This window comes from Sphingobacterium sp. UBA6317 (genome assembly GCF_002440385.1).
GTDB lineage: Bacteria > Bacteroidota > Bacteroidia > Sphingobacteriales > Sphingobacteriaceae > Sphingobacterium > Sphingobacterium multivorum.
In genome coordinates this window covers 42,882-100,552 of the sequence record NZ_DJTD01000022.1, presented here as the reverse complement: position 1 = coordinate 100,552, position 57,671 = coordinate 42,882, and the positions used below count along the sequence as shown (strand labels likewise).

Sequence of the window (57,671 nt, the reverse complement as noted above, 5' to 3'; positions counted from 1 at the left end):
GATCGACGAAATTCATACACCAGATTCTTCCCGTTATTTTTATGCGGAAGGTTATGCGGAACGTCAGGAAAAAGGGGAGGCACAAAAGCAATTGTCGAAGGAGTTTGTTCGCAAATGGTTAATTGAAAACGGCTTCCAAGGGAAAGACGGTCAGGTTGTTCCGGAGATGACGGATGAGATTGTCGCTTCCATTTCTGAACGTTATATTGAGCTTTACGAGCATATCGTCGGAGAGAAGTTTGTGTATCCAGATCAGGAAAACGTACTGGAACGTGTGGAAAGAAATGTGGCAAAGGCCTTGAAAACGCTAAATTATTAGTACATTGTATCCTCAAACAAAGGAGATAGACTAATGAAGTATACCATTGATAAGCACGATCGCTATATTGTCATAGAACCTCATGTCGATGTGATTGACGCGGATAATGCCGCTAAACTCAAAGGGGAGTTTTTGTTGCGGAATACGATTGGACAACGGAATATCGTTTTGGATATGATCCACGTTAAGCAAACGGACGAGGTCGGTATCCGTTTAGGTGTGCTTGCCCATCGTTTATGTCAGTCTGTTGGGGGCATATTTATTTTGGTTAATCTTTGTCCAACGTTAATGGATATGGTTCGTGTGTCGCATTTGGATAAATCGCTTAAAATAGCACCATCTTTAAAGGTGGCGGAAGATTTAATCTTTGCACACGAATTGGAATCTGAGTATCGCGGGGCAATCGAGGATTAATATGAAGTTTGAAGTTCTGATATTAGGAAATAGCTCGGCCACACCGATGTTTGATCGTCATCCGACTAGCCAAGTGTTGAACTTTAATGAGCAATTGTTTTTGATCGACTGTGGAGAAGGTACACAAATGCAACTTAGCCGATACGGCATCAAAAGCAATCGTTTAGGACATATATTTATTAGCCATCTGCATGGGGATCATTATTTGGGTTTGGTGGGGCTGCTTTCATCGATGCACCTTGTCGGCCGAAAAAGTGATCTCCATTTGTATGGGCCACCTGCGTTAAAGGAAATTTTAGACGTGCAATTTTTGCATTCCGAGACTATTTTACGCTATAATCTTGTTTTTCATCCGATTTCACCCGAACAGCCAGGGGTCATTTTTGAAAACAGAACATTAAAAGTAAGCACTTTTCCATTAAAGCATCGTATTGCCTGTACAGGCTTTCGTTTTGATGAGGGTCCCCGTGCACGAACATTGCTTGGCGATGTCGTACAGGAACTGAATATACCCACCGCTTATTTTCCGATGATCAAAAAAGGATTTGAATACGTCGATGAAAGTGGTAAAGTATATACTGCAGATGACCTGAGCCTTCCCGCTCCCTTATCGCGCAGTTATGTGTATTGTTCGGATACCGTACGGACGGCAGAATACCTGCCTTATGTGCAAAAGGCTAATCTGATGTATCATGAGTCCACATTCTTGCACGATATGGTCGACCGCGCAAAAGAGACATTTCACACCACTGCGTTGGAGGCTGGAGAGATCGCCCAGGAAACTCATGCAAAGAAGTTGCTATTGGGTCATTATTCAGCGCGGTACAGAGATTTAAATCCCCTATTGGAAGAAGCGAGAACTGTATTCCCAAATACGGAACTCTCTGTGGAAGGTCGGTGGTTTTCCGTTTAATTTTTTTGAATTTTCTCTGATATCCCAACGATAAACGGGTTAACACCTATGAATAATTGCTTATTATATTGCATATGATGAACAATTTATCTAAGTTTACGGCTCTAATTTTTTTATAATGGATAATCCATTCAACTTAAACAACCTACTACGGGAAAATATTAAGAAGCTCGTACCTTATTCATCCGCAAGAGATGAATTTAAAGGGGAGGCATCCATATTAATTGATGCCAATGAAAATCCTTTTGGATCCCCCTTAAACCATGATTACAACCGATATCCAGACCCTCTCCAACATCAAGTTAAAGCAAAACTTTCTAAAATAAAAGGTGTACCATCAGAGAATATCTTTTTGGGAAATGGAAGTGATGAAGCTATTGATATTTTATACCGTGCATTTTGTACCCCTGGTGTTGACAATGTCATATTAGTTCCGCCAACCTACGGGATGTATGAAGTCTCGGCGAACATCAATGATGTTGCTTTCAAAAAGGTAAACCTTACTGCTGATTACCAGCTGGATTTGGATGGTATTGCCAATGCAATAGACGCACATACTAAACTGATTTTTATCTGTTCTCCGAATAATCCAACCGGAAACTCAATCCGTCGTCAGGATATTGAAGCAATCCTGAATAATTTCCAGGGGCTTGTGGTAGTGGATGAGGCCTATATTAATTTTTCTGCTGTCAAGTCATTTACGCAAGAACTGGCTGAATACCCCAATCTAGTGGTATTGCAGACCTTATCCAAAGCCTGGGGGCTTGCGGCCTTACGCTTGGGTATGGCTTTTGCCAGTAAGGAGATTATCGCTGTTTACAATAAAATAAAACCACCATACAACATTAATCAAGCGACACAAGATATTGTATTGGAAGCCTTAGATCAGGTTGATCAAGTCAATGACTGGATCAAGGAGACAGTAGCAGAACGTGAGCAACTAGTGCGTGGATTGCTTGAACTGGATTATGTGCAGCATATTACACCTTCTGATGCCAACTTTATTTTGGTGAAGATGGAGCAGCCACGTGAAGTTTACGATTATCTCGTTCAATATGGAATTATCGTTAGAGATAGATCCAAAGTCGAACTGTGTGAAGGCTGTCTACGGATCACGGTCGGTACACCGGCTGAAAATAAAACATTGTTAGAAAAACTTAATCAAATCAATAAATAATACTATGCCTGATAACTTAAAACGTGTACTGTTTATAGACCGCGATGGAACATTGATTTTGGAACCTGAAGACGAACAAATCGATTCTTTTGCCAAATTAAAATTCTATCCTGGTGCTTTGCAGTATCTACCACGTATCGCAAAGGAGCTGGATTTCGAATTGATCTTGGTTTCCAACCAAGATGGTTTAGGAACGTCTTCCCATCCGGAAGAGAATTTCTGGCCAGTCCATCATTTTGTGATTGATACGTTTGCAGGAGAAGGCGTAGTGTTTGCCGAGGAACATATTGATAAAACCTTTCCACACGAGAATGCGGAAACCCGAAAACCGGGAGTTGGTATGCTTGGAGCCTATTTTGATGCGTCGAAATACGATTTGAGCCAATCCTTCGTCATTGGCGATCGTGTGAACGATGTTAAATTGGCACAAAACCTCGGTGCAAAGGCAATTTGGCTGCGTGCAAACGATCAATTAGGTGCTTTGGAAAACCTTGCGATAGATTCAACTGTTATAGCTTTAGAGACAACGGATTGGAAGACGGTGTATGAATTCCTTAAATTGGGTACGCGCACTGCCGAACATCATCGTAAAACCAATGAAACGGATATTTTTATTCAGTTGAATCTGGATGGTTCGGGTAAGTCAGACATCGAAACGGGGTTACCGTTTTTCGACCATATGCTGGATCAATTGGCTAGACATGGAGCACTTGATTTGACCATTAAGGCGAAAGGGGATCTTCATATCGACGAACATCATACCATCGAAGATACGGGTATTGCGCTGGGCGAGATCTTTTTGAAGGTTTTAGGGGATAAACGTGGAATTGAGCGCTACTCCTATACGTTGCCGATGGATGATTGTTTGGCTCAGGTTGCATTGGATTTTGGTGGTCGCAACTGGATAGTGTGGGATGCGGCATTTAAGCGGGAGAAGATCGGCGATATGCCTACGGAAATGTTTTTCCACTTCTTTAAGTCGTTTTCAGATGCTTCACGATCGAATTTAAACATTAAAGCTGAAGGTGACAATGAGCACCATAAGATTGAAGCGATTTTCAAAGCTTTTGCTAAATCTATCAAGAAAGCGGTAAGACGCGATGCCGACCATATGCAATTGCCAAGTACAAAAGGAGTATTGTAAGATGATAGGAATTATTAATTACGGTGCGGGGAATATTTTCTCCTTGACAGCGGCACTGGATCGTGTTGGGCTTACCTATGGTATGGTCAATACTGCCGATGAGATCGATCAATACGATCGTATCATCATTCCTGGAGTGGGCCACGCTGGAGCCGCGATGGACAAACTACAGGAATCGGGATTGGTGCCCTATATCAAAAAGCTAAAAAAGCCTGTATTGGGTATTTGTGTTGGTATGCAATTACTGACGGCTTTTTCAGAAGAAGGAAATGCCGAAATGTTAAAGCTATTTCCTTTGAAGACCTTACATTTTGATGCCGAAAAGTCGGGTAAAGTACCACATATGGGCTGGAATAGTGTTTCCGTGCCAGCAAACAGTCCTTTATTTGCACATATTGAAGACCAGACTTATTTTTATTTTGTCCACTCGTACTTTATCGAATTCGATGCGACATATACCGCGGCGAAATGTGTCTATGGACAGCCTTTTTCGGCTGCAATTTCCAAAGACAATTTCTTTGGCGTACAATTTCATCCAGAGAAATCTGGAAAAGCAGGAGAGCAGCTGCTGCTCAATTTTTCAACTATTCAAATTGATTAAAAATATTCGACTATGTATATCATTCCAGCAATAGATGTCTTGGACAAAAAAGTTGTCCGCTTGAGAGAGGGTAACTACAATGACGTTACAACGTATGCGATTAGTTTAGAAGAGCAAATCGAAACCTACCGTGCAAATGGTACGGAACTCGTCCATATCATTGATTTAAATGGTGCAAAAGGAGACTTCAGCAATCAGGCCTATTTATTTGATATCATCCAAAAGACAGATATGAAAATTCAGTATGGCGGTGGTGTAAGAAGTATCGAAAAGGTTAAGGAATTGGTTGATGCAGGGATTTATCGCGTTATTGTCGGAACACAGGCAATCACCAATCCTTCATTCTTGGAGGAGCTGGCTACGTTGAACGAAGGTAAAGTAAAATATGCCGACCACATCGTTATTGCAATCGACGTTTTGGATGAGGTAATCAAATACTCGGGTTGGTTGGAAAGTTCGCCAATCAAATTGATCGAATATATTGATAAATGCTTGGTTTTAGGATTCTTTAGGTTCTTATGTACCGATATTAGTAAAGATGGAAAATTGGGCGGTGCAGGCGTTGAACTCTACCAAAAGTTGTTGAGCCATTCTCCGATTATCAAGTTAATAGCTTCTGGCGGGATCAGTTCAATGGACGATATTCAGAAACTTCAGGAATTGGGCAGTGTAGAATCTGTTGTCGTTGGTAAAGCAATCTATGAAAATAGAATCTCGATCGATGAAATCAAAGATTGGAATTTAAAATCGTTAATCAGATTTTAAAATGCTGGCAAAACGTATAATTCCCTGTTTGGATGTCAAAGATGGGCGGACGGTAAAAGGAGTCAATTTTGTGGATCTGCGCGATGCAGGTGATCCTGTTGAATTGGCCTATGAATATTCTCAACAAGGGGCTGATGAACTCGTTTTCCTAGATATTACAGCAACGCATGAGGGGCGTAAAACGACAATTGATCTGGTCAAAGCAGTCGCACGTCAAGTGAATATTCCCTTTACAATCGGCGGTGGTATCAATGAAATCAGAGATGCTGATATCTTGTTGAATGCAGGTGCGGACAAAATATCCATCAATTCCGCTGCGGTACGCAATCCTGCTCTTATCAACCAGATGGCTGCAGCTTTTGGTGCACAATTTGTTGTGGTTGCTGTGGATACCCGGTCGATCGAAGGTCAGAATTTTGTGCATCTGAGCGGCGGACGCATTAAGACGGAATTGGACACAGCGGATTGGATCCTTGAAGCGCAAGAACGTGGAGCAGGAGAGATCCTGTTGACGTCAATGGATCATGATGGAACAAAAAATGGCTTTGACAATGGTTTTTTAAAAACAATAAACGACCAGATTCATATTCCACTGATTGCTTCTGGCGGTGCCGGTAATCAACAGCATTTTGTCGATGTTTTTCAACAAGCTAACGTGGATGCTGCCCTGGCGGCATCGGTCTTCCATTATGGTGAAATATTGATCCCCGATCTTAAAGCTACCTTACGCCAAAATGGTATTGTCGTAAGATAGGATAGCGGAGTAAAGATCGATAATCAAAGGGGTGGAAGTTATAAACTTGCTGAAAGAAATCCTGAGAAATTAAACTGGGCTCATGGCTCTTCGAAAATAATTAAAATTGAAATACTAAAATCATGTTAGATTTTGCAAAAAGTGACGGCCTTGTTCCAGTGATTGTGCAGGACTTCCAAACATTGGAAGTGTTGATGTTAGGCTATATGAACGAGGAAGCTTGGGAGAAGACACAAGCAGAGAAACGCGTTACGTTTTTCTCCCGAAGCAAAAATCGCCTCTGGACAAAAGGAGAGGAAAGTGGAAACTTTTTGAATGTAAAAAGCATCCATGTTGATTGCGATAAGGATACTGTTTTGATCAAAGCAGAACCAATGGGACCTACCTGTCATACAGGAAGCAGAAGTTGTTTTAATACAGACTTCAACCAAAACTTTCTGTTGGAGCTAGAGCGTATTGTCAACCATCGCTATGAACATCCTTCTGACGAATCTTATGTCAATCGTCTGCGTTCTCGCGGTATCAATAAGATTGCGCAAAAGGTTGGCGAGGAAGCCGTAGAAACAGTCATTGCAGCATTGACCGAAACGGATACTGATTTTATTAATGAAACTTCAGACTTATTGTTTCATTTGATCGTATTGTTGCGTGAGAAAGGATTTTCTTTGGAAACAATTGCGAAAAACCTCGAGAGCAGACATCAATAGGTATTTGGACGACGGCATCAGCGTTGAACAAAATCTGAAGCGGAAAGAAGGCTTTAAGCTAAGATGACAAAATAATCTAAGAAGTGCAGTATATTTGTGGATATACTGCACTTCTTGTTTCTACCGACTAACAATGCGTATTGCTGTATTGATCTTTACTGGATCACAGCTCAGTCAGCGGAGAATTCGGTCCTATAACATAAAAAATAGGCTTAAAACAGGTGCTCCGAATAGAGAAGGCGTTTTAGCGAATTACTATGGATATTACATTAAAATCGACGTTACCAGGGCATCAAAACCCTATTTTTTGTGTAGAGAAGGGCTACTATGCACATACTTTTTTTACGGCAGGTAACGATAAGGGCGTTGTCGAATGGGATATTGAGCAAAATGCATTTAAGCGTATTCTCTGTGCGGTAAGTTCATCGGTTTATGCTTTACGGTTGATCCCGGGGACGCCGATTCTGGCCATAGCCTTGCGTGAGGGTAAACTGCTTTTTGTAGATGTCGAAGAGCAAAAGCTTGTAGCAAGTATACAGCTAAGCAGCAAAGCTATTTTTGCATTGGCTTATATGTCCTGGAAAAATGAGCTTCTGGCAGTAGGTGAAGAGGGAACATTGTACGTTATTGATCTGACAACTTATAAATGTATTTATGAGAAGCGAATATCCCCAACAACAATTCGCGCAATTGCAATTGATGAAGGACTTGGAAGAATAGCATTAGGGGATAAAGATGGCAAAGTTTATACCTTGGACAGTGCTGATTTTCATATTATTGCGGATTCAAAATTGCATAGTATGCCCGCTACGTCGCTGGCATTTATCCATAATAAATTGCTAAGCGGTGGACGGGATGCGCAATTGGTGATTTCAGACCCCAATCAATTGACAACTAATTTTTCGTTTGTACCGCATCTGTTTACCGTATATGGAATATATCCCCATCCTGAAGCACCAATTTTTGTTACTGTCAGTCGCGACAAATCGTTGAAATTTTGGTCCACAGCCGATTTTGCACTATTGAAAAATATGAGCCGCGAGAAGATGCAAGATGGCCATCATTTATCTGTAAATGCGGGAGCATGGTCCGAAAATGGTCAATATTTCTTTAGCGTCAGCGATGACAAACTGGTGAAAGTCTGGGAATTTCATGTATAAAATATCGGGTAGGAAGTGCGGACTAACTTAGGGGCATAAAAAGTAAAGTCATTTGTAGCGAATTCATAATTATATCGTTAACTATGGTAATTATAAATTTAATTGACCTTATAGTTATATTTTATGAAAAGAATTTGGCTTATCCTATTAGGCTGTATAGCGCTTTCGAGCTGTGATAAAATCGAAAGTAAAGGAATGTATCTAGCTAGCGTGCCCATATTCGAAACAATGGAAAGTATACGAGCTAAAGCTAATCCCGTAAGCAGCCCTACGACAATTGTTCAAACCGGAAAGATTTATATTTATCAAGATTACTTGTTTATAAATGAGCCACGGAAAGGAGTTCATATCTTTAATAATGTTGATCCGTCAAAACCCGTGGCGATGGCATTCTTAAGTATTCCCGGCAATGTGGATCTTGCGGTTCTAGATGGAAAGCTGTATGCGGATAGTTTTACAGATCTGTTGACCTTCGATCTCGAAAATCCTGCATCTCCAAAATTATTGACACGAAATAAGGATGTGTTTAAGATGTTGCTTCAAATGGATTACTTGAATAATACTGCCGATCGCATCATTACAGGATACCGAGATAGCCTGGTAAGCTATAGCCAAAAAGATAAATATTCACCTTATGACCGAAAAGAACCTCTCTATAACGAGACCAATTCGGGCTCGGGACAGGGCGGATCCATGGCGCGATTTACCATTGCCAATAAACATCTATATGCCGTGGACCAAACGACGTTGCACCTTTTTGACGTGCAGAATGCGAGTAAACCTGCCTATGTAAAGGATATCAAAATAGGTCCTGGCATCGAAACAATTTTTCCCTTTAAAAACAACCTGTTTATCGGCTCCAATACAGGTATGGTGATTTATGATATCACGACGGCATCAGCTCCCGTAGAGCTGTCGCGTTATACACATATTCGTGCCTGTGATCCTGTCGTTGTCAATGAGAAATATGCCTTTGTAACCTTACGTGCAGGCGTGGTATGTGGGGGGCAGCAAAATTTGTTGGAAGTTATCGATATCCAAGATCTGACGAAACCGATGCTGAAACATAGCTTCACTTTGGAGAATCCTTACGGACTGGCGCTATCGGACCACACGCTGTATATCTGTGATGGAAAATTTGGGTTGAAGTCATTCGATGCCAGTGATGTTAGTCAAATAGGTAATAAGCTTTTAGAAACTCACAAAAACCTGATGAGTATGGATGTTATCGCTGGACCAAAATCGCTAATTATTGTTGGAGAAAAAGGTGTACATCAATATGATTATAGCAATAAGGCCAAATTGAAGGAATTGAGCATTATTCCTGTTATTAGACCCAATTAAGACACTATTTCAAGAGCTTCATTATTCTGATATGAAAAGACTTTCGATTGCCATTTTGGCTCTTCTCGGGTATTTAACTGTTGATGCCCAAACAAAAAAATATACAAATCATAATGAATTTTCGGTTATTACTTATGGCCCTGCTTTTCTGGAATCTGGATTTGGCTTACATACATTGCATGGGGTGCAGCTCCATGAAAATATCGCTCTGGGTTTAAATACAGGGGTGGATAGGTATCCTGTAAACAATGAAGGATCAAAATGGTTTTTACCACTCTCAGCCAAAGTAAATTATGTGGAATTCCCTGACAGAAAACGTAGTTTTTTTGCAGGATTGGATTTAGGCTATAGTTTTGCTTTCTTGAATAAAAATCTAGTCGAGAGCAATTTAAAATATGAATATCAGGGTGGCTCGTTGGTAAATCCACAGCTGGGTTGGCGCTTTAAATTTAAGAATTCAGCGAAATATTGGTCTTTGGCAACAGGATATCGGTATCAGCACTATAGCCGAAAGGATACTTATACGCGACCCTCAGCAAGTTTGCCAGACACTAGCATAGGGTATGGAACAACACAAATGGATAAAAAATATGATCTGCACCGTTTTACTTTACAGGTAGGATTTGGTTTTTAGGTATCGATCGGATGTTTTTTTTATTAACAGGTGTCGATAGCTTGAAATGTAAAAAAATAGCGTAAGTATACGGTTCGTTTTTCAAATCTAGGCCGATACTAACGCTATTTCACTCTTTTTTGTGGAGCTTACTTATTCGCCGTCTAAAAGCTGTAATACCTGCGTAAGGTATTTCTCATCGACTTCATCAAAACTATTTAATTCACTACTGTCAACGTCCAGCACACCGATAATCTGTCCCTGTTTAAAAACGGGTAGCACGATTTCGGACCGCGAGAGCGAACTACAGGCAATGTGTCCCGGAAATTGCTCCACATCAGGAACAATCAATGTTTTTTCCTGTGCCCAAGCACCCCCGCATACACCACGACCTTTCTTGATACGCGTGCATGCAACGGGTCCCTGAAAAGGGCCTAACACGAGCTCGTCTCCATCAACAAGATAGAAACCAACCCAGAAAAAATTGAATTGTTCTTTCAGTGCAGCAGCGATGTTAGCCAAATTGGCAATTTGATTCGGCTCGCCTTGCAAAAGTCCCTCAATTTGAGGAAGTAAATTTTGATATTGTTCTTCTTTGCTACCTTTAGCTATTTGTAAATCCTCTGCCATAAAAATCTATGTAAAAAAAATAATCATGCATTTGCTATCAGGATTACAATTGCCAAGCATGTTTTGCCTGTCCGGAAAGCTTCACGGCATATTGAGTTCCAACCTGCATGAAATGAAAAAGCGCTAATACGCTGTTCAAAGTTAACAGAATATTAGCGCTTTCTTATCAGGCAAATGTTATTATTTCTTGGTGTTGATAATATTCACCCGAATGTAGTTGCTTCTTTTGCCGGAAGGCGTTACAACAACGGCTTTGAAAACACGTTCCTTACTATTAGGAACCGTAATTTTCACTGGACCTGTATATTCTAAATCCAATTCTGAAGGATCGTAGTTGTCCAATGTGTAATAAATTTTGGCCCCTTCAACAGATGGTTTCAAGCCTCTGATCGTATATTCCGAAGCATATACGGTGGTATCTGTTATGCCATATACTTCCGGTACACGATAGAATGTATTGGTTTGGTCAAGTTTAGCCAGCTGATTTGCTGCACGCTGTTCTGAGAAATTTTTCCAATTCTTTTTCTCTGGCTGTGTCCAGGCAATTTCAGAAAGCGCTAAAACGCGCGGTAACACTGTAAATTCGACTTTATTGGATGATCCAATATACTCTGTCCAAATATTTGCTTGTACACCTAGAACGTGTTTCTTGTTGTTTTCAGCAATTTTGCTAGGCATTGGGTCTGACGAATATACTTTGCTCAATGTGGAAAGTCCGCCGATACTTAAAGGTTCTCTGTTTTGATCAGGACCTTGTTTGTGATCAAAATATAGACCATAGCTGTTTGCCGTTATGATCACATCGTGACCTTGATTGGCTGCATCAATCGCACCTTGATCGCCTCTCCAGCTCATGACAGTCGCATTAGGCGCTAAACCACCCTCCAAGATCTCATCCCATCCAATGATACGTTTACCTTTGCTATTGATATATTTTTCCATACGTTGGATAAAATAGCTCTGTAACTCGTGTTCATCTTTGAGGTTGTTATCTTTGATTCTTTTTTGACAAAATGGACATGTTTTCCATTTTGTTTTTGGACATTCATCACCGCCGATGTGGATATATTCACTCGGGAATAGGGGAATGACTTCATCAATGACATCTTCCAACAACTTGAATGTTTCTTCTTTTCCAGCACAGAAAACATCGTCAAAGACCCCCCAAGTCTGCGCAGCCGTGTAAGGTCCTGGCTTATCACCACAGCCCAATTCTGGATAAGCCGAAAGTGCTGCTAACGCATGCCCAGGCATTTCGATTTCGGGTATAACCGTTACATATTTAGCTTTAGCATAAGCAACCACTTCTTTGATTTGGTCTTGGGTATAGAAACCGCCATAAGGTGTGTTATCATAATCACCATCTGTCTTGTAGTTACCCAGTAGTGTTTGCTTGCGGTAACCGCCAATCTGAGTCAATTTTGGATGTGATTTGATTTCGATACGCCAGCCTTGGTCGTCTGTCAAATGCCAATGAAACGTATTCAATTTGTAAGACGCCAGAATATCAATGTATTTTTTTACAAACTCTACTGGAAAGAAATGACGGCCAACATCGAGATGTAATCCACGGTAAGCAAAGCGAGGTTCATCCTGGATTGAAGCTTGTTGAATTTCTATGCTGGCCTTTTTATCCACAGGTAGCAACTGGATCAACGATTGCATACCATAAAATAGACCGGCAGCTTTTCCGCTAATAGTTGCGCGGTCTGAACTTATGTTAAGTTCATACGCTTCAGCATTAGTGGATTTTGCGTTTTTGGAGGAGAAATAGATCGTATTGCTGCTCGCTGATTTCACTAGGGATAAATTGAGACTGTAGTTGCTTTTTAGGAAATCCTGAAACAGCGTTGCAACTTTTTTGTCCTCTTCGCTATCAAAGGCGATTTTGGTGTTAGCGTTGATTTTAAATGTACCATTTTTAATTTGAACCTGTTGCGGTAAGGGCACAATGTTCAAGGTAGCATCTTTCTTTTCTTGCGCAAATACTGCTGCTCCTATACTTAGAGCCAGCGCAAGTGAAAATAGTTTCTTCATGCGTGAGATTATAACTGAAATAAGAAGTTCTAAAAATAGGTGAATAAATACGTTTTAGCAAAGAGGAAATGTAACAAATAGGGTATGAAAACACTGTTGAACGTATTTTTGGGCACTTAGAAGTAGTTTGGATAATAACGTGTTTGGGTTAGATCAATCGTTTGTTTAGTCTGTTAAAGGGGATATTTTACTTCGGGGAATAGTATCCAAATTTAGGTAAAAAAATTTATGCCTTTTTAAATGTTCGTATCTCCTGTGAGCTGATGCTTTATCACTAAACCTTCTTTCGTTGTACAGATTATTTCGATCACGTGAAGGGAAGATAACGACCTTATAACTTCTTCTGAATGATGTCATTTTTGATCCGTTTTTAATGCTTAGTTTATAGGTACATTCAACGGAGCTGATAGGGCTTTATCCGAATAAGGTCCGAATGAGGTCCCTATAAAGTCCCTATCAGCTCCTTATTATTTATAGCAATATCTTTTTGATGTTTCAAATTTGAAGCACTGTTAATAGGGCGCGAAGTATTGCAAAACTGAGGTTCGGGAAATGACAAAGGAACCCGAAGGTTCCTTTATATCTTTTACGTTACAGCATGAATAGCACGTATCCGTCATCTAATGATTAATATCGGATATGTTCAGCAAATGTTTATGCATTAAAGTCGTTTCAATGCTAATTTGATCATATCCTCTACGGAAAGATTGCTTTCGGTCTTTAAAATGGTATTTAACACCTTCTCTGCCGCGACTTTGTTGAATCCGAGCATCACTAGTGCTGACAATGCTTCGTCCGGAACTGATTGGGATTGGATAGGTGATGCCAAAGCTTCGAAGCCCTGTTTTTTTAATTTATCCTGAAGTTCCAGTATAAGACGTTGTGCTGTCTTAGGGCCAATTCCTTTAATCTTTTGAATGAGGACAACCTGGCCATTGACGATGGCAGACTGGATCTCATCGGGTGTGTTTGACGATAGGATCATACGGCCTGTATTGGGGCCAATACCAGAAACAGAGATCAAATTTTCGAATAATTTTTTCTCGCCTTCTGTTGCAAAGCCATAAAGCGTGTGTGAGTCTTCCCGAACTTGAAGTGAAATAAATAATTTACAGTTTTCCTGATCCTTGATTTGGGAGAAGGTATAGAGCGAGATGTGGACATAATAACCAATCCCACTCACATCGATAACAACATGAGTGGGGGCTTTATATGCTAATTTTCCAATGAAATATTCGTACATAGTATACGAATATAGGAAGATTTTAAGCTATTCTATAAATTTTTAAGATGTGCTTGTACATCTACTACGGCAATGGTAACCATATTGACGATTTCGCGCACAGAGCTATCCAGTTGCAATACGTGAATAGGTTTGTTCATACCCAGAAGGATTGGACCTACTGCCTCAGCTTCACCAACTTCTTGCAATAATTTATAAGCGATATTTCCAGACTCCAAATTAGGGAATACAAGTGTATTCGCCGATTTTCCATTCAAGCAGCTGAACGGGAAGTTTGCGGTCAACATTTCGCTGTTTAAGGCGAAGTTTGCTTGTAAATCACCATCAGCAATAATCTCTGGATGTTGATCGTGTAGAATCTGCGCTGCTGCTCTTACTTTTGTTGGCGTTTTTCCTTCACTTGAACCAAAATTAGAGTAAGATAGTAATGCAATACGTGGCTGAATGTTCATACGTTTCACAGCTTTATCCAGTAACAGGGTAATGTCTGCCAATTCTTGTGCTGTAGGGTCTTCATTTACGGTTGTATCGCCCATGAAGATTGGTCCTTTTTTGGTTAACATCATGTACATACCTGCCACACGGCTGCCTGGCTTAGCACCGATTACATGCAATGCCGGACGGATTGTATTTGCATAATTTTTGGTCATACCGGAAATTAGGGTATCAGCTTCGCCAAATTCCACTAAAGAGGCACCAAAATAGTTACGGTCGTACATCAACTTACGGGCGTCGTATTTCGAAATACCACGACGTTGTCTTTTGCTATAAAGATGCTCAATAAATTTCTTCGAGCGCTCCGTTTCGCCATCTACTTCAGCAACCGGGTCGATAATTTCAAGGCCATCCAGTTCAAAAGCATATTCTTTGATTAGACGTTCGATTTTATCTTTTCTACCCAAAAGAATTGGAATAGCAATGCCTTCTTCTTTAACAATCTGTGCCGCACGCAACGTTTTGTAATTGTCTGCTTCTGCAAAAACAACACGTTTAGGATCTCTTTTAGCAGCCATGGTTAAATTGCGCATAATCGCATCATCTTTACCCAGACGTTTACGTAATGCGTCGCTATATTGATCCCAGTCTTCGATTACGGTCTGTGCTACACCTGATGCGATGGCAGCTTTTGCAACAGCCATGGAAACTTCAGTGATCAATCGCGGATCGGTAGGTTTTGGAATAATATATTCTTCCGAGAATTTTAAATTGCTGGTGTTATAGGCTTGATTTACTTCTTCGGGAACAGGTTGTTTCGCCAAATCTGCAATTGCATGCACTGCCGCAATTTTCATTTCTTCGTTGATTGCTGTTGCACGTACATCCAAAGCACCCCGGAAGATGTATGGGAAACCCAATACATTGTTTACCTGGTTAGGATAGTCTGATCGACCTGTACCCATGATAATATCGTTACGTGTAGCCATTGCCAAATCGTAAGCAATCTCCGGATTTGGATTTGCCATTGCCAATACAATTGGGTTTGGAGCCATCGATAACAACATCTCTGCCGACATAACATCCGCTGCCGATAGACCAATAAATACATCCGAATCTTTTACAGCATCTGCCAGGGTGCGGATATCGCGATCTGTTGCATATTGTGCTTTCATGCTATCCAGATTTTCTCTATCCGTACGGATAACACCTTTGCTGTCCAGCATCACAATATTTTCTTTGCGGGCACCTACTGAAATATACATTGCAGTACATGACATTGCAGCTGCGCCAGCGCCATTCACGACGATTTTCACTTTAGAAATATCTTTTCCGATAATTTCACAGGCATTGATCAATGCAGCACCCGAAATGATTGCCGTACCATGTTGGTCATCGTGCATCACTGGGATGTTCATTTCTTCTTTTAGACGACGTTCGATTTCAAAACATTCCGGTGCTTTGATATCTTCCAGGTTGATCCCGCCAAAAGTAGGTTCCAATGCTTTGACGATGTTGACGAACTCATCGACATTTTTGGTGTCCACTTCGATGTCAAATACATCAATGTCGGCAAAAATTTTGAATAATAATCCTTTACCTTCCATGACTGGTTTACCAGCTTGGGCGCCGATATCGCCTAAGCCCAATACTGCTGTACCATTACTGATAACAGCAACAAGGTTTCCTTTTGCGGTATATTTATAAGCATCTTCTTTGTTCTCAGCAATAGCCAAACATGGCTCCGCTACACCCGGAGAATATGCTAATGACAAGTCTCTTTGCGAATTTGTTGGTTTGGTCGGAACAACAGCTATTTTACCAGGTCTACCCATTGCATGGTAGTTTAACGCTGCCTGTTTACGATTAGTGTTACTCATTACGATTTTATTAATTTAAGGCTACAAATCTATCATTCTTTTTGATAATTGGAAATATTTGCCAATATCTTATTATAATTAGACAATAATATGTTACTTCAGCACATCCAATAGTTTAAACATTTGCTGGCGCATATTGGACGCAGACCCAGAATAGTTATTGACCAGCAAAGTATAGGTAAATGACTGTCCTGTTTTATTGGTATGTACACCTGTATAACCAAGTACGCCACCAATTGTTCCACTTTTCATCTTCATATTGTTATATGTAGGAAGACTTTCGTAGAAGGCGGGGTACCAACTTTGTTTTTGTGCATATTGCATAATCTTATTCATGGCAGATGTGGTCACCCTATTTTGAGGTGATAGACCAGAGCCATCCATGCTATTGAGTTCACTGGATTTTATGCCTAATTTGGCATTCCAATATTTCTGTATATAATAGGCGCCATCTTCGGTGCCCGTTTTACCAGCTGTTGTATAAGCAATCGCTTTCAACAAGGCCTCTCCGTAAAGGTTGATGCTCTTTTGGTTAAACCAGTAGACAATTTTGTCTAAGGTTGGAGATAAATGGATATCGAGGGTCTGTTTTTTTGAAATATCAACTGAATCCATCTTGGTCCCGGTAGCTGGTAGTTCGCTGGCGGTAATACCGTTGTTACTTAGTACTTCATTTAATTGATAAGCGAGATCATAGGCCGGGTCTGGCGAAGAGAGCTCGATAGTTTTCTTGAGGTCCTGTCCATAGGTGCCGCGCACAAATATCTTGGTCGAATAGGGAGCGGCATAGGCGTACACATTGTCTCCGCTTCCCGATTTACCCGTGGTTGTTTCATTGATGATTTCCAGATACGGAACTGGCGTTGTGTAATTGGCGATCTCAGCTTTAGCTCCGACTTTAGTGCTTGGCAGAAAATTTATGCCGAAGGCATTTTCACACCAATTGAGGGAAGAAATTCCAGCACCATAGTAATTGCCCATGTCGGTCCAGATCCAGCCCCCTGGAAGCTGGTTGCCATTGTAAAGCCGGTCATCGGCGATGATTGCGCCATTTATACTTTTAATACCGGCATTCTGGACTGCTGTAAGCCACTTGTTCAGTATCGTTGTTGCTTGAGTCTCCGGGTAGCGGGCGCTGCCGAGGGTAGGATCCCCCGTACCTGTCACAATAATATTTCCGTTTAACACTCCGTTCTCGTCGATTTCACCTGTATAATACAGGGTTGTTTTGAAGTGAAAATTCTTGCCCAGGAAGTCCAAGGCCGTAGCCGAAGTGATGACCTTCATGGTGGAAGCGGTCGCCAATCCGACGTTCTCATTTGCTGCGAATACAGTCTGGCCTGTTTTTGCGTCGAAAACGGTCAATGAGCTCAAACCATTTCTGAGGTTTTCCTGATTTTGAAATTGCGTGAATGCATCCTGAATTTTACTACGAAGATCCTGTGCATATACTGGCGTAGCAACGGTCGTTAACGTGTAGGCAGAAAAAGCAATGGCACTTAGCACAAATTGGTTCATATATCATGTTTTTATAGTCCTAGGGTATATCCCAGTTTATCTTCGATGAGCTTGTTGGCACGGTTATTTTTATTCGTGTTTGGAACTCATGGATATTCCATTGGACGTATTGTAATTCCTGGAACGCTGCCAATTTTAGGGAAAAGCGTTCGCTGTGTTTCGTTTGTTTTATTTGGCTTAAAGTTAGGCATTCGCCCCTAAAAAATCCTAACTTGCGTAAAATTGTATAAACGACATGAAGCATATCGAAAAATTAGCTGCCATTCGTGAGGCGATGAAGGCTCAGGGAATCGATGGATATATCATCCCATCATCAGATCCTCATATTAGTGAATATCTACCGGAACGTTATAAATGCATCGCCTGGGCATCGGGTTTTACCGGATCAGCAGGTACTTTGGCAATCACGCAGGATTTTGCGGGCCTTTGGACCGATTCTCGTTATTTTGTCCAAGCAGCAGAGCAATTGGCGGGAACAGGCTTTGAATTGGTGAAATTGAAAGTGCAAGGTGCAGCGGAGTATGCAGATTGGTTGGGCGAACAGTTGGGCGCTGGTGCTAAAGTTGCGTTTGACGGCAATCTCGCTTCTTTATTAGTGGCTCAATCTGTTCAGCATACTTTGGAGCCTTTGGAGATTAAAGTAGATGGTCATGTTGACCTGTTGTCATCATTATGGGAAGGACGACCAGAACTTCCTAAGGCACAGGCCTACCTGCTGGACGAAAATATTACGGGACAGTCAACGGTTTCTAAAATTGAAGCTGTCCGCGCGGAGATGAAAAAGAATAGAACGGAGGCTCATCTGATCTCATCTTTGGATGACCTGGCCTGGTTATTAAACATCCGTGGTCAAGATGTACCTTGTAACCCTGTTGTTTTAGGATTTGTATTAATTACAGCAGAAAATGCAACGCTTTATATCGAACCTTCGAAGCTGACAACTCAGGCAACTGAAGAACTGAAGGGCTACGGAGTGGATATTGCAGCTTATGAGGATCTCTTTGAGACAGTTCCGACATTGGAGGTTGCATCTATTCTTATCGATCCCAAACGCACCTGTTTTGCTGTTTTCGACAGCGTACCTAAAGGGGTTAAAATTGTTGAGAAAATAAACCCTTCGACGAGTTTAAAAGCAATTAAGAATAAGGTTGAAGTTGAAAATAACCGCCATACGTTTGTAAAAGACGGTATAGCGTTGACTCGTTTCTTCAAATGGTTGGAAGAGAATGTCTCCTCTGGTGAGCTTTCTGAATTATCTATTGCTGACAAATTACGTGGATTTCGTGAAAGTCAAGATGGCTTTGTTGACGTCTCATTCACGACAATTGCGGGATATTTGGATCACGGTGCCCTGCCGCATTATTCGGCTAATGAAAAATCGAATTATACACTAGAGCCTAAAGGTTTACTATTGGTCGATTCTGGGGGGCAATATACTACAGGGACAACGGATATTACCAGAGTGGTAACGCTTGGAGGTCTTACGCAGGAGGAAAAAGAGGATTATACCCTTGTGCTCAAGGGAACAATAGAAGGCTCTCAGGCTATCTTCCCTACTGGAACGCGCGGCTATCAGATCGATGCAATTACGCGTCGTCCATTGTGGGAAACATTACGCAATTATGGGCATGGTACGGGACATGGTGTCGGTTTCTTCTTGAATGTACACGAAGGTCCACAAGTGTTCAATGCAGCAGCAATAGATGTTGCTGTTGAACCAGGTATGATCACTTCAATAGAGCCTGGATTGTATCGCGTCGGCAAACATGGTATTCGCATTGAGAACCTCGTGTTGACCCGTAGAGCAGGATCTTCCGAATTTGGAGACTTCCTGGACTTTGAGACACTAACAATATGTTATATCGCAACTGATTTAATCGAAAAATCCTTATTGGATAAGAAACATATTGCCTGGCTAAATAACTATAATCAGTGGGTATTTGATCAATTATCGACTCATCTTACGGTTGAGGAAAAGAATTGGTTGGCAGACAAGTGTCAGGCGATTTAATCGCTCAAAAAGAATAACGACAGTGGCTGTCCGCTGTCCACAACAATAAGTTGTCAAAATAAAAAGCCCTCCAATAATTAAGTAATAAAGTTTTGGGGGCTTTTTTTTAATCGATTTTTTTCAAAATCTCGTAAATAGATTCTTTTCCAAAAGGTTTCAGAATAAAACCGCTTATAAAAGGATAATTAGCCAGTTGCTCCTGATCGCTTTTGCTCGTAGAGGAGCTGACAATAAAAATCTTGGTTCGTTTGATGAAGTCTGTACTATTTTCAAGTACATCCATTAACTCCCAACCAGTCATAAATGGCATATTGATATCCACAAAGAGTATGGGTGGCATCAGCGACTGGCAGATGTCATTGTTATCCAAAAAATCCAATGCATCCAGTGCATTTTTGAAGGAATGAAAGTCAATCTCATAGTCGGTAAATCCCTGTAGCATATGGCCGAAAATAGTACGTAAAATGGCATTATCATCAATGAGAATGATCGTTCTTTTAGTTTCAGGAGTCATGGTCTTTTTGATTAATAATGTTTTCATCGTGTCAATAAACCTCATCTTTGTCGTTGATTGACATCGCAGTTTTTCTTTTACTCTTTTACTTGTGAGATCACGCTGTCCAGGATCTTAGCAGTTATTTTCTACGAACAGGATTGAACGCTATTTTTTATAGTTGTATCAGCGGATTTTTATATGCTTTTTCTAAAAATTTGACATAAAAGGTACTACCCGAATCGATTTTACTTTGTACATCGATCTTTCCGCCCAATGATTCGATCTGATATCTTATGAGAAACAATCCGACACCTTTAGTCTCAAATCCACGGTGAAAAACCTTTTTGAACATAAACAGCTCAGATTTGTATTTTGGTAGGTTAATACCCAGCCCGTTGTCTTTAACCGTTAATAAGGTTCCTTCTTGTTCCAGATGCGTATGTATTTCGATCCTAGGGGCTCTATCTTTTGCCGTAAATCGGAGTGCATTACTCAGGAGATTGCTTAAGATACTTTCCAGGTAAATCTTAGGATAATAAATATCTTTTACATTGAATTCGATGGAAATAGTCGCATTTTTTTGCTGTATTTCTTCCAGAAATTGCTGTTGCACTTTTTTGAATACATCGAGAAAATTACATTGCTCGTAAATCAGTGAATTGTTTGATTTGATATCAAGTATACCCCCCAAATCATGTAATGTTTCAGTCAGGTTGTCACTGCTAATATCCAGAAGGTTCATAAAATCTGCTTTTATTTTTTCGTCATCAGTTACCTTGATTTCGTCAATAAGCATCTGTATATTACTGAGTGGGCCCTTTAGATCATGAGCGAGGATGTTAGCAAATTCTTCCAGTTGTCGTATTTTGGTTTCAAGATCTATTTTGACTAGATCCGATTCAATCTTTTGCCTCTTTAGAATTTCTATATTCTTTTTTGATTCGGAAATATCCTGCACCTGGACGATCAGAAATTGTGCGGTATTGGCATTATCAAAAACTGCCGCAACCGTTACAGAACACCATACAAAATGTCCTAATTTATGTAAATAGCGTTTTTGAAGCGTAAATGCTTCAATTTCGCCCCTGACAAGTTTTTCTCTAAGTTCAACATCTTTATCTATATCGTCTGGGTGTGTTCGATCAGTAAACTTGGTTGTCGACATTTCTTCATGAGAATAACCAAGAATTTTGGTTAACATGTTATTGGATTCTATGCAGTAACCTTCGAGGCTTGTCAAAGATATTCCCAGACCAGATAAATAAAATGCTTGATTAAATTTGTGTTCATTGAATTTACTCTTTTCATTGGACTCGACTTGTTTTGTAATGTCGGAAATAACCAGGGCTACCCGGTTCAGCGCCCTATGTATAGGTTTTATCTGTAAACGGTACCATTTGTCTTTGTGCTCTTTTAAATTGGATTGAAAATCCATCTTAAGTTCGCGGTCCAATTTTAATGAACTTTGTATTAATTGAAGAGCGGGCACTGCAAGATCAGGTGGGAAAAGCTCCGTGAGGCTCTTATTTAGAAATTCTTCTGGCGTATAGAACAATAGATCCGGATTGTTGGTCCAGTAGTTTTTAAATACTCCAGTATCGGTTACTTCGAATACAAGATCATTCAATGAGGCAACAAGCAATTGAAGTTGGTGTTGTTTATCTTCTAGGACACGATTTTTATTGACCAATTTCGATACATCAATAAATGAGATTGAAAGACCTTTTTTATTGTCTTCTATAGTAAGATGAACATTGAATTGATACCATCTAAACTCTTGATCCTTTTTTCTTCCTAGGATAATTTCATTTTGGTTTTGGTTTTTGGAAAGAGCACTAAAAAATGGCGTTTCTGTAGGCGATAGTTCCGAAAGATCATCTGCTGAGTAAAATGTAATTAAATCATGTAGTTTGTTGGTGGTTGCCGTACTTTCGAGGTCTAAAAGCTCTTGTGCGCGTTTGTTAAACAGTAGAATAGTGCCATCATCGGTGGTCGTGATTAATCCCTCCAACCTTGTATTTACAGTTTGGTCAGAAAGCACAGATAAAGAGTCCCGTTGCAGATGCATTATCTAACAATGTTTAGGGTTAATTTTCTCATTTATAAGCATAAGTGGCCTATCAGCCCCTATTTGCAAAATTGGTAACTTTTACCCCAAAATAATAAATAAATATTAAAATATGTAACTTTTTGTATAAATTGCTAGCAAGCAGATTGTTATGTAGGCATAGTAATCTGCCTGCTGGTGTTTTACATGTTCTGTACCGAGGAACGTATGTTTAATTCTTCATTTTTTCGAGCCAAATCCAGTTAAACCAAAGTGGCTGTAGTTCTTTACTTTTAAAGGTTACGATATATTTTCCGGGCTTATCGAATTTAAATTTGCCGATGCGGTTTTCGACAAATTCTTCTGTGTAGTTGTTTTCATTGGGCTCGACCACCATTTTGTTTGTAGGAGCAAAACTTCCTTGCAACCGCTGATTGGCAGTACTGACTTCAAAAACACTGTTTTGTTTATTGGGATTATGTGCTGAAAAATCGAGTGAGTAGACGCCTGCTTCAGGGATGGTTACCTCCCAATCGATCTTCGTATCACCCGTCAGGATCGCATGCGTTGGATTTTTGCCGTTATAGCGTACAATTTTGAGTCCTTGGTTGAGGCTATTGGTTGATTTCAACGAAAAGCCACCAAAGGTTGATTCCGGGATTGTATTTTTGTCCAATTCTAGCGGGCTGTTAAAAGTCAATTTAACTTCTGAAACATAATGATCAGGTTGCGCGTCAGGTAATTGGATATGGATTAGACTGAGACTTTGATCAAATTTTAGCGCCGTAGATACACTTCCGTTCATCAGGGAAACCTGTTCTGGGGTCGATTTGATTCCTGTAATCCGAAGTGTATGATCTAAGGGCCAATTAAAGACGTGCGCATATACGACTGTTTTTTGCCCTTCTTTTTTGGTCGTGAGGTAACCCCAATCGAAATGGTTGTTTTTTAGATCAAGGCCGGTGCTGCCATAGATGCCCTCTCCATAACTGTTTAGCCAATCTCCGACTTCGTGCAGACGACTGACACTTTCGTAGGGAACTGTTCCATTGGCACGTGGCCCGATATTTAAGGTGAAGCCCCCGTTGAGACTTACATTGGAGATCAACGATTGGAAAATTTGACTGGTTGATTTCCATTCATTCTCCTGACCGTTGTAACCCCATGAATGGGCAATCGTCCCAGGGGTTTCCCATGGATGGTTAATGTAATTGCTGCCAAATTGGTTATCTCCTAATGTCTCAAAATCCACGTTCTCCGCATCCGTAGGAAGACCTAGACGTGAATTAATCAAGCAATTAGGCTGTAGTTCACGGATCAGTTTGACAACTTGCAGTAATTGTTCTTTTTTTATGATCGACTTTTGATAAGGGATCCACATGTCGAACCATATCAAGGCAATGTCGCCATAGTTGGTCATCAGTTCGCGAAGTTGAGGGATAACTTTCTCCTGCCAATATTGATTGTATTGGGCATCGGTAACATGTCCCGACAGCTCCTGTTGATGATTCCAGCCGTATGGATGTTCCCAGTCAATCCAATGGGAATAGTAAAAACCTAATTTCATGCCGTGCTTTCTACAAGCCTCTGCGATATCTTTGATGACATCCCGATTGGAACCACTCAATTTTGGGAGGCTATAATGACCAACTTTTGTGTCCCAAAGGGCAACACCATCATGATGTTTGGCGGTGATGATGATATATTTCATCCCAGCCTCTTTTGCTAGAAGAACCCATTGCTCAGGATCTATTTTACTCCAGTCGAAACGTTTTGCCAAGGTACCGTATTCTTCTTTGGAGACGCGGTTGCGATATCTTAACCACTCGGCATAGTTATTCATATAACGCAAAGGTTCGCCCTTCCACATGCCTTCAGCTGCACTGTACAGCCCCCAATGAATGAACATGCCAAAGCGGGCATCTTTAAACCATGAGGCTTTTTCAGAAGTTTGTGCAAATATTTTGGCCGAAATACTGAATAGCAATAATGACAGAATCAGTAGTCGCTTGATTGATGGTATCATAAAGGTTGTTCTGTTTTTTGACTTACAAGATAGGCAAAAAATCGAATATCGATCCTTAAATTGGGTTTTGAAGTGGCTCTGAAGGATAAAATGTCGTCTGTAAAAAAGTGAAAACCCCTCGTATTTAAACGAAGGGTCTTTGTTTAGTATGAAGCTTTAACGCGATTATTTCAAGTTAAAGGCCTGGATAATCTTTTTAAAAACTGCTGTATTGTTGTAGATGCCAATAAAATTTTGCGCACCGGGTCCATAAGCAAAGACAGGTACCATAATATTGGTATGGTCATCGCTACTGAAATTGCCCCTAACAGTTCCCTTTTTATAATTGGCATCCAACAGGGAAAGTCCGCCAGTTTCGTGATCTGCAGTGACAATGACGAGTGTTTCACCATCTTGGTCCGCAAATTTTAGGGCTTCCCCGACAAGCCGATCAAAGTCATGTTGTTCGGTAACAACATAGGGAAGATCGTTGGCATGGGCTCCATAGTCAATTTGTGCACCCTCGGCCATGATAAAGAAGCCATTTTTATTTTTAGACAAAAGCTCAATCGTTTTTGAGAGGGAAGTTTTTAGCATTTCTCCCCGTCCATCGAGTATTCTTCGTGTCGCAGAATCCGCCAGGAGTACGAGCTGTTTGCCTGATGTCGCTTTTTCAAAATCACCTAAATTTTGCTGAAGCTGATACCCTTTTTCGGTCAGTTGCTTCATCAGCGTGTTATCCTTGTTGTTGAGGAAGCTTTCGCGACGGGATCCAACTAAGATATCCACATGGCTATTTTTGAAATCTGCCGCAATTTCCTGTGACATGGTCCGATCGATCTGATGTGCGTAAAATGCAGCCGGAGTGGCATCTGTAATATCTCCCGCACTGATTATACCGCTTTTGATCCCGTGTTGAGCAAGTGTATCAGGAATAGCGCTCAACAATTTACCGTCTGCATCCACGCCAATGTAACGGTTATTGGTTTTATGTCCAGTAGCCAAAGCTGTCCCGCCCGCAGCGGAGTCGGTAAAATCCGAATTGGATGCTTCGGTGCGTGAAAGACCAATATGTTTCATATTGATGATATTGGACTGACCAAAATTGGCACTTAAACCCGCTTGTATTTGAGCCAATCCCATGCCATCACCAATAAGTAAAATAACGTTCTTAACCTTGCTCGTTGCACCATCATTTTTATAGGTTGGCTGATAGGGAACGTAGGCCTTTGGATTTTCGTATTCGACTTTAGCGTTGTTTAAATAGAAATTCTTAAGCGCAGTAGGATGGTCTGTATTGATCCAGTCTACCCCCATGTGACCAAGTTCTTTCCAACTATTGGGACTGTCTTTGGTTGCCCAGAAACGAAAGGTTTTCCCCAATTTATGCGCTTTGTCTATCACAGATTTCATCTTTTCAAGGTCGGGTGGAGTAGGTGTCCCTTTGCCATTCCAGACAGAATACTGCTTAATATCCTGACTGATCATCCCAATATGTTTGAGCTGTGCCGGCGTATAATCTTTTTCCGGCCGGCCATCAAAATAAATCATCGATGGATAATTGTCGAACTTTTCCGGCGGCGGGATTTCACCGCTGACGACAATTTTAATGGCGGAAGGATTTTTCTGCTGGTCGAATATAGATTCGTTGCCCTTCAAATCGGCCAACAATTTAGACAATACCTGTTCGTAATTTTCTTTGATATCAATCACGAGCTGCAAGGTCTGCTCAGGTTTGGCATAAGGTTTATTGCCGTTCTCCTTAAAGAAAGCAATTAAAGGGTCGATGTAAAGTTTTTTTAACGTCTTCCCTGGTTTGATTTCGCTGCTTTCATGGGCGACGTAAAGCTCTCCATTGCGATAGAAGACGTCCGCTTCGATAGAGCCCATTCCAGCATAGTAAGCCTCCAACAGCGGGATTTGCTGTTTGTAATCATTGTGGCTGTGACCTGCATTGGCAGTCAGTTTCTGTTGTGCAGAAACTGACTGAATGCTTAGGCCGGCAAATAGCAGCCACATTAATTTATTGTTTTTTACCATCCTGCATTTTGTTTAATGACGCCGGAACTGTTGTCGATCTCGCGTTGTGGAACTGCCCAAACATCATGTACTTGCGGATTGAAATTTCTAGCCGGCCAAATTACAGCACCATCGAAATCGTGTAAAGGTTTGGCATAGGTAGCTTGCGCATCGCCCCATCTGACCAAATCACGGTGACGGTCTGCCCATTCACCAGCAAGCTCATTGCGGCGCTCGCGTTTTAGGTCTACAAGAGTCATTCCGCTTTTTGCTATTAAACCAGCTCTCTTCCTAATTTTATTTAATTCAGTATCACCGGCTCCAGCCCCATTTAAATTAATGGCGGCCTCAGCTTTAATCAATAATACTTCGGCATAACGCATCAATGGTACATTGAGGTCTGTTGTTCCGTTGTCGCCATTTGGATTAACGTGTGTTGGAATAGGGTTGGCGTATGAAAATGGTTCCATATACTTTTTGAACTGGTAGTTCGAAGTCGCACCACCGTCTTTTGTAAATGTACGTTCTTCGCCAAAAAACTGGAATTTATCCCCTGGTTTCAAGATTGTTGCTTCACGACGCAAGTCACCTGTTTCAAAAGAATCGTAAAGTTCTTTTGTCGGTAGATAGTAGCCCCAGCCGTTGTAGATTCCCCAAGCTTTATTGGTAAGCATAACACCTGGAAGTTTGCTGCCCCAGCCAGTACCACCACCATTTGGCGTACAGACCACCGACCAAATATATTCTTTGGACCAGTTGTTAGCCGCCTTAAACACATCCACAAAATTGGTCAATAAATCATGTTTGCCCGAACTGATCACCATATCCGCGTACTTCGCAGCATTGGTATAATCTTTTTTGTACAGATATACTTTTGATAAATAGGCCCATGCAGCTGTTTTGTGCGCTTTACCATAATCGGTATCCTTCATCTCAGAAAAATAAGGAAGGTTGTCGGCCGCTTTTAATAGTAGTGAAATGATATAATCGTAGTTTTCGTTAACGTTGTTGGCTCTAGCTACAGGAACAGAAGCATCTGTTTCAGGCGTAACAATAGGCACACCCGCCTTGTCGTTACCATAGTTTGCCGCTAATTGAAAATAAACCAGACCTGCATTGAAATAGGCATCGCCAATGATCTGTTTTTTTCGCGCTTCATCCATGCTTATATTGGGAACATTGATAATAATATCGTTGGCCCTCTTTATAATCGCATAACGCATGCTCCATTGAGATTCTGTATAACCACCACCGATGTAATTGCGGTTGAAGTTTTTAATATTGTCGGCTTCGGGCTTGTTACGTCCTGTCACCATGTCGTCACTGGCATTAATAAACCAAAACATCCCGCGACCGTAATAATCCTCTTCATTGTACTTTTCGTACATCCCGGCTTCTGCTTTGATCGCATCTTGTTCCGTTTTCCAGAAATTCTGTGCGGAGGGAGAACCCTCTGGTGTTATATCTAATTGTTTATTGCACGATGCAAAAAGTGCTACTGCTGCTATTGCAAGGTATTTTATATTCGTTTTCATCGTTTTATTTTTTTTATGGCTGATGAGTATAAATCATCGGCTTTTTTTAGATTAAAAATTGACATTTAAACCAACAATAAAGCTTCGGGCTTGTGGGTAACGTCCCACGTCGAGACCATTGTTATCCATTCCAATTTCTGGGTCAAAACCTGTATATTTCGTAATGGTAAATAGGTTGTTGGCCGTTGCATAAACACGTACGTTGCCCATCTTAAATTTGTTTGCAATTGATTTTGGTAAGGTATAGCCTAATGTAACGTTACGAATGCGGAGGTAGGAACCATTTTCGATGTAAAAATCAGACGCATTGAAATTGCCATTTGCATCTGAAGTGGAGATGATCGGCACTTTACCGTTTGGATTTTCTGGAGACCAGGCGTCCAAAATGCCCGTTAACTTATTGTAAGAAGGTCCACTCGCACTATACGTTGTTCTTTTGATAGCGTTGAAAAGCTTGTTGCCTTGAACGCCCTGAGCAAAAATATTAAAATCAAAATCCTTATAATTCGCATTAAAGCTCAATCCATAGGAGAAATCTGGATATGCACTGCCCGCAAAATAACGATCTTCAGGTCCGATTGAACCATTGCCATCGATATCTACAAATTTGAAATCTCCCGCTTTTGCATTAGGCTGAATTTTTTGTCCATTGGCATTTTTGTAATTATCAGCTTCGGCCTGGCTCTGAAAGATACCATCTGTTTTTAGTACATAGTAGCTGTAGAGCGGTTGACCGACGGTAATAGAGAGTGGGGCTAACTCATTTCTGAAATTAGTACCCACAGCAATGGTGTTCAAGCCCGGTGCTAATTCTTCAACCTTGTTATTTAATTTGGTTAAGGTTGCGTTGATGGAATAAGTAAAGTCGGAATTTTTTGAACTACTGTACGTTAATCCCAGCTCAATTCCTCTGTCTTTGACTAAACCCGCGTTGATCGTTTGACTATTTAAACCTGCTGTACCTGGCAGTGATCTGGTCAGGATCATTTTATTTGTTTCCTTAATAAAGTAATCGGCGACTAAGTTAAAATGGTTGAAAATTCCCAAATCTACACCTATATTGGTCTGCTTACTTTCTGCCCAAGTGAGGTTCTTGTTGGCCAAAATCGTTTGTACGTATCCTTTTTGTAAGGTCGGTGTTTGGCCGAAATAACTTTGTGTCGATGCTAGTAGCGGGTTAACAGCTGCAGCTGACAAACTACCGAGATTACCTAAAATACCATAGCTACCGCGTAATTTTAATTGATCTAACCAGGTTACTGATTTTAAAAACTCTTCTTTACTGATTACCCATCCTGCTGAAGCAGAAGCGTAGTTTTTAAATCTATTTTCTTTTGTCAACATGGATGAACCATCTCGTCTACCAATCAACGATAGTAAATACTTGTCGTTATAACTGTAGTTTGCTCTTAAGAATAGCGATGATATTGCTGTTGAAGCATAGCCACTTTCCGAAGGTTGAATGGTATTCGCATTTGTTAAATAACGGTATTGTTTGGACTCATCGTCAAAACCTGCTCCGGAAGTATATAGATAGGTATTCTTTGTTTTTTGAAAAGTATAACCACCAGTTAGGTCAAGTTGATGCTTGTCGAAAGAAGTTTTGTAATTTAAAACTTGTTCTGCAAGGATATCATTTGCATCATCAGCTCGTTCAACTAGACTATTGCTCAAAACCGGTTTACCTATTTCAGGACGTCTTGGTGTAAAGCTTTTAAATCGAGCATTCGATTTAGTAATACTTAAATTAGATCTGAATGTTAAGCCTTTTGCCAATTGGATGCTAGCATAAGGATTGACAACAAGGACATTGACCGGATTGTTGATGTCGATGCGCATCAGTTCCGCAACAGGATTAATGATATCACCGTAATCGCCAGGGAATGGACCCGGTAGACCAGCAAAGCTTCCATCTGCATTGTAAGGGGTTCCATTAGTTGGATAATAAATGGCAGAAAGTAGGGCTCCTGTATAGTCACTGCTGGTATTGGCGCCATTTCCATTGGTACTGCTATAGGATAAGTTTTCACCAACTTTCAACCAAGGGGTAAGTTGATGTTCTGAATTTATACGGAAATTATAGCGTTTGGTTTTGGTATTCAATACAATACCCTCGGCGTTGCGGTAATTAAAACTCAGGTAAAAGTTAGACTTTTCGCTACCACCATTAATTGCAGCATTGTAATCCTGTAGTGTCGCGTTTCTAAAAACTTCATCCATCCAGTTTGTTTTGGTGACTAAACCTTCTGGGTATTTGGTCGGATCAAAAGCAGGTAGGATAGTTGTTCCACCATTTTGAGCGGCTGTAGCAGCTACTTGTGCACGTTGTTCGGCGTTTAAAGGCTGTAATTTTCGCCATGCACTTTGTTGACCTAACTTGGCATCAACGCTAATTTGCATCTGTCCTTTTTTTCCTTTTTTAGTGGTGATCAATACCACACCACCGGAAGCTCTCGCTCCATAGATCGCTGCCGATGCGTCTTTAAGGACCGAAATGGATTCGATATCGTTTGGATTGAGCTGTGGGGTGCCTAGGAAAATTGAACCGTCAATAACGTAGAGTACACTTTCGCCATTGATACCACCGGCGCCTCTGATATTGATACGTGGCGTTGCAGTTGGGTCACCACCTTCATTCGTAACAATAACACCTGGTGATTTACCGGCCAATACTTCGCCAACACTGTTGACAGATCTAGACGATAATTTGTCAAGTGATACCAAGCTGACAGCACCTGTTAATGTTTCTTTTTTCTGGGTTCCATATCCCACTACAACAACTTCTGATAAGGTCGAACGCTCTTCGCTTAGCGTTACATTTATAACTTCATTTTCACCAACAGAAACATCTTTAGAATGGAATCCGACCATCGAAAAGGAAAGTACGGCTTGCGGTCCTGCTTCGATACGGAATGCACCTTTTATATCTGTTGTGGTCCCAACCTGCGTACCTACTACTTTTACAGAAACACCCGCAATTGCAGCCCCTGTTGTATCTCTTACAAAACCGGTAACGATTCGGTCTGCCTTGATGTTTGCTTGTGTGTTCAGGATTACATAGTCCTCTTTTTCCACTGCATTGATTCCAAGCTTATTCAAGAGGGAGCGAACGGGTTCAGTTTTAAAGCTGCCGCTTAAGATTGTGTTCCGTTCTTGCAATAGATCGGGATTGTAAACAAAATGAAGGCCCGAAAGACTTTCGATTTTGTGGAGAATCACATCGAGTTTTTCGCCCTTGCTTATTTTGATGTTTACGCTGCTTTTGTCCAAACGTTGGGCCATGCTTGGGGAGGCCATCAATGAACTGCAGAATACTGAAGTAATCGAAAATGCGATGCAGGGATACTTCATGATCCGGTAAAAAGAGAATTCTCTCTTGAATGCAGGTGTTTTCATTTTTTTGTAATAATTAGGTAATGAATTACGCATGGTGACTAAGATGTTTTAGGTAAATTTTTAGACATTATTTGTGGATTTTAAATACTTTATCCTTTTCAATCGTACTGTACTTAAGGTGATGTAGGCTGCAGATAATATCCAGTATTTCTGCTGGATTTTGTGTGCTATTGAATGTGGCTGTTGTTTTTAGAGACCTAAGCGATGTATCCTTTAAGATAATTTCAATGTTGTAGATATATTCCAGTTTTTTTGCGACCTCTTGGAGGTTTGTTCCATCAAACGCTATGGCGACAGCGGTATTTTTTTCTACTACGCTACGCGAAGATTGTGCGGTTTCTTTGCTGTAACGTAAACTCTGGTTTTTGGTTAATATACCCAAGATTTTATCTTGTTGCTGTACCGCAACCTTACCGGTAGCAACAGTGACTTCGACTTGGTCGGAAGCCTGATAGGCTTTTATCCGAAAGGAGGTACCCAATACTTTAACCGCTAGCTTGGATGCAAGCTGTACCTGAAATGGGTGTTGCTCGTCGTGGGCAATATCAAAGAAAGCTTCCCCTTCAGTAAGTGCTATTTCACGGATATTTCCCCTGAATTTACTTGGATAGCTGATTTTTGAAGATGGTTCCATGATAATTTCCGAACCATCTGCCAATACAATCTTTTTATGTTCACCTGCAAGGGTTGTCGTGACGATCTGCGCAGATGGTGCGATAGGTTGATTATTTACTTTCCAATAAAGAAGTCCTATAGAAGCAATCATTAAAATAGCGGCCGCTATTTTGAATACAGGTGAATACAGCAGGGAAGGTCGTTTATTTTCCTTTTCTGAAATACCGGACTGGATATTGGCCAATAATTGTTCGCGCAGTGCTGCCTTGCGTTCCTGCGGAATTTTTTTTGATGCGTTATCCAGTTGGGCGTACCAATCTTCGACTTGTTTAATCTCGGCGGCGCTGGCCTCTCCATTTAAATATTTTTGCAGTAGCTGCTTTGCTTTTTCTTCCATCATTTGAATACATGTCACTTCAAATGGGAATTGGTACTAGTCGAAAATATTAGGAGTATATTAATTTATTGTTAACACTCAAAAAAATGTAGGAACTGCCTAAGAGAGGCTTTTTTTGAGCAGTTTCATGGCCGAGGTAATTTGATTCTTGACGGTTTGTACCGATACATTCAGCTCGCTCGCAATTTCCTTGATTGATTTTTCTTGCTTGCGGCTCATTGTGACGACCAGTCGCATACGTTCGGGAAGCTGCATCAACGCTTCTTCAACTTTTTGCTGCGCATCTTTTAGGATCAGCAGGTCGTCCGCTGAATCCGCATATTGTTGGTTCATTAAAGTCGCTAGTTCGGCTTTGTGTCCATCTTTAACTGTCGTATTCCGAAAATGGTTGATTACTTTGAATTTTACAGCCCCATGTAGATAGGCTGCAAGGCCACCAGATATGATGACCTGTTCACGGTTTTCCCACAGCGAAATGAAGATTTCCTGGGTAATGTCCTGAGCCACATTTTCGTCACCTATTTTCTTAAAAGCTGCATCAAATATGGCTTCCCAATACAGATTAAAAATCTGTTCCATGGCAAAGTGGTCACCTCGCTTTAATGATGCTATCAATAATTCGCTCACAAGATCAGTTTTAATTGGACAAAGCTAATAACTCAGTATTCCTTTAAAGTTAATAAATCTTAAAGAGTATATTTTGTCTGTTATAAATTAATCTTGGCAATTTGAGCTGAAATTGAGCGGTATATTTTTATTCTTTATACTCCTCGCCCGTAGCAATGTCTATAAAATAGTTCTCATTCTGATTGTGCTCATTTTTATGTTGTACCCAACCGTTGGGATTGATGGTCATGTAGCTTTTGTTGCCGATTCGTTGTTTTGTCTTATTGTTGTATAAAGTATAGCGACCATCTTTATGCTCCTGTAATGCGAAGATTTGTCGTTTACCATCTAAGGTTTCAATATGTTCGAAATCGGGGTTTATATCCCAAGTCTTTGCACTTGAATTCCATAGGCCTTTTGTAGGTTCCAGATCACCTCGTTTTACATCAATTAAATAAAGATCTTCTGATGAATCGATGTATTTTATTTTTCCGGTCTTCCAATTCTTTTCCATGGCATTCGAGGTGAGTAACATGTGTTTGTCTGGCCACACCAAATTACCCACCTGATCCAGGATATAGAAATTCGGGGCTTTGATGGTGTCCAATAAGTTGCCATCTTTATCTATATATAGCCAATCATAAGCCCAGATCGCATGATCGTAGTTAAATCTGCCCAGAATAAAATAGGGCGAATTAGTCACCGAATAAACTAAGGATATTTCTTTTAGAAAGGCAATCTGTGTCGCATTGGCTTGTCTAATTTGTTTTGGAAAAGCTTTGTCGTATTGTGGAAAGGCATATATAGTCCCTGTATTATTGTCCTTTAGTAGTTTGGGGATTGTTGGGCTGTAGCGCTCCTGATTGATGGAATCGAGCTGTATGACCTCATTTTTCCAAAGAAGGTCTATTTTGTCAATGCCTGTCAAAGCGGATAAAACCTTTTTTTTGCTTTGAATATCAAGGATGGCAAAACTGTTTGCTGATGCTGGAATATAACGACCGTTTTCCAAGGGCATTTCAATGTGTTCTTCTATTTTCTTAAGTTTTTGATCTTTTAGCAGATACAGGTTTCCATTGAGGATCAGGTGCTTGTCGTCTAAGGGGTAAGTTGCAAGGTTATACTCGTTCTCATCGTAAGGAATATCTTTTTTCAACAGGACCTGATTGCTTTCCAATACCCGTATTTCGAGCTTAACATAAGTAGCTGTTTTCTTGATATAACTGCTTAGGATATTCCAGTTCCATTTCCAGAAGGGCAATTTCTTTTCATATTCCTGACGTTTCATTACGAGAGTCAGCTGTTTGAGGTCTAAGAGCTGTAAATCTGCGTCGGAATAATGTTCGATAAATTCACCTTTGCTGTTAATGATCCCTGTTTGATCCTTTTCATTGGCTACCAGTGCATATCCTGTGGACCTGAACGGCTGAGCCCAATGGAACTCTTGGGATAGCTTCTTATGGAATGCACTGTCGACATAGACAAACTGCTTGTTTTTGGTTTGATAGGGAATCCATTTAACCCGGTCATTTTTTGTGATTATGGCGGATTCCTGTGCACATGCTGTGATACATAGCATAGCTGTTATACTTAGTAATACTGATTTGATCATCCTTTTTTTCTATAAATTGAACCTGTTTGTTTGCAACTCGCATGTTATTGCAATTGCTCTCGTTGATCGAGGCCGAATGCGAATCGTACACGCTCTGAAACGCGTTGGTTTCGAAGCTAAAGTAGTGGAAAACAAGCTTTGGAAAAATAGCCGATTTCAGTGATTATCTTGACGGCAATCAGGAGAGATTTAGTGTAATGAAAGTGAAATGGAATACCGTATATTGTAAGTTATAGCCTGTTGGAATATAATATTAACCGTTGATTGGACAGATGATATCGGGAAGGAGCAGCGCTAATTTTGGGGTTGAGCCGATTAAATTGGTTAATCGGCTCAAATTTCGCTTATTGTTGAGCCGATTAGTGTGATCACTTTTTAGTAACCGGAACCAAAATAACCTCCCCTTTGTTGGTTTGGTACCAGTATTTGTTGCCCCGGTCATCTTCGAAATCATGGTTTACTCGCGACTTGTCAACCTTTCTGAAGCTTTTTACATCAGGGCCATTGAATATTTTATTTCCAATGAAAATGTGGTTCGCGTCTTTTGCTACAGCGAACTTGAGAACCTCGAAGGTTTTCGGATCTGCTTCGGCAAATAATTGTTGCTCGTAATAGACATGATTTTTGTCGCGCGACCAAAGGACTTTTCCATTTGCCCCTTCCAATAGCTCGAAACTTTCGGCATCGACCGCTGCATATTCAAATTGCTTACCCGAGATAATCACCAATTGGTCAATGATTACTGTCTTATCATTAAGGAATTTTATGTTGTTTGATGAAGGAAGTTCGATCTCCAGTATACCGATGTTTTGATAAGGCTCGTAGTAGAGCAGTATTCGGTCATTCAGTAGTAGATAGGCTATATTGAGAGCCTTAACGTTCTCTGTTTTATAGTGGAGCGGAAGAATCGCTTTGTCTGTTACTACGAAAAGCTGATTTTTATCTTTTACAAAATTACTGTTAACTACGTTGAATGAAGCATAGTCGACGTTCAGCGGTTGATACCTATAAAAGTAATGTGCTTTATCTTTAGCTAGTGCTGGAAGTTGATGATATAATGTTGTATAAGTTGCAGGATCTGCTCTTTCGATAATGGTGAGCTGATTTTGGCTACACGTTGAAGTAGGCGAAGCAAAACCTTCAAACTTGAATACATGCTCCTGATCGATTGGAATGTTGTTTTTCAGTTGAAATGTCTTTACATCGACCAGCTCTTGCGGGCATCCCATAAAATAGACGTGATCTTTATCGCGGGCATAGACCTCTTTGATCACAGCAAAACTTGCCAGATCGGCAACCATCTTTCTCGAACCTCGTTCAAAGCCGTTTCCGCCCGGTATAAAATAAATCGCACCGCTCTTTTTGTAGTAATCTTCAGACAAAGGACTCACTTGCTCTTTGCAGGAAAAGAGCAGGCCTATCAAAGCACTTATTATTCCCATTTTTAAGATATTTTTCATACTCGCCAACGTTATACTTTATCGCAATTATTGCTTATTCATTGATGTAACGCACCGCAAAATCGATCCAGTCTGTAATAGATTCATCCAGATAGATATCGGGCTGTATACCTATATTGTCAATCGGATATTGCGGTAAACGGGTAGATCGGTAGGTTGGCAAAAGGAGCTGGTAGTTGTCGCAACCAAATTTGAACTCACGTATAGAGCCATAGTCAAGGGCACCCATACTCGGGGTTCCCATGATTTTTACTTTTTTGCTCTGGCGGGAACTGAATAAAAAATTCTCCGCTGAACTGGCTACATTTCTATTGGCTAGGATAATGACCTGTTGCGGACTCTTTTTATTAAGGACAATCGTATCTATGATCACCTTCTTGTCACCATACAGTACAAATTTTCCGATATTCTCCCTGTATTCCCGCAGATCTTCGTCAATTCTTTTTACTTCATTCAGAGAATCCTGCTTGATATTTTTGATGGCATAATCACGCAACCCATTGACTAAGGTCTGTGTCGCAAAAAACTCAACACTCATAATCCGGATCGGGTTAGTTAAGATATAGGGCAACAGGGGCTGGTATACATCGTCCGTTCCACCACCGTTGTTTCGTACATCTATAATAAGTCCTTTACTGCTTTCGATCTTTTCTTTGTTTTTTTCGATCAGCTCTTTGAAAGGGGCTATGTTTTCATACCCGAAGCTTGAGATCTTAATATAAAATATATCGGGACTGATCGATTTTGAACTTATTTCCTCTTCTGGTTCTGCTTTTGGGTTTTCGGTACTTGTCTGTGGAGCATTTTTCTTTTTGGAAAGATCATCTAAGACAATGTGTTCATCCTGGAAGAAGTCAAGATATTCCTGCAAAAGTCGCATACAGCTCCCATTTGAAACCAGCAAGCTTTTCTTCGTCAATATATTTTTTTTAGCTTGATACAGGTCCTTATTCTGCTTGGTTTTTTCTGGAAAACCAGGGTACTCGCTCTCTATTTTTACAATTAATTGCTTAAGTGCCTGTGAGCAGTTGCAGGTGGTTTGACCATATATTGGTCGAACAAAGAAAACAAGACAAAAGATGAGGAATAATTTGGTATTGGTCATGGATATCGTTGTTAAAATTAATGCAATTAAAGAAATAGCGTATTTTCTGATAGCTTAATAATTGAATAGCCTAAAAATAGTAGAAATATATAATTGATTCGTGAGTTGTTTACAATTCGCAGCATATATTTATAATGTGTAAAAGCTGGAAATAAATGGTCGTGTGTCTATGTACAGGCCGGTATCCTTTATTTAAAACTTTAATGATAAATAATATTTTGATTTGGTTTTGTTTATTTATATATTTGTATATATAAACTATATTAATGTATTCTATTTTGTTTTTCTTTTAATGGGAAAACAAAGTGTTTGCTCTGTCTATATTGCCAGTGACGGTGAAACACTTTTTCGCTAAATGAATGATTTGAATACATGTTGATTTAAATGCTGGTATTTCCTGAAAAGCCAAGGGGCGAACGTCTATATGTAGTAATGTGTTAACCCCTCTTTAGTCTCCTTGGTTGTAATACTGTTTTTTTACAATAAAGTATTGATTATTTGCAATAATGATCTGTAACAGTCTGATCTGTTGGGGTAATTTATTGTGCCAAATTTTTAATCTTAAATCATTTAGTATGGAAATTAATAGCCAATTAATTATCGATAGGCTTTCTCAGCGTATGGATCTCGATCGTGCCTATCTTTTTAAATATCAGTTTCTCGGGCAGGATCATTATCATTTGCTTCTTGCGCTCAAGCATGTGAGCGGGCTTTCACCGAAGGTATTAAAACCTATTGTGGAATTATGTTTAATGGACCAGAAGAATATTTCCTTTGAGCTGGTGCCAATTGCTGAAATGCTCAGTAAAGTCAAAGTGGGCAGCCTGTATTATTCCTATGCCTCCCTACCCGAAAATACCATATATCAGGCTAGTAGCAAAAAGAACCCACCCCTTCAAGCGAAAGAACTAAAAAGTGTCCTAGAAATAGCTGATGAATATTACCAGAAGCTCTTGCCTATTTCAGCGGGATTCCTACAGGGGGCTGAAACATTTGGTCAGCAGGGGAACTATCAAAGGGCTGTATTTATGTTACATCAAAGTATGGAAAATCATTTGCGTTTTTTACAGCTAATGATTGACGGAAAAGCCAATAATGTACATCATGTTAATAACAGAATTAAAAGCCTCAATGAACATTTTTCCATGTTAAGGGAGTCCATTGTCGGAAAGGATGAGGAAGAAAAGAAACGTTTTAGATTATTGGACAGCGCCTTTGATGCGGTGAAACAAAACAAGGATCTCGAAATCTCCGCCTTTGACGCCTCCTGGCTTTATGAGCATTGCAAGTTTGTTCTTTATACGATTGAACAGCTGTACCTGAGTTTTATGGAAGGCCTTATAGCGGGCCATGAAAAATTGTTGGCAATAGCGGAACAAAAAGTCGCGAATAAAAACGTCGAAGTTGCAGTAGGTAATCTGGCGGCGAAGGACGCTGCATTATCGAATGCTACGGCCTCGCAGTTTCATGCATTTCCTTGGCCGGAGCGGTATGAGACAGATATACTTCATGTGCTGGCTCAGATTCGTCAGGAGAATAATCCCGAACAAATGATGCTGCTCAATTATTACGTCAGCGATGCGCATGGGAAAGGACTTTTTCATTTTCCACCGCAGGAAAATGAAAAGGCAGAAATCTACCTTGCAGTAATAAAAAAGAAAATAGGTCACTGTCATTTTCGAAAAATCGTTTATGGTGGAGTTACTGCAATTGTAGCTTTTATGAGTACAGATTTCCTGGCAACAAAACTGGATCTGGGCAGCCGTTTCTCCCATACCATCTGGAATGAATCTGTTGTTGTTTACCGTCGTCCGAGTTATAAACCGACGTATTCCGTTTCTCCGATCAATTGGCATGATACATTGTTTAAGACATCCATTTCATGGACACGCAATTCAAAACTCATGCAGGATCTGCTAGGTGTATTTGCTTTTGAAGGACTTGCTAGTCCACAATTGGCTGTATTATTTTTAAATCAATTGACTTCAATTGGACTATACAGTTATCTCTACCTACGGATCGGTTATGCCCCAATGAATGTGACGATAGCCGATCTGGTGGACTGGACCTGTATCTGTGATAAAAAGGTTAAGGAGTTTTTTACCGCCAGAGGTGATGTAGAAGAAATATTGAATGCAGAGTTATTAAAACAGATGAAAGGGCGGGTCTATGAGCTTCCTTCACAATTAGCTCAGCTTGATATGGACTACTTTAGGTCAAAAGCGAGAGAAATTACAGATTTCTTTGTCGATTTGTGCGACCGAAGTATAAAATATATGGAAGTGAAATCTGAAGGTAAATTAAACGAAGTGATATGATGGGAATTGGCTTTAACTGCATTACGACGGATGCTAAGATCCGTTCAGCCGAAAAAATACTTCCAAAAAGAAATTCTAGTGAACCTCTTGTAATTCCTTGGGAAGATGGATTTATAGGGAGAATGACTCCGCGCTACCTGAGCAAATATTATGCTGATGATGAGATTCCATTTATGGAACGAGAGAATATTGTTATTCAGGTCCGACCGTATCCACCAAAATATGAACTTAAGTTAAAAAAGTTCTCGGGTACTACGGTTAAAGTCGAACTGACTACGGAACACCTCGGCATTAATTGTTCTTGTAGCGACGATGTAACAGGGCTTTGCGTACACGAAGCAACCCTGTTATCGAATAAATTACTGGATAGTTGCCCCAATTATTTAAAGGGCCTATATCGGGCTGAAATCAATAATTTGCCACTATGGAAGAAAAAAATCGTGCCATTTAAGGTCTGTGAGAACTATTCTTATGCGGAGTTAACTGTAGAAATGAATAATGAATATGGACGATTTTATCGTTTAGCTCCTAATGATTATGAGAGTGGACTTCGTCTGCCTGCACGTAACTTGGAAGGATATCTCGATTTACAGCGAAACGATGAAGTATGTTTTTTTGTTACAATAAATTTTTCCGCTTTTGGTCTGCCTGTTTTTTTCCCTTTTCATTATAAATTTAAACGCTCTCGTTCCTTTTCGCACTCTTATCTATTGGACGAAAGTAACTTGAAGATGTCTTTAAATTCTTATGATCAGTATCTGGAATTGTTCAGTCGTCGATTTGCCGCCCTCCTTAATGAAGATAAAATACTTCGGGAAGAGAAGAAGGATCTAATCAGTGAAGATATCAACTACTTCGAGCGGAAACAATGGGAAATTATACAGGTATGGCGTGATTTACTGGAGGATCCTCCGTTTCCAGTTAAATTACGTTTTGCCGAAACATTTAAACGCTATCGATTTGCACATCAGATTAATTTGAAAAATTCGAGAGTGCTGGGTGCTGCTACATTAAATAAAGCACAGGGGGATTTGCAGCTCAAAGTCGAAATTGATGATCAGGATCAATATCTGAAAATGCGAATTTGTCTCTATTACAGAAACCAGCTAATAGATTGTCCTGAGTTTTTGGGGGATGAAAATTGTTTCTTTCTGAAAATATCTAACGAGGAAATTTTATTTATTGATAACCTGACCCAGGTTGGAGTATTGCAAAAGTTTAGACAATGGAAATATAGATTGACTGTCTTTAAAGAGAATTATCATACCTTCTTGAACGATTATCTGATACCCCTATCAAAAATAGCGGAGCTTGTCATCTTAAATAGGGTAGGGGAAAATATGACAATTCCTCAAGTCTTTAAGCCGTTTAAAAAAATAGCTACTATTTCTGTAATTGACCAATTCCTTTGTATAGCGGCTTTTGCCGAATATGAGAAAGAGGGTAGGTTTTTGTTAAACTCCAGTAGCAATTTGATTTTAGGGGAGAGACAGAATCAATTGGCATATTTTGAAAGGGATAAGCTCGAAGAACAGGTTTTTCAGGAATTTGTTAAAACACAACATCCGATTCTTAAGGAGACAGCATTAGAAAATAACTGGTTGATTCCTTTGAAAGAAATTGAAAATACCACTTGGCTATTTGATTTCATGGAAAGCTGCTCTCTCAATGAAATTTCGTTAGAAATTGACCATCTTCAGCAAGGTAGCGCATACTATCCTTTCCCTCTAAATTGTACTGTACGTAATATCCGTCTGGAAAATAACCTATGTTCAATTCTACTGGGGCCGAAATTTGGAAGACACACAATTTCAATGGATGAATTTGAGGATTTGATTATGGGAACAGATAAAGTTTTTACTCTTACTGAAGGGGCTTTTGGCATTATACGCCGCGCTGACCGAGAAATCTTCAGGCCATTGTTTTTAGGAGGAAGAAGAGAAGAAGATTGTTTTGTCTTAAATACAATTCAACTTGTGTCTATGCAGAAGGTTTTGGATAAAATAGATAAAAAAATTATTCAGGACAGTATTCGGGAACGTCGTGAAAAACTCGCAGCTTTGGATGAAATCCCTCTTTTGGAAATCCCTAGAAGCTTAAAAGCGCAATTACGACCTTATCAGCAGGTAGGTTTCAGCTGGCTCACTTTTTTGAATGAATTTCAGTGGGGCGGCCTTTTGGCTGATGATATGGGTTTAGGGAAAACATTGCAGATTATAACAGTGCTGGAATACTTTTATCAACAGCATTCTACAGGAAAATCTGCTTTAGTGGTTGTCCCGAACTCTCTTTTGTTCAATTGGGAAAATGAATATAAAAAGTTCGCCCCCTATCGAAAAATAGAAATCTATCATGGGAAACACCGGGAAGCATTTATTTTTGAAGAGGAAGGCACTGTAGTTCTTACGACATATGGAACGATGTTGACTGATGCGGCGTATTTAACCAGTTTAGACTTTAGCTATCTGATTATGGACGAATCCCAAGCCGTCAAGAACCGTAATTCGAAGCGTTTTGAGGTGCTGTCAATGGTTAAGGCCGATTACCGTGTAGCGATGACAGGAACGCCAGTTGAAAACGGTATACAAGATATTTATGCGCAAATGTCTTTAGTTAATCCTGGTTTCTTTGGAGATTATCGAAATTTTAATAAGGCATATAAGGGTGTCAAAGAGGTAGATATGGTTCAAGAGACGACTTCTAGCCTCCAAAAGATGATCCAACCTTTTATTCTTCGGCGTACAAAAAAACAGGTTGCTTTGGACCTTCCTGAAAAGACCGAAACAATTCTCTATATGGATATGCTTCCAGAGCAAAGGAAAATATACGATAAGGTCAGAAAAATATTCAAGGGAGAGATTGAAAATAATCTGAATAGCGCTGATTCCACGAAATCCAAATTTTTAGCGATCGAGGCGCTGCAAAAACTACGGCAGCTTTGCAACTCCCCCATTCTGATGAAAGATGGCGGCTTCGGTCATGAATCTATTAAATTGGATTTTATTGATGAGATCATGGATGAAGTAGCTCCAAATCATAAGATTCTTCTCTTTTCGGCGTATACTTCCATGCTTAAGCTGGTGGCTCAACGAATCGAAAATAAGGGAATAGCTTATGTCTACCTTGATGGTAAGATGAATCAAGATCAGCGGCAAAATGCGGTCGAAAGATTTCAGAACGAGGACGAATGCCGTGTGTTTCTCATTAGCCTTAAAGCGGGAGGAACCGGCTTAAATCTAACGGCTGCCGACTATGTCTATATTTTGGATCCCTGGTGGAATCCTGCTGCCGAAGCACAGGCGATAGATCGTTGTTATCGAATAGGGCAAGAAAAGCATGTGATGGCTTATAAGATTGTTTGTCGGGATTCCGTTGAGGAGCACATCTTAGCCCTTCAAGAAAGTAAAAAACGAATATCCGAAGGACTGATTTTAGATGAGGCTAATCTAATGAAATCGATCAGTAAAGATGAGCTGCTTAAATTATTTGAATAACCAATTGTACACTATAATGATCAAAAAAGTATCTCCACAAAAAGCATCCTATGGGGGAATGATGTTTTCGCACGATTTTCAACTATGGTACACCTATCTAAAACGGAGAATAGAAAAGGGCTGGAGACCTGAAGAACTGTCGTTCTTGGTTGGTAGACCTGATCATGCCTATTTAGACTTTGAAAAAATGTATCAGGTACGAAGTTTTTTGACCCAGGAATCGATCTTGCTGGATCGAATATACATGAGCTCATGCATTGAACCGATGGAATTCAATCGCGAAAGATATGAAGTTACCGAAGAACGTCTCGTCCGTCTTCATATTGAAGAGGACGAGGTCAGGTGGCATTATTCTATCGAAATTCCTTGGCGGTTTGTCTCGCAAAAAAAGTCTTCAATTGCATTGCAATTTGAGGAATGGAAAGCTGAAAAAGATGTCCAGCTTGAATCGGATGCGATGTTACATGTGCGCCAAAAGATTGAAGGGCTATTGGATCTGGAGTTCTTTGGGCATGGTGCAGCTCCTTGGCAACTGTTTCGGAAAGTTAAGGAAACGGGACAGGTTCATCTCCAGATTTATCCAAGGCATTTGAAAAATGTGCTGTATGGACTCATTCAGCAAAACAGGTTGGTCGTCAGAAATGTGGAAGGAAGGTATTCTTTTTATCCTGTTGATAGAAAGGAGGAGCATGCAAAATTTAATTAATGATATTGGCAGAGAGAGATTTCGCGCAGAATTTTCCATGTACTATGCGGGTATTATTTATCTCCTGATATTAAATCGGATCAGCTGCGGTTTTACCCGTGAAGAAATGGCTTTCTTAATGGGACAAGAGCAAACCTATGTTAAGGAAATGGAAGAACTTAAAATCCCAGCCGGAAATCTTGAAGTTATGGTGCATCTCAGTTGGGTATTTAATCGTAGGGGTATAGATATCAGTAGATTTGACAATAAATCTAGCTATCAGTTTGAGTTGACGATTTGGGAAGAAAAGGCTATTCGATATTATCAAATGGAATATTTTATCAATTCCGTTGAAACTATGACTTTTTTTCAATTAATGGAGGAAATCAGGGTAGAAGATTCAGCCCAAGCTGAACAGTTCGCATGCGATTGCATGGTAGTGGAAATCGTTTTGGGTAAGCTTATCGAGATGGATTATTTTAAGAAATATAGAACACCGCTTGAACTATGGCGTTATGCGGAAAAGTATCTGGGAGAAAAAATTTGCATAAAAAGCTTGATGCATGAAATTGGCGTGTTCGTAGGAAAGAAAGGGAGTGCACCGCTGCGGAAAACTAAAGCCAAGAGTTTTGGCTTACGCTATATCGCACATAAATAAAAAATATTAAAAAATATGGAAGATATAATTGGAGTACCTTTAAAGGTACCACGAAATTTTCGGTTAATATGTGAGCTTTTTGGTATCGCTGTGCCAGCTTTTATTCAATTGTTTCTAGATCATTACTCTTTTATAGATCAGAATTTTAAAGATAATTCGAGCTATAATATTGTGACTAGGGCTATACGTTTTATCAACGATAAAATTCCTAAAGACCATAATCGTTTGAAGATCGAATTCAAAGATAATGACAGGGATGTTGGGATAAAATTATTGCGACGTCAGGTAAAATTAGCAGTCAATAGAAATTATAGTACCGGCGAACGCAGAAATAGAGGGCGTATTATTACTGCGCAGCTTTATGATCTTTTTGCTAAAAAGGTAATGCTTAAAGATCGAATTTATTTAGATGAAAACATATACTTTAAATTGAGTAAGGATTTTCTGCTGACTTGCATTATGAATTCCGTTCATCCATCGCATTATATCAATACCATGATGCTGCAGGCATCAACACCTGATTTTTTAGCAGCAATGCACCTCGATAAAGCGACTTATAATCCAGTTTTGGGATTTATTCATCGTGTCCTTGACGGTTATGGCGGCCTTATTGATTGGGAATATCGTAATACATCTTTTTTTAAACGATTTATAATGGATTTGCAGGAACTCAATAAACGCTATTTTTTCTATCGGGATCTTGATCAAAGAGTTGCACTTTATCACGTCTGGCTAGATAATCTTTTGGAAACTAAGGAGGACTAATTTGAGTTATAAACAACCTTTGGAAAGTTTGGGAAACAACCTGTCTTTTGATGAAGATGGCGTAATCTTACAGCGGTTAAATAGAGGTAACTAGGATAAAAAAAATGATGACTTCTTAAATTAAATAAATAATGGAAACATTCGAAAATATTAAATTGACAACAGCATTTAAACAGTTCTGCGATCTGTTCAATTTCACACCGGAAGAAGTTGTACAGGAATTTATTGATAAAATTGACATTGCAGAGTATATGTGTGATCCAATACAACCCAATCGCTGGGCTAATCTATTTGCGATGGAATATTTGATCCAATATACACAGTCCGAAAACAGTATTGTTGAATATAGGGAATTTGCAGAAGAGTGGGTGAAAATGATGGAGACTGGTGGAGATGATCTGATCGGAAATACAAGACTACTGTTGGATGCCTGGCACAAAAAAGTTTTAGAGGATCGTATTCATAGTATTATGAAAGAAGATGAAGGGGACGATATAGCGTAACTTTATGTTAAGTTTGATCAACCTTGTAAAATACGACGATCAAAATGTTTAAACCTAACTCGTCATTAATTGGCTAACGATAGTGATTATAACATGCAATCAAAATGAATTGCTATATTTAATCATGCATGCAAAACCTGAACAACGAAAAACATCATTAGTACCAGTATTATGTAAAGTTTTTATTGGTACTATTGGTGTTTTTGCTATTTTGACAGCTTGTTTCTATCATAATCAACTTGACGTTGACGGCAACTTGACAATAGGATTTCCCTGGACATTTTATAGGGAAGGAAGCGGCTATAGCCCAGATCTTAATGAGCAGGTTGGATACCATGAATTTGAACCTCTAAAATTGATCGGCAATATTCTTTTTTCTGCTACTTTATATCTTCTGATTTTATTGATTTATAGCTTTGTTAGCAGGAATCTTAGGAAATAAATCTTAGGTGTATTGTTATCCTTTTGTTAAGCTTTCATGACATGCTAACTCGGTTTAGTTAAAAACTGTTAATGTTTTATTGACCCTGCCTTCATATAGCATTTGTAATCTTGTAACCATAAATCAAATGCGCTACTTATGAAATTTAAAGCCAACAATGTCTTTTGGTTGTTATGTGCCATTGCAGCGAGCTCACCCGCTGTTCAAGCCAAATCGTTCACACTAACCACGTCCCAATTTACGCATGTACAGGGGATGGTCAAAGGCCGTGTCGTCGACGCCCAAGGAAATGCTGTCGCCGGAGCAACTGTTCAAAATTTGAAAAGTAAAAAATCTGTTCAGTCTGACGAAAAAGGAAATTTTCAGATCGAAGCCGAAATGGGCGATAACCTGAGTATTTCCTTTATTGGGTATAGCAGACTTGTGCAAGCTGTTACCCAATCCAATGGGCAGATATTTTCCCTACAGACTGATGAGAACACACTGGAAGAGGTGACCATCTCTATCGGATACCAGCGGATCAGAAAGTCGGATGTCACTGGTGCTATTGCCAGTGTTAAGGCCGAGGAACTCAATTTGAGCGCACCAAAATTATCCCAGGCGTTGGTTGGTAAAGTAGCAGGTGTACAGGTGATGCAAACAAGTGGTGCTCCATACGATGGGACCAAAATGCGTGTTCGCGGAATGGGATCGATCAATGCTGGTTCGGATCCATTGTACGTTATTGATGGTTATCCAGCAGGGAACAATCTCAATATCAACCCCAATGATATTGAGTCTATCGATGTTTTAAAGGATGCCGCTTCTGCTGCGATCTATGGGTCCCGTGGCGCTGGTGGTGTTGTATTGATTACAACCAAGCGTGGCAAGGAAGGTAAAAGTAATGTGGACTACGAAGTATTGGGCGGCTTTGGTCAGCTTTCCAAGAAAATCGATGTTTTAAATTCGGAACAGTTTATTGATCTCTTGATTGATGGTCGTAACAATTCCTATAAAGACCTTCTGGCTACGAAAGGGATCGCTTGGAGCGATAGTAGACGCTTTGATGATAATAAAACGCGTATCGCCAATGTCGGAAATGCCGGTTCAGTAAGTATTCCTGAAGACTACTATGACTTTGCGTCCGGTACCGCAAAAAAAGCGAAATATGATACGGATTGGCAGGATGCCTTATACCGTAATGCTTCTTTCCAACGTCATAATCTCTCTACGTATGGCGGTAACGAAAAAAATCGCTATTTCCTAAGTGGATCTTATCAGAATCAACAAGGGATCATGCTGGGGACGGATCAAAAAGTCTTTAATTTTCGTGCCAATATCGATAGCAAAGTAAGCAAGAGGTTGACCGTCGGCGCAAACGTATCGTTTACATATAACGACAATAACGAGGTGACGACAGGCCGTTACGACAGAAGTCCGTCTATGGCGGCTTTAATCTATCTGCCGACACTGCCGGTTTATAATGAAGATGGAACCTATGCCAAATACCTGATGGCCGATCTTTCGGCGAATAATTACGGTATCCAGAACCCTGAAAACCCACTGGCTTATGTTACTGAGATTAAAAACAACCGTCGTGGAAAGAGAGGGGTATATAACGCCTTTGCAGATTTTTCCATTATGGATGGCCTAAATCTAAAAGTAAACGGTGGACTGTCTACTTATGACGAGAAGTATGATTATTTCCGTCCGACAAGTATATCCGATGGAAACAACAAACCGTTTTCACCGCAGGCAATTTCTGCTGCCTATGCAGATGCCAAGACAAAAAATGAATTGGACAAATTGCTGGAAACAACGTTAAACTATAACAAGACCTTTGGTGGTAAACATCAGGTATCCGCTTTATTGGGCTATTCGGCGCAACGAACAGATTATGATTATCAAGGTGTGAGAGCCAACGGTTTTAATAATAATGCAATTGGGGAAATTACAGATAAAGGAGCGGATCCTTCTAATTTCCAATTGCTAAAAGACGATACGTTCAAACGTACGACAACGCTCCAGTCTTATTTCAGCCGCGTAAATTACAGCTTCGATTCGAAATATTTCCTTTCGGCATCCATTCGTACTGACGGTTCGTCACGCTTTGGACCGAACAGTAAATGGGGAACTTTCCCATCGGTTTCAGCCGGGTGGACCCTCTCCAAGGAGGAGTTTTATACGGATTGGTTAGGGCAACAATCGACAGTCAAACTAAGAGCGAGCTGGGGACGTAGTGGAAATAATAATATTGGTGATTACAATGCGATATCCGTGATCAACTCACCAGCAGGTGTGATCCTTGGGGATAAAGTAGAAACCTCTTATACGGCTGGCAATCTACTCGATCCAAAATTGAGCTGGGAAACAACTTCGCAATACAACGCCGGTCTTGATCTCGGTTTGTTGAAAGGCCGCCTCAACATTATGACCAACTTTTACCTGAGCCGTTCCTTCAATTTATTATTCAACCAGCCACTCTCCGCTGTATCTGGATCAACAACGATCCTGACCAATCTGCCAAATTCGAAGGTGCAGAATAAAGGTTTTGATCTACAGATTGATGCAACACTGATTCGCAAAAATGAATTTGAATTAGGATTCAGTGGGAATATCAATGTCAACAGAAATAAAGTGCTCGATCTTGGTGGGGCTTCTACCATTCTGACGAATGGTGCTGAACGCTCCTACTTAACGCATATTACACAAGAAGGAAGTCCAATTGGTATGTTCTATGGTTTTAAAGTTCTGGGTGTTGCAACAGAGGAAAACTATAAAACTGTCGCACCTTCTGCGGCTTCAACAACCCCACTGCAACCAGGAGATCTTTATTTTGAAGATGTAGATGGCAATGGTATCGTCAATGATGCCGATAAACGTGTGATCGGCAATCCGCATCCTAATTTTACCTATGGCTTTGCCGTTAACGCACGCTATAAGGCATTTGATCTACGGGCATCATTTAATGGCTCCCAAGGGAATAAAGTGCTGGATGGCTATGATTATTACCTCTACAATATGGAAGGTTCCGGTAACCAATATGCGGATGTCGCACAACGCTACCGTTCGGCTCAAAATCCGGGAAATGGTAAAGTCTACCGTGCATCGCGTGGCGGTACGCAAAGTAACAGTACACGTCTTTCCGATTTTTATCTGCAGGACGGTTCATTCTTGCGTATGACAAATATTGCCTTGGGTTATAATCTTCCCAAAAGCCTAGCAGAAAAATTAACACTTTCTGGGGTAAGGGTCTACGCGATCGTGGACAATCCATTTACGATTTCTAAATACAAAGGCTACAATCCGGAACCCGATTATAATCAACGCGGCAACCTGACTCCAGGTGTGGATTATGGGCTTTATCCATTGGTGAGATCATATAACCTTGGTGTGAAAGTAACGTTCTAATAGCAGGATCGAGGAGCTGTTGTGCGTAGGAATATCAAGGAAAGCCCCGTGTTAAGCTCCAGTATTGTAAAATAGTCCTACAGACTGCTCTTTGTAGTTCCGTGGGCTGATGAAAAATAAAAAAATAACAGGATGAAAAAAAGATATATATTACCCTTTGTTTTGTTGGCATTGTCTTCATGTACCAAAGATTTTTTAAATCAGAAAAATCCCAACGCCGTTACGATTGATGATTACTTCAAGTCAGAAAATGATGTGCTCTTGGCGGTTAACGGTCTTTACCAGTCCCTTCGTTCGGGAAGTACGATCGGAGAATCCAGTACATTGTATAATGAGGAACGTTCGGATAATAGTGGACGTAATGATAACCAATCCAACGCCGGCGAGCCATTCCAATTCAATGACTTTTCGTTGCTGCCAAGTAATACCTATCTAAAGACGCATTGGTCGGCTATGTATGCGGCAATCAGCCGCTGTAATGTGGTTCTGTCACATGTCGACGATGTGACCTTTACGAGTGCAGAATTAAAAGGACGTTATATTGCGGAAGCGAAATTCGTTCGTGCATTATTATATTTCCATATGGTGCGTAAATTCGGAGATATTCCATTATCTACGGTACAGGTGACCAGTAAAGAGCAAGCAAATGAATTGGCTTTTCGGCAAAAAGAGTCGGTTGTGTACGAACAGATCATTAAGGATTTGACAGAGGCATTGTCCAGCAATCTTCCCAATACACAGAAAGATTACGTCATTGGCAGAGCATCTAAATCGGCTATTAATGCAATTTTGGGACAAGTATACTTAACGTTGGGAGCAACGCAGACGTCGGGGAGTGCAGAAAATTTTGCGAAGGCAGAACAGTACCTTAATGCGGCCTACCAAATGCGAACTTTTGGTAAACTGAACGAAATCCCCTATGCGGATGTTTTCGATGTGACCAAGAAAAATAGCTGTAAAGAACTTGTTTTTCAGATTCAGTACAAACAAGGTGACCAAAACTATAGCTCGAGTATTGCCCGTAATTACCAGGCGAGAGGGGAGACCATCAACTCACGCTATAACTCTACAGGTGCTGGCGAAGTTGCGAAACTAGATTTGATTAAAGATTACGAGCAAGACGATATCCGAAAAGGCTTCTCGGTAAAGTTTGCCGCCAATACGCAAGTTAACGATTGGTTTGTAACCAAATTTAGAGATAACAGTGACGCTGCAGGTACCAATGGTTGGGGCGGAAACGACTGGATCTTGATCCGTTACGCCGATGTGATGCTGTTGTTGGCAGAAGCAAAATATCACTTGGGTAAAGATGCGGAAGCTATCGCGCTTTTGGATCAGGTACGTGAACGTGCTGGATTGCCTTCGTATGCTACTTCAATGCTAAATACTACCTATCGTAGTAAATATCCAACCTTAAAGGAGGCCATATTGCATGAACGCCGTGTAGAACTGGCATTTGAAAACCAACGTTGGTTTGATTTGATCCGTAATTATAATGCACAAGAACTGGTGACTTATTTCAAAACGAAGAGCCAGGCTGATTATGGAAATGCTAAAATCTCCAATATCTCGACAAAAGATCGATACTATCCAATTCCTTTTGATGAATATAAGCTGGATCCGGTACGTATGTATCAAAATCCTGGTTATTAATCTGCAATGGAATAGATGTGATAAAAAATATCAGAAAGATCTTGTTACTTACCTTGGGAATATGCTGCCTGCATATTTCCAAAGGTCAAGTAAACAATATGCCTGACGGTCCACAGGATTGGCTGATCAAGAAGAATTATTATGCATCCTATTTGCTCTTAAAAGATCCTGCCCTTATACAGGAGCTCGTGGGCTCCAAGCCGATAGCACAGGTGTTGGAAAAACGGTTCGAACGTTTTAACAACAGCGCCAGTTGTCCCGATCTCATGTGCTATTTGAATGCCTTCAAATGGCAGGAGAACGAAATTGACCTGTTGGCAGAGCAGCTGGCGGAGCAAATTGGGCATAACAAGAAATTGGACCAGCTTGTTCAGGCTAGTCTTATTCCATCAATGACCTATGGTGTGTTGCATCATGAAACGGCAAAGGCCTATTTTACGAAAGCCTTGAAACAGGATTTAAAGGCAATGAATTATGTGGTGGACGTCTATGGCGGAGGTAAAAGTCCCAATTACCCCAAAATAGATTCGATCTCTTTCGATGTAAAACGTGCGGCCTACCTTCATCTTTTGGACGATGTTCGCCAAGACGTCCGCAAGGATATTCCAACACATAAAACGGCATTTTTTTTGACCATGATGACTGCTGTACGCTTGTTGGAAATTAATGAGCGATGGGACGCGGCACAACTAGAACCGCTGATTGAACTCGAAAACAAGAAAGCTTACGAAGCGGTCAAAAATACCGATTTCGCAAGCTATCCCTATAGTCTGTTGCTGACCTTAGGTGCAGGCCCCGAGGTGTATGGACAGCCTATTAGTCCAGGTGGAATGTTACGTGCGCGGATGGCAGCCCGAAGCTACTTTGAAAAATTGGCCCCTTTTATTGTGTTGTCTGGCGGTAAAGTACATCCCTATAAGACTCGCTTTATTGAGGCAATAGAAATGAAAAAGTATCTGATCGAGATTATGGGAGTACCTGAAGCGGCAATATTGATTGATCCACATGCGAGACATACGACCACAAATTTGCGTAATACAGCACGTATCCTGTTAAATTATGGTTTTCCGAAAGATAAATACGCCATCGTTAACAGTAGTAAAGTGCACATTGATGCGGTGGAAAAGATGGGCGATCGTTGTATGCGTGAATTGGGGTATATTCCCTATACATTGGGTAAACGAATTTCAGATGTGATCATCGAGTTCAAGGCAAAAGAAGAGGCCTATACGATCGATCCTGATGAACCCTTAGACCCTTAGCCAACTAACTAGGCCGATTGCTAATCTATTAACTGAGCAGATCGGCTTTGTCTATGGCTTATGGGAAGGCATGAAAAAGGTCCGCAGCATTGCAAGCTACGGACCTTTTTTATTTTAAAATAATGGACTTTCCTTCTTTAGCCGAGCGTTTTGCCGCTTCCAGGATTTCGACTACAGTGACATTATTATTGATCGATCCGAGATCATTTTCTGGAGCCATAGCATCTTTCAGAACCTGTTCGAGATAGGCAATATGGTTCTCAAAATAGGGGACCGTAGTCGGTATATGTGTAGGTGGATCATTCTGCTGTTTGTATTTTAGAAGCTCTTTATCATTTTTAGCGTAGAGCTGAGCTTTTGTGCCAAAAACCTGCAGATCTTTAACACTGTATGGCCAAGCCCAAGAAGCTTGAATAATGCCCGTGCTGCCGTCACGGTAGCTTAGTATGATGGTGGCATTGTCGTCTACCTTTGGATAAACCTCTGGCTTGAGCTGTTGTGTAAAGGCTGTCACTGAAATTGGCCTTTCTCCATTTTTGAGCCAGGTCATCAGATTGGCGCCATAACAGCCAAAATCCATCACTGCACCGCCACCATTTTTTTTCGGATCAGTAAGCCAGTCGAGGAAGTAATTGCTGCAGCCGATTTCTTTAGGTCCTTCGTGACCGTCTTTTACAAGTATACGTGTGATTTTTCCAATTTCACCCTTGTCGACCAACTGCTTCAACTGTTGATTACTTTTATACCAGGTCGTTTCGTAATTTACCAAAAAGGGTGTTGCGAACTGTTTGGACAAAAATGCAATACGTTTTGCGTCAGAAAGAGTCGTAGCAAGAGGCTTCTCTACCATTACAGGGATCTTAAGCGGGAGACAGGTCTCTGCGACGAGGATATGCTCATCGGTTGGATTGTAGGCGAGTACCGCATCCGGTTTGACATGTTTCAATAAGCTTGGTAAGTCATGGTAGAAGATTGTGTCAGGTAAATTATACTGCGTTCGTATTTTGTTTGATAAGGTTTGATTCGGTTCGGCAATACCGATAATATCGACTTTTTTATCCTTATATAAATTTAAAAGCAAGAATACGTGGTCATGGTTGAGCCCCGCAACAGCAACTTTAAGTCGCTCACTGGCCTGTGCAACTTGTTGGAAGAATAGGAGCAGGAAAACTAGGCGGATAAGATGCTTCATATGTTAAGTTTAGTTATTATAAATATACCGATTTGTGCTGAGGATACCCGTTGTAAATCCAGATTACTTTGCGGTGCGATTGGATGATATCGGCAACAATGTCAAAATAGGTTTCTCCACGACCAGCTTTTAGCTCATCTAGTTTCTTTTGAAAATGCGTTTGATTGAATGGTGATTCTGCTCCAAGTTTCCCTCTATAATAGGCCAAAGTTGTTTCAACGCCCAATGATGCCCTGCTGTGTGCAATATCCTTCCAAACAATGCAATGTGAAACAGCATCTTTAAAGTTACCAAATCCACCGTAAAGCAAATCGTCAAAGCCATCTAGGCTTCCTATCTTCCAGCTTTCGCTGGACATGTAGACGGCATTGATTTCTTCGTAAAAACTTGCAATATCGTTGATGCTACAGCCATCAACCACAGCCACGCCAAGATCGGGATTGCTTCCCACAAGTTGCTTAAAATCTGTCCAGAGGTCCTCCCCGGGAAATACTGTTCCAGCTGCTTTGTTTTGCCATTTGTTCAACAATTGAACGAGTTCGGTTCTAATGGTACTGGGGTGATAGGTCAATGAACACAAAAACGAGCTTAATGCAGTGCCATCCGAATCACTGACCAAAAAATGAGCAAGTGTACCGACCAATTTTTTTTCATCTGTTTTCATCTCTGACCTTTATTTTTAATCGTCTAAAAATAGCCTAACGAAATCGTTTGCGGTTTTTTAACAAAAAATCCTATACATTTAACGATACATTTAAGGATAAATCTAATGTTATGATCTACCGATTTACTTGCTATAGTATATTAACTCTTGTGAATATACTCTTTAGGTTTGGGATTTCTGTATTCGGACAGCAACATCCTAACGTTATTGTCATCCTGAGCGACGATGGAGGTTATGATGATTTTGGTTGTTACGGCGGTAGGGAGGTCTATACCCCCAATATTGATGCACTTGCGAAAAATGGCGTACGTTTTCAGTCGGCCTATGCCTCAGCTTCAGTATGCGCTCCTTCTCGGGCGGGCTTACTTTCTGGCCGCTACCAGCAGCGCTTTGGTTTTGAACATAATATTTCGAAACGTCCCACTGCGGGTGTCGCACCTGAAGATATCGGAATGGATACGCAGGTAGCCACCATTGCTGACTTCATGAAGTATAACGGCTATAAAACTGTAGCGATTGGCAAATGGCATCAAGGGGATGGTCCACAATTTAATCCATTGAAACGTGGGTTTGACCATTTCTATGGTTTTATCGGTGGTGACCGGCCTTACTTCCCAATCCATGGTGCCGTGAAGCCAACGCAGCTGCTTTATGACGATCGACGTATAGTCCCCGAAGACTCAATTCATTATTTGACTGAAACATTGACCAATAAAGCAATTGCGTATATTCAACAGTATCGAAGCCAGCCCTTTTTTATGTATTTAGCTTTCAATGCAGTGCATACACCTGTCGAAGCGCCCCTGAAGACTATTGATAAGTATAAAAATGTAGCTGATCCATTGCGTCGTGCTTACTTGGCTATGCTGGATAATATGGATGAAAATATTGGACGTCTGGTTGAACATTTAAAGCAAGAAGGACTTTATGAAAACACCTTAATCATTTTTATGAATGATAATGGAGCGGCAACAAATAATGGCGCAGACAATGGACAATTGCGTGGTTTAAAGGGATCGAAATGGGAAGGTGGAATCCGGGTTCCCCTTATCATGCAATGGCCAGCCAAGCTACCGAAAGGGATAACATCAGATGCCATGGTATCGGGAATGGATATCTTACCCACCAGCATCGAGGCAATAAAAGGGAAGAACATCCAGGGGCAGCAAATCGATGGCATCAGTTTGCTATCTTCCTATAAGGATGTGAAAAATGGACACGACTATTTATTCTGGCGTCGAGGGATTGCACGTGCTGTGCGACACAAAGAATGGAAACTGATTGTGGTTAAAGATGATCCGATATTATTGTTCAATCTTAGGGATGACCTTCGGGAACAGCATAATCTAGCCACGAAGTATCCTGAGCGTGTAAAGGAGATGCTGAATAAACTGAAGGAATGGGAAAAGGGACTGGAGAATCCAAAATGGCTAAGCTCTGTATTGGACAATGATCAAAATCAACTGATGAAACACCGGATGGAAGTCGTCGGACGAGCCGCAGAACGACAATATCCTTAAGTAATGAATACTAAAAACAGATGAAAGGACTAATCCTATTTTTATTGTCCTTTGCCTTGGTTATGGCAAAGGCGCAGAACAGCGATACGTTTGTGCGTATTAAAAAGCATGTATACGATGATGAGTTAAGTGGCCCATTGCCAAATGCAGATAAAACGTTAAGCCTATGTAATCAACTGCGTGCTGACGGTACTTGGGCAGATATCGATTACAGCAGTAAGTCAATATCGCTTTGGCCTCCGGGAGAGCACTTGGATCGGTTAAGGACACTTATTGTTGCCTATGTGTCTCCACAAAGTGCATCTTATCAGGAAAAATCACTTTACGATAAAATCCTGCTTGCCGCACAATATTGGGCAAATAATCGTTTTGAGTCTTCAAATTGGTGGCATAACGAGATCGCTTCGCCAAAAGCCATCGGTGTCTGTCTTATCCTGATGAAATTTGGAAAGGAAAAAATTCCTACTACACTAGAGACTCCACTTGTTGAGCTGATGAAGCGTGGCGATCCTTACACAAAAACAGGGGCGAATAAAAGTGATATTGCCATGCACTATTTTTATCGTGCATTGATCTTGGAAGATGAAAATCTTTTAGCTGCTGCGATGGAGCAGCTGCTTTTTCCGATACAGCTCGTGAATGGCAAGGAAGGACTGCAATATGATTTCTCTTACTTACAACATGGCCCTCAATTATACATTGCAGGCTATGGGGAGGAATTTCTGAAGGGGATCTCAAAAGTTATGGCCTATGTGCGGGAGACACCTTATGCTGTAGACATGAAGAGGCTCGGCCTTTTTGAACAATTTCTTACTGAAACCTACCTGCCAATTATTCGTTCGCGCTATATCGATTTTAATGTACATGGTCGCGGGATCTCACGCCCCAATATCTTGGAAAAAACACAGGAGACCGCCATATTACAACAAATGAAGTTGATTGATCCCGCCAAAAATACCATTTGGAACAAAGCGCTAGCAAAACTAGATAGCGTCCAGCCTTATGACGCTGAGCATATCGAGGTCCACCGCCATTACTGGAAAGGAGACTACACGACTCATCTGCGTAAGCAATTCCACTTTAATGTTCGATTGGCCAGTAGCCGTACCAATAAATCGGAGTCTGGAAATGGAGAAAACGTTCTTGGGCGCAATATGTCAGATGGTGTGACCAATATTCAGGTATTTGGACCCGAATATTATAATATTATGCCCGTATGGGAATGGGATAAAATTCCTGGAACGACAACACGAGATTATCCGGGCGACCTGGAATTGAAAGAACAATGGGGAGCACTTGCTGCAAATAACTTTGCAGGCGGCGTAAGCAACGATAAGACAGGAGCCTCAGCTATGTCGGTCCAGTACGACGGGGTCAAGGCTCAAAAAGCCTGGTTCTTTTTCGATCGGGAAATCGTTTGTTTGGGGGCTGGGATTCACTGTGCTGCGCCAGAAGCTGTGGTAACAACCTTAAACCAAACCTGGCTGAATGGACCCGTTGTCTGGAATGGAAAGGAAATGTCTGCACTCGATTCAGTACAGAGATCTGTCAAAGTAGGCGATTTTATAACCCATAACAATGTTCTGTATTATTTTCCAGCAGCTATGAATGTTGGATTGACAACCAAAGATCAGGTTGGTTCCTGGTACCGGATCAACCGTTCCCGTTCCAAAGATGTTGTACATGGAAAGGTCTTCAAGCTTTGGTTTGATCATGCTGTTGCTCCAAACAATGCGAGCTATGCTTATATTGTTGTGCCTGGTACCAAAACTGTTGATACAAAAGCAATGCAGCAGCTAAAAATTTGGCAGAATACATCGGATATACAGGCGGTGGAGCATAAAGGGAGCCGGATTCTACAAATTGTTTGTTATCAAGCAGGAACGTACCAAGTTGGCAATTGGTCTATAAAGCTCGATCAACCTGCTATCATACAATTGAGTATGCGCGAAACAACTAGCATGCAGCTTGATGTTGCAGATCCACTCCAAAGAGCCAAAACAGTGAAGGTTCAACTCGTCAATAAACAGCTTCGTGTAAATCAATCGCTGGAGGTTTCGCTTCCACAGGGCGAATACGCAGGGAGTACTGTAAGTAACCAAATCGCGATCGGGAAGAAATAATCCAGATTCAATTGGAAAGCTTATAAAAATACAAAGGGGAGATA

Annotated in this window: 43 protein-coding genes (1 of these 43 only partly in view); 25 read left to right on the top strand and 18 right to left on the bottom strand. The window is 40.6% G+C overall.

Translation table 11 applies throughout. From position 1 onward, the window contains the following. The 12 genes from B3E92_RS06400 to B3E92_RS06345 form a co-directional block, all read left to right on the top strand. A protein-coding gene (locus tag B3E92_RS06400; RefSeq protein ID WP_070563345.1) for a phosphoribosylaminoimidazolesuccinocarboxamide synthase crosses the window boundary here: on the top strand, positions 1-319 show its 3' portion. It extends 632 nt beyond the left edge of the window; the window shows 319 of its 951 coding nt (coding positions 633-951); its start codon lies beyond the left edge, outside the window; its stop codon occupies positions 317-319. Between the two features lie 33 nt (positions 320-352). Beyond that, positions 353-733, top strand: a complete 381-nt coding sequence (locus B3E92_RS06395) for an STAS domain-containing protein (protein WP_046672339.1) — start codon at positions 353-355, stop codon at positions 731-733. 1 nt (position 734) lies between these two features. Then, positions 735-1,646, top strand: a complete 912-nt coding sequence (locus tag B3E92_RS06390; RefSeq protein WP_070563348.1) for a ribonuclease Z — start codon at positions 735-737, stop codon at positions 1,644-1,646. 118 nt (positions 1,647-1,764) lie between these two features. Next, positions 1,765-2,823: a histidinol-phosphate transaminase gene (gene hisC, locus B3E92_RS06385; RefSeq protein ID WP_070563350.1), complete on the top strand. Its 1,059-nt coding sequence runs from the start codon at positions 1,765-1,767 to the stop codon at positions 2,821-2,823. Between the two features lie 4 nt (positions 2,824-2,827). Then, positions 2,828-3,967, top strand: a complete 1,140-nt coding sequence (gene hisB, locus B3E92_RS06380) for a bifunctional histidinol-phosphatase/imidazoleglycerol-phosphate dehydratase HisB (protein ID WP_046672342.1) — start codon at positions 2,828-2,830, stop codon at positions 3,965-3,967. A 1-nt stretch (position 3,968) separates the two neighbouring features. After that, on the top strand, positions 3,969-4,568 hold the full coding sequence (hisH, locus tag B3E92_RS06375) for an imidazole glycerol phosphate synthase subunit HisH (RefSeq protein ID WP_046672343.1): 600 nt from the start codon (positions 3,969-3,971) through the stop codon (positions 4,566-4,568). 12 nt (positions 4,569-4,580) lie between these two features. Further along, positions 4,581-5,333: a HisA/HisF-related TIM barrel protein gene (locus B3E92_RS06370; RefSeq protein WP_046672344.1), complete on the top strand. Its 753-nt coding sequence runs from the start codon at positions 4,581-4,583 to the stop codon at positions 5,331-5,333. Between the two features lies 1 nt (position 5,334). Beyond that, positions 5,335-6,087, top strand: coding sequence for an imidazole glycerol phosphate synthase subunit HisF (gene hisF, locus B3E92_RS06365; protein ID WP_070563353.1), 753 nt, complete (start codon positions 5,335-5,337; stop codon positions 6,085-6,087). Positions 6,088-6,209: 122 nt separating this feature from the next. Further along, positions 6,210-6,794: a bifunctional phosphoribosyl-AMP cyclohydrolase/phosphoribosyl-ATP diphosphatase HisIE gene (hisIE, locus tag B3E92_RS06360; RefSeq protein ID WP_115047132.1), complete on the top strand. Its 585-nt coding sequence runs from the start codon at positions 6,210-6,212 to the stop codon at positions 6,792-6,794. Positions 6,795-7,051: 257 nt separating this feature from the next. Continuing rightward, positions 7,052-7,954: a WD40 repeat domain-containing protein gene (locus B3E92_RS06355; RefSeq protein WP_286709374.1), complete on the top strand. Its 903-nt coding sequence runs from the start codon at positions 7,052-7,054 to the stop codon at positions 7,952-7,954. A gap of 123 nt (positions 7,955-8,077) precedes the next feature. Next, on the top strand, positions 8,078-9,298 hold the full coding sequence (locus tag B3E92_RS06350) for an LVIVD repeat-containing protein (protein WP_286709375.1): 1,221 nt from the start codon (positions 8,078-8,080) through the stop codon (positions 9,296-9,298). Between the two features lie 31 nt (positions 9,299-9,329). Next, a complete protein-coding gene (locus tag B3E92_RS06345; RefSeq protein ID WP_286709376.1) occupies positions 9,330-9,932 on the top strand; it encodes a hypothetical protein in 603 nt (200 codons plus the stop codon). A 132-nt stretch (positions 9,933-10,064) separates the two neighbouring features. On the opposite strand, the gene B3E92_RS06340 is transcribed toward B3E92_RS06345, so the two are convergent. The 5 genes from B3E92_RS06340 to dacB all read right to left on the bottom strand — a co-directional run bounded on the left by B3E92_RS06340 (position 10,065) and on the right by dacB (position 17,654). Next, positions 10,065-10,541 (bottom strand): GAF domain-containing protein, encoded by a 477-nt coding sequence (locus tag B3E92_RS06340; RefSeq protein WP_286709377.1) that lies wholly within the window; start codon positions 10,539-10,541, stop codon positions 10,065-10,067. A gap of 180 nt (positions 10,542-10,721) precedes the next feature. Next, complete coding sequence (locus B3E92_RS06335) at positions 10,722-12,578, bottom strand: beta-N-acetylhexosaminidase (RefSeq protein WP_286709378.1); 1,857 nt, start codon at positions 12,576-12,578, stop codon at positions 10,722-10,724. Between the two features lie 661 nt (positions 12,579-13,239). Then, a complete protein-coding gene (gene ruvA / locus B3E92_RS06330) occupies positions 13,240-13,821 on the bottom strand; it encodes a Holliday junction branch migration protein RuvA (RefSeq protein WP_115047142.1) in 582 nt (193 codons plus the stop codon). 32 nt (positions 13,822-13,853) lie between these two features. Then, a complete protein-coding gene (locus B3E92_RS06325; RefSeq protein WP_115047144.1) occupies positions 13,854-16,136 on the bottom strand; it encodes an NADP-dependent malic enzyme in 2,283 nt (760 codons plus the stop codon). 93 nt (positions 16,137-16,229) lie between these two features. Next, complete coding sequence (dacB, locus tag B3E92_RS06320; protein ID WP_083295836.1) at positions 16,230-17,654, bottom strand: D-alanyl-D-alanine carboxypeptidase/D-alanyl-D-alanine endopeptidase; 1,425 nt, start codon at positions 17,652-17,654, stop codon at positions 16,230-16,232. A 235-nt stretch (positions 17,655-17,889) separates the two neighbouring features. On the opposite strand from dacB, the gene B3E92_RS06315 reads away from it, so the two are divergent. Next, entirely contained in the window at positions 17,890-19,665 is a 1,776-nt protein-coding gene (locus B3E92_RS06315; protein ID WP_115047148.1) for an aminopeptidase P family protein, read from the top strand. 106 nt (positions 19,666-19,771) lie between these two features. Here B3E92_RS06315 and B3E92_RS06310 read toward each other — a convergent pair whose 3' ends face one another. From B3E92_RS06310 to B3E92_RS06260, 11 genes are all read right to left on the bottom strand, one after another. Then, positions 19,772-20,206: a response regulator gene (locus B3E92_RS06310; protein ID WP_159332726.1), complete on the bottom strand. Its 435-nt coding sequence runs from the start codon at positions 20,204-20,206 to the stop codon at positions 19,772-19,774. Between the two features lie 127 nt (positions 20,207-20,333). Further along, positions 20,334-22,229, bottom strand: a complete 1,896-nt coding sequence (locus tag B3E92_RS06305; protein WP_286775371.1) for a sensor histidine kinase — start codon at positions 22,227-22,229, stop codon at positions 20,334-20,336. 211 nt (positions 22,230-22,440) lie between these two features. After that, complete coding sequence (locus B3E92_RS06300; protein WP_239468797.1) at positions 22,441-24,234, bottom strand: alpha-L-fucosidase; 1,794 nt, start codon at positions 24,232-24,234, stop codon at positions 22,441-22,443. 165 nt (positions 24,235-24,399) lie between these two features. Beyond that, the gene (locus tag B3E92_RS06295) at positions 24,400-26,253 is read right to left on the bottom strand and encodes an alkaline phosphatase (RefSeq protein WP_112373852.1); all 1,854 of its coding nucleotides are present in this window, start codon (positions 26,251-26,253) and stop codon (positions 24,400-24,402) included. After that, the gene (locus B3E92_RS06290; RefSeq protein WP_075994630.1) at positions 26,247-27,767 is read right to left on the bottom strand and encodes a RagB/SusD family nutrient uptake outer membrane protein; all 1,521 of its coding nucleotides are present in this window, start codon (positions 27,765-27,767) and stop codon (positions 26,247-26,249) included. The genes B3E92_RS06295 and B3E92_RS06290 overlap by 7 nt, the downstream gene beginning before the upstream one ends. A gap of 51 nt (positions 27,768-27,818) precedes the next feature. Then, positions 27,819-31,163 carry a SusC/RagA family TonB-linked outer membrane protein gene (locus B3E92_RS06285; RefSeq protein WP_286709380.1) on the bottom strand — a complete coding sequence of 1,115 codons (3,345 nt, stop codon included), beginning with the start codon at positions 31,161-31,163 and terminating at the stop codon, positions 27,819-27,821. Between the two features lie 67 nt (positions 31,164-31,230). Continuing rightward, complete coding sequence (locus B3E92_RS06280) at positions 31,231-32,178, bottom strand: FecR family protein (protein WP_088160186.1); 948 nt, start codon at positions 32,176-32,178, stop codon at positions 31,231-31,233. Positions 32,179-32,274: 96 nt separating this feature from the next. Then, entirely contained in the window at positions 32,275-32,802 is a 528-nt protein-coding gene (locus B3E92_RS06275) for an RNA polymerase sigma-70 factor (RefSeq protein WP_075991001.1), read from the bottom strand. 127 nt (positions 32,803-32,929) lie between these two features. Continuing rightward, positions 32,930-34,393, bottom strand: coding sequence for a hypothetical protein (locus tag B3E92_RS06270; protein WP_286895913.1), 1,464 nt, complete (start codon positions 34,391-34,393; stop codon positions 32,930-32,932). A 368-nt stretch (positions 34,394-34,761) separates the two neighbouring features. Then, on the bottom strand, positions 34,762-35,853 hold the full coding sequence (locus B3E92_RS06265; protein ID WP_088160188.1) for a DKNYY domain-containing protein: 1,092 nt from the start codon (positions 35,851-35,853) through the stop codon (positions 34,762-34,764). 34 nt (positions 35,854-35,887) lie between these two features. Further along, the gene (locus tag B3E92_RS06260; protein ID WP_286895911.1) at positions 35,888-36,958 is read right to left on the bottom strand and encodes a S41 family peptidase; all 1,071 of its coding nucleotides are present in this window, start codon (positions 36,956-36,958) and stop codon (positions 35,888-35,890) included. A 575-nt stretch (positions 36,959-37,533) separates the two neighbouring features. On the opposite strand from B3E92_RS06260, the gene B3E92_RS06255 reads away from it, so the two are divergent. The 10 genes from B3E92_RS06255 (at position 37,534) to B3E92_RS06210 (ending at position 52,128) form a co-directional block, all read left to right on the top strand. Continuing rightward, positions 37,534-39,276 carry a hypothetical protein gene (locus B3E92_RS06255; RefSeq protein ID WP_286895909.1) on the top strand — a complete coding sequence of 581 codons (1,743 nt, stop codon included), beginning with the start codon at positions 37,534-37,536 and terminating at the stop codon, positions 39,274-39,276. After that, positions 39,273-42,770, top strand: a complete 3,498-nt coding sequence (locus B3E92_RS06250) for a DEAD/DEAH box helicase (protein ID WP_145328898.1) — start codon at positions 39,273-39,275, stop codon at positions 42,768-42,770. Before B3E92_RS06255 ends, B3E92_RS06250 begins: the two co-directional genes overlap by 4 nt. Positions 42,771-42,786: 16 nt before the next feature. Beyond that, the gene (locus B3E92_RS06245; RefSeq protein ID WP_145328896.1) at positions 42,787-43,476 is read left to right on the top strand and encodes a hypothetical protein; all 690 of its coding nucleotides are present in this window, start codon (positions 42,787-42,789) and stop codon (positions 43,474-43,476) included. Then, positions 43,460-44,113 (top strand): hypothetical protein, encoded by a 654-nt coding sequence (locus tag B3E92_RS06240; protein ID WP_286895907.1) that lies wholly within the window; start codon positions 43,460-43,462, stop codon positions 44,111-44,113. The genes B3E92_RS06245 and B3E92_RS06240 overlap by 17 nt, the downstream gene beginning before the upstream one ends. 15 nt (positions 44,114-44,128) lie before the next feature. Beyond that, complete coding sequence (locus B3E92_RS06235) at positions 44,129-44,878, top strand: hypothetical protein (protein WP_075991008.1); 750 nt, start codon at positions 44,129-44,131, stop codon at positions 44,876-44,878. Positions 44,879-45,009: 131 nt separating this feature from the next. After that, positions 45,010-45,381, top strand: a complete 372-nt coding sequence (locus tag B3E92_RS06230; RefSeq protein ID WP_075991009.1) for a hypothetical protein — start codon at positions 45,010-45,012, stop codon at positions 45,379-45,381. Positions 45,382-45,505: 124 nt separating this feature from the next. Next, positions 45,506-45,823, top strand: a complete 318-nt coding sequence (locus tag B3E92_RS06225) for a hypothetical protein (RefSeq protein WP_075991010.1) — start codon at positions 45,506-45,508, stop codon at positions 45,821-45,823. A 138-nt stretch (positions 45,824-45,961) separates the two neighbouring features. Then, positions 45,962-49,213 carry a SusC/RagA family TonB-linked outer membrane protein gene (locus B3E92_RS06220; protein ID WP_286895905.1) on the top strand — a complete coding sequence of 1,084 codons (3,252 nt, stop codon included), beginning with the start codon at positions 45,962-45,964 and terminating at the stop codon, positions 49,211-49,213. Positions 49,214-49,345: 132 nt separating this feature from the next. Beyond that, entirely contained in the window at positions 49,346-50,866 is a 1,521-nt protein-coding gene (locus B3E92_RS06215) for a RagB/SusD family nutrient uptake outer membrane protein (protein ID WP_145328892.1), read from the top strand. 17 nt (positions 50,867-50,883) lie between these two features. Next, positions 50,884-52,128 carry a YdcF family protein gene (locus tag B3E92_RS06210; RefSeq protein WP_244294520.1) on the top strand — a complete coding sequence of 415 codons (1,245 nt, stop codon included), beginning with the start codon at positions 50,884-50,886 and terminating at the stop codon, positions 52,126-52,128. A gap of 109 nt (positions 52,129-52,237) precedes the next feature. Here B3E92_RS06210 and B3E92_RS06205 read toward each other — a convergent pair whose 3' ends face one another. Together B3E92_RS06205 and B3E92_RS06200 are read right to left on the bottom strand one after the other, a co-directional pair. Next, positions 52,238-53,320 (bottom strand): Gfo/Idh/MocA family protein, encoded by a 1,083-nt coding sequence (locus tag B3E92_RS06205; RefSeq protein ID WP_145328890.1) that lies wholly within the window; start codon positions 53,318-53,320, stop codon positions 52,238-52,240. A 16-nt stretch (positions 53,321-53,336) separates the two neighbouring features. Then, the gene (locus tag B3E92_RS06200; RefSeq protein WP_286777449.1) at positions 53,337-53,984 is read right to left on the bottom strand and encodes a hypothetical protein; all 648 of its coding nucleotides are present in this window, start codon (positions 53,982-53,984) and stop codon (positions 53,337-53,339) included. A 110-nt stretch (positions 53,985-54,094) separates the two neighbouring features. Here B3E92_RS06200 and B3E92_RS06195 point away from each other — a divergent pair, with 110 nt between their 5' ends. Continuing rightward, positions 54,095-55,504, top strand: coding sequence for a sulfatase-like hydrolase/transferase (locus B3E92_RS06195; RefSeq protein ID WP_145328888.1), 1,410 nt, complete (start codon positions 54,095-54,097; stop codon positions 55,502-55,504). Positions 55,505-55,524: 20 nt separating this feature from the next. Continuing rightward, a complete protein-coding gene (locus B3E92_RS06190) occupies positions 55,525-57,627 on the top strand; it encodes a polysaccharide lyase 8 family protein (protein ID WP_075991014.1) in 2,103 nt (700 codons plus the stop codon). The last annotated feature ends 44 nt before the right edge of the window (positions 57,628-57,671 follow it).

What these genes read in the sequence shown, in the direction of transcription:
- B3E92_RS06395 (WP_046672339.1), top strand. Translation starts at nt 353, where the DNA reads ATGAAGTATACCATTGATAAGCACGATCGCTATATTGTCATAGAACCT.
- B3E92_RS06390 (WP_070563348.1), top strand. Translation starts at nt 735, where the DNA reads ATGAAGTTTGAAGTTCTGATATTAGGAAATAGCTCGGCCACACCGATG.
- hisC (WP_070563350.1), top strand. Translation starts at nt 1,765, where the DNA reads ATGGATAATCCATTCAACTTAAACAACCTACTACGGGAAAATATTAAG.
- hisB (WP_046672342.1), top strand. Translation starts at nt 2,828, where the DNA reads ATGCCTGATAACTTAAAACGTGTACTGTTTATAGACCGCGATGGAACA.
- hisH (WP_046672343.1), top strand. Translation starts at nt 3,969, where the DNA reads ATGATAGGAATTATTAATTACGGTGCGGGGAATATTTTCTCCTTGACA.
- B3E92_RS06370 (WP_046672344.1), top strand. Translation starts at nt 4,581, where the DNA reads ATGTATATCATTCCAGCAATAGATGTCTTGGACAAAAAAGTTGTCCGC.
- hisF (WP_070563353.1), top strand. Translation starts at nt 5,335, where the DNA reads ATGCTGGCAAAACGTATAATTCCCTGTTTGGATGTCAAAGATGGGCGG.
- hisIE (WP_115047132.1), top strand. Translation starts at nt 6,210, where the DNA reads ATGTTAGATTTTGCAAAAAGTGACGGCCTTGTTCCAGTGATTGTGCAG.
- B3E92_RS06355 (WP_286709374.1), top strand. Translation starts at nt 7,052, where the DNA reads ATGGATATTACATTAAAATCGACGTTACCAGGGCATCAAAACCCTATT.
- B3E92_RS06350 (WP_286709375.1), top strand. Translation starts at nt 8,078, where the DNA reads ATGAAAAGAATTTGGCTTATCCTATTAGGCTGTATAGCGCTTTCGAGC.
- B3E92_RS06345 (WP_286709376.1), top strand. Translation starts at nt 9,330, where the DNA reads ATGAAAAGACTTTCGATTGCCATTTTGGCTCTTCTCGGGTATTTAACT.
- B3E92_RS06340 (WP_286709377.1), bottom strand. Translation starts at nt 10,541, where the DNA reads ATGGCAGAGGATTTACAAATAGCTAAAGGTAGCAAAGAAGAACAATAT.
- B3E92_RS06335 (WP_286709378.1), bottom strand. Translation starts at nt 12,578, where the DNA reads ATGAAGAAACTATTTTCACTTGCGCTGGCTCTAAGTATAGGAGCAGCA.
- ruvA (WP_115047142.1), bottom strand. Translation starts at nt 13,821, where the DNA reads ATGTACGAATATTTCATTGGAAAATTAGCATATAAAGCCCCCACTCAT.
- B3E92_RS06325 (WP_115047144.1), bottom strand. Translation starts at nt 16,136, where the DNA reads ATGAGTAACACTAATCGTAAACAGGCAGCGTTAAACTACCATGCAATG.
- dacB (WP_083295836.1), bottom strand. Translation starts at nt 17,654, where the DNA reads ATGAACCAATTTGTGCTAAGTGCCATTGCTTTTTCTGCCTACACGTTA.
- B3E92_RS06315 (WP_115047148.1), top strand. Translation starts at nt 17,890, where the DNA reads ATGAAGCATATCGAAAAATTAGCTGCCATTCGTGAGGCGATGAAGGCT.
- B3E92_RS06310 (WP_159332726.1), bottom strand. Translation starts at nt 20,206, where the DNA reads ATGAAAACATTATTAATCAAAAAGACCATGACTCCTGAAACTAAAAGA.
- B3E92_RS06305 (WP_286775371.1), bottom strand. Translation starts at nt 22,229, where the DNA reads ATGCATCTGCAACGGGACTCTTTATCTGTGCTTTCTGACCAAACTGTA.
- B3E92_RS06300 (WP_239468797.1), bottom strand. Translation starts at nt 24,234, where the DNA reads ATGATACCATCAATCAAGCGACTACTGATTCTGTCATTATTGCTATTC.
- B3E92_RS06295 (WP_112373852.1), bottom strand. Translation starts at nt 26,253, where the DNA reads ATGGTAAAAAACAATAAATTAATGTGGCTGCTATTTGCCGGCCTAAGC.
- B3E92_RS06290 (WP_075994630.1), bottom strand. Translation starts at nt 27,767, where the DNA reads ATGAAAACGAATATAAAATACCTTGCAATAGCAGCAGTAGCACTTTTT.
- B3E92_RS06285 (WP_286709380.1), bottom strand. Translation starts at nt 31,163, where the DNA reads ATGAAAACACCTGCATTCAAGAGAGAATTCTCTTTTTACCGGATCATG.
- B3E92_RS06280 (WP_088160186.1), bottom strand. Translation starts at nt 32,178, where the DNA reads ATGATGGAAGAAAAAGCAAAGCAGCTACTGCAAAAATATTTAAATGGA.
- B3E92_RS06270 (WP_286895913.1), bottom strand. Translation starts at nt 34,393, where the DNA reads ATGATCAAATCAGTATTACTAAGTATAACAGCTATGCTATGTATCACA.
- B3E92_RS06265 (WP_088160188.1), bottom strand. Translation starts at nt 35,853, where the DNA reads ATGAAAAATATCTTAAAAATGGGAATAATAAGTGCTTTGATAGGCCTG.
- B3E92_RS06260 (WP_286895911.1), bottom strand. Translation starts at nt 36,958, where the DNA reads ATGACCAATACCAAATTATTCCTCATCTTTTGTCTTGTTTTCTTTGTT.
- B3E92_RS06255 (WP_286895909.1), top strand. Translation starts at nt 37,534, where the DNA reads ATGGAAATTAATAGCCAATTAATTATCGATAGGCTTTCTCAGCGTATG.
- B3E92_RS06250 (WP_145328898.1), top strand. Translation starts at nt 39,273, where the DNA reads ATGATGGGAATTGGCTTTAACTGCATTACGACGGATGCTAAGATCCGT.
- B3E92_RS06245 (WP_145328896.1), top strand. Translation starts at nt 42,787, where the DNA reads ATGATCAAAAAAGTATCTCCACAAAAAGCATCCTATGGGGGAATGATG.
- B3E92_RS06240 (WP_286895907.1), top strand. Translation starts at nt 43,460, where the DNA reads ATGCAAAATTTAATTAATGATATTGGCAGAGAGAGATTTCGCGCAGAA.
- B3E92_RS06235 (WP_075991008.1), top strand. Translation starts at nt 44,129, where the DNA reads ATGGAAGATATAATTGGAGTACCTTTAAAGGTACCACGAAATTTTCGG.
- B3E92_RS06230 (WP_075991009.1), top strand. Translation starts at nt 45,010, where the DNA reads ATGGAAACATTCGAAAATATTAAATTGACAACAGCATTTAAACAGTTC.
- B3E92_RS06225 (WP_075991010.1), top strand. Translation starts at nt 45,506, where the DNA reads ATGCATGCAAAACCTGAACAACGAAAAACATCATTAGTACCAGTATTA.
- B3E92_RS06220 (WP_286895905.1), top strand. Translation starts at nt 45,962, where the DNA reads ATGAAATTTAAAGCCAACAATGTCTTTTGGTTGTTATGTGCCATTGCA.
- B3E92_RS06215 (WP_145328892.1), top strand. Translation starts at nt 49,346, where the DNA reads ATGAAAAAAAGATATATATTACCCTTTGTTTTGTTGGCATTGTCTTCA.
- B3E92_RS06205 (WP_145328890.1), bottom strand. Translation starts at nt 53,320, where the DNA reads ATGAAGCATCTTATCCGCCTAGTTTTCCTGCTCCTATTCTTCCAACAA.
- B3E92_RS06200 (WP_286777449.1), bottom strand. Translation starts at nt 53,984, where the DNA reads ATGAAAACAGATGAAAAAAAATTGGTCGGTACACTTGCTCATTTTTTG.
- B3E92_RS06195 (WP_145328888.1), top strand. Translation starts at nt 54,095, where the DNA reads ATGATCTACCGATTTACTTGCTATAGTATATTAACTCTTGTGAATATA.
- B3E92_RS06190 (WP_075991014.1), top strand. Translation starts at nt 55,525, where the DNA reads ATGAAAGGACTAATCCTATTTTTATTGTCCTTTGCCTTGGTTATGGCA.